The sequence below is a fragment of the Streptomyces sp. NPDC054765 genome, from assembly GCF_053612065.1.
In genome coordinates, this window is the sequence record NZ_JBSHBP010000025.1 from 1 (window position 1) to 57,671 (window position 57,671).

General features: G+C 70.2%; 42 protein-coding genes and 3 pseudogenes. 14 read left to right on the forward strand and 31 right to left on the reverse strand.

Features of this window, described 5'->3' with window-relative positions:
- Window positions 1-142: 142 nt before the first annotated feature.
- A pseudogene (locus ACWGJY_RS17900) lies at window positions 143-480 on the reverse strand (MerR family transcriptional regulator).
- Between the two features lie 989 nt (window positions 481-1,469).
- Here ACWGJY_RS17900 and ACWGJY_RS17905 point away from each other — a divergent pair.
- Both ACWGJY_RS17905 and ACWGJY_RS17910 read left to right on the forward strand, forming a co-directional pair.
- The gene (locus tag ACWGJY_RS17905; RefSeq protein WP_453261757.1) at window positions 1,470-1,664 is read left to right on the forward strand and encodes a hypothetical protein; all 195 of its coding nucleotides are present in this window, start codon (window positions 1,470-1,472) and stop codon (window positions 1,662-1,664) included.
- A 519-nt stretch (window positions 1,665-2,183) separates the two neighbouring features.
- Window positions 2,184-2,732, forward strand: a complete 549-nt coding sequence (locus ACWGJY_RS17910; protein ID WP_453261758.1) for a DUF5994 family protein — start codon at window positions 2,184-2,186, stop codon at window positions 2,730-2,732.
- Window positions 2,733-2,942: 210 nt separating this feature from the next.
- Here the strand turns inward: ACWGJY_RS17910 and ACWGJY_RS17915 are convergent, their stop codons facing one another.
- The 13 genes from ACWGJY_RS17915 to ACWGJY_RS17975 all read right to left on the reverse strand — a co-directional run bounded on the left by ACWGJY_RS17915 (window position 2,943) and on the right by ACWGJY_RS17975 (window position 14,271).
- Complete coding sequence (locus ACWGJY_RS17915; RefSeq protein WP_453261759.1) at window positions 2,943-3,191, reverse strand: hypothetical protein; 249 nt, start codon at window positions 3,189-3,191, stop codon at window positions 2,943-2,945.
- Window positions 3,192-3,278: 87 nt separating this feature from the next.
- On the reverse strand, window positions 3,279-4,445 hold the full coding sequence (locus ACWGJY_RS17920) for a PP2C family protein-serine/threonine phosphatase (RefSeq protein ID WP_453261830.1): 1,167 nt from the start codon (window positions 4,443-4,445) through the stop codon (window positions 3,279-3,281).
- Window positions 4,446-5,749: 1,304 nt separating this feature from the next.
- Complete coding sequence (locus ACWGJY_RS17925) at window positions 5,750-5,998, reverse strand: hypothetical protein (protein WP_453261760.1); 249 nt, start codon at window positions 5,996-5,998, stop codon at window positions 5,750-5,752.
- Window positions 5,999-6,499: 501 nt separating this feature from the next.
- Window positions 6,500-8,032 (reverse strand): FAD/NAD(P)-binding protein, encoded by a 1,533-nt coding sequence (locus ACWGJY_RS17930; protein ID WP_453261761.1) that lies wholly within the window; start codon window positions 8,030-8,032, stop codon window positions 6,500-6,502.
- A gap of 27 nt (window positions 8,033-8,059) precedes the next feature.
- On the reverse strand, window positions 8,060-8,503 hold the full coding sequence (locus ACWGJY_RS17935) for a PPC domain-containing DNA-binding protein (RefSeq protein WP_453261762.1): 444 nt from the start codon (window positions 8,501-8,503) through the stop codon (window positions 8,060-8,062).
- Between the two features lie 4 nt (window positions 8,504-8,507).
- Window positions 8,508-9,458 (reverse strand): EamA family transporter, encoded by a 951-nt coding sequence (locus tag ACWGJY_RS17940; protein ID WP_453261763.1) that lies wholly within the window; start codon window positions 9,456-9,458, stop codon window positions 8,508-8,510.
- 10 nt (window positions 9,459-9,468) lie between these two features.
- Complete coding sequence (locus ACWGJY_RS17945) at window positions 9,469-10,239, reverse strand: PIG-L deacetylase family protein (RefSeq protein WP_453261764.1); 771 nt, start codon at window positions 10,237-10,239, stop codon at window positions 9,469-9,471.
- A complete protein-coding gene (locus ACWGJY_RS17950; RefSeq protein ID WP_453261765.1) occupies window positions 10,236-11,093 on the reverse strand; it encodes a class I SAM-dependent methyltransferase in 858 nt (285 codons plus the stop codon). The genes ACWGJY_RS17945 and ACWGJY_RS17950 overlap by 4 nt, the downstream gene beginning before the upstream one ends.
- Before the next feature lie 41 nt (window positions 11,094-11,134).
- Window positions 11,135-11,554 (reverse strand): MaoC/PaaZ C-terminal domain-containing protein, encoded by a 420-nt coding sequence (locus tag ACWGJY_RS17955; RefSeq protein ID WP_453261766.1) that lies wholly within the window; start codon window positions 11,552-11,554, stop codon window positions 11,135-11,137.
- Window positions 11,555-11,590: 36 nt separating this feature from the next.
- Window positions 11,591-12,238, reverse strand: coding sequence for a maleylpyruvate isomerase family mycothiol-dependent enzyme (locus ACWGJY_RS17960; RefSeq protein WP_453261767.1), 648 nt, complete (start codon window positions 12,236-12,238; stop codon window positions 11,591-11,593).
- Entirely contained in the window at window positions 12,235-12,477 is a 243-nt protein-coding gene (locus ACWGJY_RS17965; RefSeq protein WP_453261768.1) for an acyl carrier protein, read from the reverse strand. Before ACWGJY_RS17965 ends, ACWGJY_RS17960 begins: the two co-directional genes overlap by 4 nt.
- On the reverse strand, window positions 12,467-13,330 hold the full coding sequence (locus ACWGJY_RS17970) for a hypothetical protein (RefSeq protein WP_453261769.1): 864 nt from the start codon (window positions 13,328-13,330) through the stop codon (window positions 12,467-12,469). The genes ACWGJY_RS17965 and ACWGJY_RS17970 overlap by 11 nt, the downstream gene beginning before the upstream one ends.
- A 20-nt stretch (window positions 13,331-13,350) precedes the next feature.
- Entirely contained in the window at window positions 13,351-14,271 is a 921-nt protein-coding gene (locus tag ACWGJY_RS17975; RefSeq protein WP_453261770.1) for a diiron oxygenase, read from the reverse strand.
- Between the two features lie 1,744 nt (window positions 14,272-16,015).
- Between ACWGJY_RS17975 and recQ the strand changes: the two genes are divergently transcribed.
- Window positions 16,016-18,109: a DNA helicase RecQ gene (recQ, locus tag ACWGJY_RS17980; protein WP_453261771.1), complete on the forward strand. Its 2,094-nt coding sequence runs from the start codon at window positions 16,016-16,018 to the stop codon at window positions 18,107-18,109.
- Window positions 18,110-18,342: 233 nt separating this feature from the next.
- Here the strand turns inward: recQ and ACWGJY_RS17985 are convergent, their stop codons facing one another.
- A complete protein-coding gene (locus ACWGJY_RS17985) occupies window positions 18,343-19,608 on the reverse strand; it encodes a sensor histidine kinase (RefSeq protein ID WP_453261772.1) in 1,266 nt (421 codons plus the stop codon).
- Window positions 19,605-20,396 carry a hypothetical protein gene (locus ACWGJY_RS17990; protein WP_453261773.1) on the reverse strand — a complete coding sequence of 264 codons (792 nt, stop codon included), beginning with the start codon at window positions 20,394-20,396 and terminating at the stop codon, window positions 19,605-19,607. Before ACWGJY_RS17990 ends, ACWGJY_RS17985 begins: the two co-directional genes overlap by 4 nt.
- A 575-nt stretch (window positions 20,397-20,971) precedes the next feature.
- Here ACWGJY_RS17990 and ACWGJY_RS17995 point away from each other — a divergent pair.
- Window positions 20,972-21,256 (forward strand): hypothetical protein, encoded by a 285-nt coding sequence (locus ACWGJY_RS17995; RefSeq protein ID WP_453261774.1) that lies wholly within the window; start codon window positions 20,972-20,974, stop codon window positions 21,254-21,256.
- Window positions 21,257-21,328: 72 nt separating this feature from the next.
- Here the strand turns inward: ACWGJY_RS17995 and ACWGJY_RS18000 are convergent, their stop codons facing one another.
- Window positions 21,329-22,165, reverse strand: coding sequence for an isocitrate lyase/PEP mutase family protein (locus tag ACWGJY_RS18000; protein WP_453261775.1), 837 nt, complete (start codon window positions 22,163-22,165; stop codon window positions 21,329-21,331).
- A gap of 63 nt (window positions 22,166-22,228) precedes the next feature.
- Here ACWGJY_RS18000 and ACWGJY_RS18005 point away from each other — a divergent pair.
- Window positions 22,229-22,576, forward strand: a pseudogene (locus tag ACWGJY_RS18005) (ArsR/SmtB family transcription factor); the annotation flags it as partial.
- A gap of 198 nt (window positions 22,577-22,774) precedes the next feature.
- Here the strand turns inward: ACWGJY_RS18005 and ACWGJY_RS18010 are convergent.
- Together ACWGJY_RS18010 and ACWGJY_RS18015 are read right to left on the reverse strand one after the other, a co-directional pair.
- Window positions 22,775-24,193, reverse strand: coding sequence for a glycosyltransferase family 39 protein (locus tag ACWGJY_RS18010; protein ID WP_453261831.1), 1,419 nt, complete (start codon window positions 24,191-24,193; stop codon window positions 22,775-22,777).
- A 352-nt stretch (window positions 24,194-24,545) separates the two neighbouring features.
- A complete protein-coding gene (locus ACWGJY_RS18015; protein WP_453261776.1) occupies window positions 24,546-27,239 on the reverse strand; it encodes a serine hydrolase in 2,694 nt (897 codons plus the stop codon).
- A gap of 570 nt (window positions 27,240-27,809) precedes the next feature.
- Between ACWGJY_RS18015 and ACWGJY_RS18020 the strand changes: the two genes are divergently transcribed.
- The 3 genes from ACWGJY_RS18020 to ACWGJY_RS18030 all read left to right on the forward strand — a co-directional run bounded on the left by ACWGJY_RS18020 (window position 27,810) and on the right by ACWGJY_RS18030 (window position 30,291).
- Window positions 27,810-28,601 (forward strand): GOLPH3/VPS74 family protein, encoded by a 792-nt coding sequence (locus ACWGJY_RS18020; RefSeq protein WP_453261777.1) that lies wholly within the window; start codon window positions 27,810-27,812, stop codon window positions 28,599-28,601.
- A gap of 415 nt (window positions 28,602-29,016) precedes the next feature.
- Window positions 29,017-29,883 carry a helix-turn-helix domain-containing protein gene (locus tag ACWGJY_RS18025; RefSeq protein ID WP_453261778.1) on the forward strand — a complete coding sequence of 289 codons (867 nt, stop codon included), beginning with the start codon at window positions 29,017-29,019 and terminating at the stop codon, window positions 29,881-29,883.
- Between the two features lie 198 nt (window positions 29,884-30,081).
- A complete protein-coding gene (locus tag ACWGJY_RS18030) occupies window positions 30,082-30,291 on the forward strand; it encodes a DUF397 domain-containing protein (RefSeq protein WP_453261779.1) in 210 nt (69 codons plus the stop codon).
- Between the two features lie 227 nt (window positions 30,292-30,518).
- On the opposite strand, the gene ACWGJY_RS18035 is transcribed toward ACWGJY_RS18030, so the two are convergent.
- Window positions 30,519-31,403: a hypothetical protein gene (locus ACWGJY_RS18035; RefSeq protein ID WP_453261780.1), complete on the reverse strand. Its 885-nt coding sequence runs from the start codon at window positions 31,401-31,403 to the stop codon at window positions 30,519-30,521.
- 316 nt (window positions 31,404-31,719) lie between these two features.
- On the opposite strand from ACWGJY_RS18035, the gene ACWGJY_RS18040 reads away from it, so the two are divergent.
- Entirely contained in the window at window positions 31,720-32,505 is a 786-nt protein-coding gene (locus ACWGJY_RS18040) for an SDR family oxidoreductase (RefSeq protein ID WP_453261781.1), read from the forward strand.
- A 311-nt stretch (window positions 32,506-32,816) separates the two neighbouring features.
- On the forward strand, window positions 32,817-34,544 hold the full coding sequence (locus ACWGJY_RS18045; RefSeq protein WP_453261782.1) for a sodium:solute symporter family protein: 1,728 nt from the start codon (window positions 32,817-32,819) through the stop codon (window positions 34,542-34,544).
- Window positions 34,545-34,567: 23 nt separating this feature from the next.
- Here the strand turns inward: ACWGJY_RS18045 and ACWGJY_RS18050 are convergent, their stop codons facing one another.
- On the reverse strand, window positions 34,568-35,689 hold the full coding sequence (locus ACWGJY_RS18050; protein WP_453261783.1) for an ADP-ribosylglycohydrolase family protein: 1,122 nt from the start codon (window positions 35,687-35,689) through the stop codon (window positions 34,568-34,570).
- A 165-nt stretch (window positions 35,690-35,854) separates the two neighbouring features.
- Between ACWGJY_RS18050 and ACWGJY_RS18055 the strand changes: the two are divergent.
- Both ACWGJY_RS18055 and ACWGJY_RS18060 read left to right on the forward strand, forming a co-directional pair.
- Window positions 35,855-36,178: pseudogene (locus ACWGJY_RS18055) on the forward strand (NAD(P)-dependent oxidoreductase); the annotation flags it as partial.
- A 255-nt stretch (window positions 36,179-36,433) separates the two neighbouring features.
- Window positions 36,434-36,688 (forward strand): hypothetical protein, encoded by a 255-nt coding sequence (locus ACWGJY_RS18060; protein WP_086720495.1) that lies wholly within the window; start codon window positions 36,434-36,436, stop codon window positions 36,686-36,688.
- A 176-nt stretch (window positions 36,689-36,864) separates the two neighbouring features.
- Here the strand turns inward: ACWGJY_RS18060 and ACWGJY_RS18065 are convergent, their stop codons facing one another.
- From ACWGJY_RS18065 to ACWGJY_RS18080, 4 genes are all read right to left on the reverse strand, one after another.
- Window positions 36,865-40,200 carry a tetratricopeptide repeat protein gene (locus ACWGJY_RS18065; protein ID WP_453261784.1) on the reverse strand — a complete coding sequence of 1,112 codons (3,336 nt, stop codon included), beginning with the start codon at window positions 40,198-40,200 and terminating at the stop codon, window positions 36,865-36,867.
- Between the two features lie 126 nt (window positions 40,201-40,326).
- The gene (locus tag ACWGJY_RS18070) at window positions 40,327-42,975 is read right to left on the reverse strand and encodes a bifunctional FO biosynthesis protein CofGH (protein ID WP_453261785.1); all 2,649 of its coding nucleotides are present in this window, start codon (window positions 42,973-42,975) and stop codon (window positions 40,327-40,329) included.
- Window positions 42,976-43,108: 133 nt separating this feature from the next.
- Window positions 43,109-43,507: a VOC family protein gene (locus ACWGJY_RS18075; RefSeq protein ID WP_453261786.1), complete on the reverse strand. Its 399-nt coding sequence runs from the start codon at window positions 43,505-43,507 to the stop codon at window positions 43,109-43,111.
- Window positions 43,508-43,929: 422 nt separating this feature from the next.
- Window positions 43,930-44,754 (reverse strand): TIGR03619 family F420-dependent LLM class oxidoreductase, encoded by an 825-nt coding sequence (locus ACWGJY_RS18080; protein ID WP_453261787.1) that lies wholly within the window; start codon window positions 44,752-44,754, stop codon window positions 43,930-43,932.
- Window positions 44,755-44,928: 174 nt separating this feature from the next.
- Here ACWGJY_RS18080 and ACWGJY_RS18085 point away from each other — a divergent pair, with 174 nt between their 5' ends.
- Entirely contained in the window at window positions 44,929-46,449 is a 1,521-nt protein-coding gene (locus ACWGJY_RS18085) for a CehA/McbA family metallohydrolase (RefSeq protein WP_453261788.1), read from the forward strand.
- Between the two features lie 106 nt (window positions 46,450-46,555).
- On the opposite strand, the gene ACWGJY_RS18090 is transcribed toward ACWGJY_RS18085, so the two are convergent.
- The 6 genes from ACWGJY_RS18090 to ACWGJY_RS18115 form a co-directional block, all read right to left on the reverse strand.
- Window positions 46,556-48,016 carry an aldehyde dehydrogenase family protein gene (locus ACWGJY_RS18090; protein ID WP_453261789.1) on the reverse strand — a complete coding sequence of 487 codons (1,461 nt, stop codon included), beginning with the start codon at window positions 48,014-48,016 and terminating at the stop codon, window positions 46,556-46,558.
- The gene (locus tag ACWGJY_RS18095) at window positions 48,013-49,752 is read right to left on the reverse strand and encodes an N-acyl-D-amino-acid deacylase family protein (RefSeq protein ID WP_453261790.1); all 1,740 of its coding nucleotides are present in this window, start codon (window positions 49,750-49,752) and stop codon (window positions 48,013-48,015) included. The genes ACWGJY_RS18090 and ACWGJY_RS18095 overlap by 4 nt, the downstream gene beginning before the upstream one ends.
- A 40-nt stretch (window positions 49,753-49,792) precedes the next feature.
- Window positions 49,793-50,917, reverse strand: a complete 1,125-nt coding sequence (locus tag ACWGJY_RS18100; RefSeq protein WP_453261791.1) for an LLM class flavin-dependent oxidoreductase — start codon at window positions 50,915-50,917, stop codon at window positions 49,793-49,795.
- 121 nt (window positions 50,918-51,038) lie between these two features.
- Entirely contained in the window at window positions 51,039-51,824 is a 786-nt protein-coding gene (locus ACWGJY_RS18105) for an SDR family NAD(P)-dependent oxidoreductase (protein ID WP_453261792.1), read from the reverse strand.
- A gap of 237 nt (window positions 51,825-52,061) precedes the next feature.
- Entirely contained in the window at window positions 52,062-52,973 is a 912-nt protein-coding gene (locus ACWGJY_RS18110; protein ID WP_453261832.1) for a TIGR03619 family F420-dependent LLM class oxidoreductase, read from the reverse strand.
- A 242-nt stretch (window positions 52,974-53,215) separates the two neighbouring features.
- The gene (locus ACWGJY_RS18115; RefSeq protein ID WP_453261793.1) at window positions 53,216-54,442 is read right to left on the reverse strand and encodes an amidohydrolase family protein; all 1,227 of its coding nucleotides are present in this window, start codon (window positions 54,440-54,442) and stop codon (window positions 53,216-53,218) included.
- Between the two features lie 256 nt (window positions 54,443-54,698).
- On the opposite strand from ACWGJY_RS18115, the gene ACWGJY_RS18120 reads away from it, so the two are divergent.
- Entirely contained in the window at window positions 54,699-57,632 is a 2,934-nt protein-coding gene (locus ACWGJY_RS18120; protein WP_453261794.1) for a BTAD domain-containing putative transcriptional regulator, read from the forward strand.
- Window positions 57,633-57,671 lie beyond the last annotated feature (39 nt).

The window sequence follows — 57,671 nt, forward strand, 5'->3', positions numbered from 1 at the left end:
GGCGAGGCTTCTTCTTCCCCATGCTCTCCATGATGGACATCCTCCCGGGGCAGAACCCCTGATCTCTGATGTCCGTCAAAGCGGATCAAGCCCACCACACCCCCGCGTGTGCGGGACCCGCCGGTACCTGGCGGGCGCCACCTCAGACTGTGGGCGGTGAATTGACCGACTCGGCGGCACAGCGGTATTCGGCGTTGATGCGCCGGGCCTCTTCGAGCTGGTCTTCGAGGATGACGATGCGGCAGGCGGCCTCGATGGGGGTGCCCTGGTCGACGAGCTCCCGCGCGCGGGCCGCGATGCGCAGCTGGTAGCGGGAGTATCGGCGGTGTCCGCCCTCGGAGCGGAGCGGGGTGATCAGCCGGCTTCGCCGATGGCGCGGAGGAAGCCCTGGGTGGTATCGAGCATCTCGGCGGCCCGGCCCATGGTGTAGGCGGGGTAGTCGTCGTCATCGAGACGGCCGAACGAGCCGTCTGCTGTCATTGCACCTCTCTGTGAAACGCGCGGAGGGGCCCTGGTGCCGTATGGCACCAGGGCCCCGAAGGAACTGCTACACCATCTGCCGGCCCTGGTCCTGCGCCGGCCTTCTGTTTCCGCAGACCCACCCGGGAGAGGGCGGGCAATGCGGGGATCGCGGTTGCTTGACCGGAGACCACCTCACTATCGATGTCCTGCGGTACCCGGGCTCAAGACTTCCGCCCGGGCGATCCTGATGGCGCCTGGCTCCTCCGTTCTTCCCTCTGGATGAGCTACTTACCAAACGGGAACTGCGTACTGCTGGTACTGCGAACTGCTCGTGGCCTCGAACAGCGCCACTCTTCGGCAGCCAGCCCCGTCGCCCGTCCTGCATCTGCTCTGGCTTAGAACCCCACTGCCGAACCTCCCGGTGCGCGCGTCCGCAGCCGACGCCTTCACCGAGGTGCTGCTCACTGATTTCACTGCTGGGTACTGCGAACTGCACTTACGGGTATTGCCACTGCGGTACTGCTCACGGCGGCCCCTCATCACTGCGGGCCACCCGGTCCGGCCGTCAGTCCCGTCGCCGTCCCGTCAACAACCCTGGCTTCGGAACTCCACCACCGCACCGTCCTGCGAACTGCGTGTACTGCTGCCCGGCAGTTCGTCTCTGCCGGGCCTTGCTTGATCTCGGCTACGAGAGAAACCCTAACCACACCACCGCTCAATGTCTACTCCGGCTGACACAGATTTTTGTGCGCTGGTCAGAGAGATAGTCGTCCTCGACCAAAGAAGGGGCAGGCGGCGACCCCACTCCAGCCGGGGCACCCGCTCCAAGCAGCGCCGTTACGCCGGCCTCGACTCCGCGAGCACCACAGCCTCCCGGCCTGACTGCATGGGAGATCGGCCAGGCACGCTCCACAGCCAGGGCCTCGTGCGGTTAACGCGCCGCAGGCCGGGGCACAGCACCGGGCAGACAGGACCGGCGTTGACGATCCAGAGACCAGGGTGACCTGATGGACACGATGAGCGTCAACGTCGCAACCGTCCGCTCCGCGACATCCGTCGCCGGCGCACGCGAGAGCACCCGGGATTTCCTCGGAGGTCTCGCACAGCCGACGATCCCAGCCGAGACCGCCGATACCGTGATCCTGGTCGTCTCGGAGCTCGTCACCAACGCCCTGCGCCACGGCGGCGGCACCTGGACCTGACCACGGACCCGGACAGCATCGAGGTGGCCGTGGCCCACGCCGACGGCCCCCGGCGCACCGGGGTGAACGTCGCTTCCTTCATCTCCGACTCCTGCGGCACGGACCTGAGCACGGAGAAGGGCCTGCGGGAGGCGCCGACAGGTGCGGCGGACACCCCGTCGAGGTCGAGCAGCAACGTCGTATCGTCGACCAAGCCCGCGGCTCCTGCGTGATCGTTCTGCGTCGAGAACAGAAATGATCAGGTATGACCACGGGCGCTCTGCATTCGGATGCCGACAACCACCACGACTGTCACCATCGTGACGATAGGTCAGCACCGCCAGCCGAGTACACCGCTCAAGTTCGAAGACCCGTCAAAACGCCCTGATATCCGTAATCCCGAAACCGCCCGGCGGGCTGTATCCGGGAGTATCCTGAAATTACCGAGGACATTTCGCATAAGAGTTTCTAAGCTCCTGTCGTTCTCGGCGATTCACAACACCGGGCCGGTGTACACCGGCCCGGGGACAGGTTCGCGTCATGACCGCGACCATTCTGTATACGTCGGCGGTCGAGGAGCGGACCTTTTCGCTGCCGCTGCGTCTCGCGCTCGCCTCAACGGACACCCCTGGTGCTCTTCTGGACGGCGCCTGGTGGCCCCGCTCCCGCGACCTGGCGGCGGAACTTCCTGCGTTGACAGCGGTGCTGGATCCCCTTTGGGGGCGCATCACGCATGTCACGGTGAACCCGACCCTGTGGCCGGTCATCCCACGGAAGGTGCCCGTTGATGGGCACGTGATGAGCGTCGGCTGGTTCAAGGCCGAGCAAGACCCCCACAAGCTGTTGCTGCTCTCCTACACCGTCGGCCGCTGGGACCTGCTGGTGATTCCGCCGCAGACGGATCCGGCCATCGCCGCCTGGCTGATGACCGCGGCTACCGGTCCGCTGCGCAGCCACACAGCGAGTGATCTGCTGGAGAGGGCCGAATTCCAACGGATCGTGATAGAAGCCGACCAGGCCCGAGAAGCGGTCTGGGACTCCGAGGGCGGCCATGGCGCCCGTGCGACCGCGCCAGCACTCTCAGCGTGATCCCCGAAACGGCCCCGGTGAAACCGCCGGGGCCGTCCTTTCAGGCGCAACACGTGAGAGTGCGCAACCCACAATCCACGGTACACCTGCAGGCAGTTTCCGACGTGATTCCATAGGCTGACGCGAGGCATGAGCACATTCTGCTCGGACCTCAAGCACCGACGACCGGGCCCAGCAGCCGGCAGCGCCCGGCCGCCGGCAGAGTGCTTGCTATTCCGCATGACCGCGCCACTGCCCCTGGACATGGAACCAGAGTCCCGGAGCATAGATCGATTCGACGACAGCGGCTTCGCCTTTGGTCACCCTGAGGATCCGCAATGCGCCGCTCGGAAGCAGGTCGTACTCGTACGTGGCGGGCGACTCACCTTCGGTGATGTCGTCGTAGGAGATATCTGCAGCCGCCAGCTCCGCGTATTCCTTGGGGGGCCGGTTCTCCACCAGCTTGATGAACACGCTCATACCTTGACGATAGATCCCTCGCGCTTTTCTCGCGTGACATGCCAGAGTCACCGCCAACGGCCGCACCACCAGTCGGGCGGTATCGGCTCATTCCAGGGTGGCAAGGTGGTCGGCGGCACCCCCGCGCCACTCGATCAGGAAGAGGGTCGCGTCGTCGCTGGTGATCCCGCCCCGCTCCCGGATCAGGGTGCGGGAGAGGGAGCGCACCACCGCCCGAACCCCTTCCTCGGCGTGCTCGATGCGGTTGACCCAGGCGATGAGTTGCTCCTCGCCGAACTGCTCGCCGCGGACATCGTGCTCCTCGATCAGGCCGTCGGTGAAGCACAGCACCCGGTCGCCGACCTGGAGCATCTGCTCGCTGAGCTGGGGCTCGTCGCCGCCGAAGCCGACCGGCAAGGTGGTGGGGCTGTGCAGTTGCCGGACGACCTGGTGGTTGCGAATCAGCAGCGGCGCGGGGTGGCCGGCGTTGACCCATTGCAGGTGGCCCGTCGCAACGTTCAAGCGCATCATCTGTGCGGTGACGAAGTGCTCGGGCCCGAACTGCCCGGCGATAGCCCGGTCCATGAACGCGTAGATCCCGGACAGCCCGACGTCGGTGCGTCGGGCGTGCCGGTAGGCGCCGATGGCGACGGTCGCCATGGTGGCGGCTTCCAGGCCGTGGCCCATCGCATCGACCGTGGCGACGTGCAGGATGTCGTCGTTGAGGGCGTAGTCGAAGCTGTCGCCGGCGACCTCGTAGGCGGGTTCGAGGATGCCGGCCACCGCGACCTGAGGGGTGGACATCGACAGCGGCGGCAGCAGGGACCACTGGATCTCCGCGGCCACGCTCATCGGCTCGCGCCGTCGGGTCTGGAAGAACTGGTCGGTGTAGCTGTTCTTGGTGACCAGCATGTGGGCGGCCAGGCCGGCCAGTCGGTGCAGCAGCCGCCGGTCGTCGTCGTCGACGGTGTCCAGGGTGAGCGCCAGCACCCCCACCTGGTCGCTGCCGTCCAGCAACGGCAGGTAGATCCGCACGCCGTCTGCCTGCGGCACCTCGACGAGGGTCCCGCTCCGGAAGGCCGTGCCGGCGGGGGAGCCATCAATCGGCGCGTGCTCGCCGACGGTCAGCCGCCTACCCGGCAGCGGCACCAGCATCAGTTGTTCGTAGTCCTGCAGGAGGACCGAGACGTCACGGCCCCCGACCCGGCCCACCACTTCCACGATCAGCGGGGCGATCAGATGCGGTGGCATCTCGTGGGCCTGGTCCAGCAGCATCCCCAGCAGCCGCTCACCGAATCCTTCCGACCGGTCCACCGCGCCCTTTTCGGGCTGCGACTCTCCTGCCGTCACAGCCGCACCCGCCGTTGACGGATCCGCTCGAAGACCCAATCACGTGATCGGTACACACGGGCTCCTGATACGACCGTCAATCCGCACAGCCTGACACGGCCAACCGGCCCAACGAGCCGATTACGCCAACGGCGGCATGTCACACCCGGTCAGGAGACGTGGCTCTCAATTCCGGTGTCCAAACAGCGGCTCCCGATCTCGCTGCCCGAGTGGCTGCGAAACACCCTGTCGAAAACAGGCACGGTCACCGCCGTGACTCCCTCTACTACCGGCCCGCGTGCCGCCAGGCCGCCTACCGGGCCCGCAAGCGGGTACGCGAAGGCGTCACGCCCCCGGCCACAGCCACGGATCCCGGTACCGGCTCCGTGGCTGTGGCCAGGGACAACGCGCCGTTGATCACGTCCCGGGCCACGATGGCGGCCTGACGTACGTCATCCGTCCTCCGCGCCGTCCTCGTCGTCGAGTCCGGCCGCGTCCGGGTCGCGCAAGGGCCGCAGGCTGCCGCCGGCCGGGACGCTGGCGGTGAAGCTGTAGCGGCCCAGGACGTTCAAATTCCGGTTCCGAACGGAGCAAGGACGAGCTAGCGGAGCTAGCCTGCAGTCAGGAGGCTGACCAGCGAAAACGGCCACTGGCTCAACTCCCGGGCCAAGGGAGCGAGCCTGCTGCTCCTCCCAAAGCATCTGCGGTGCTCAACGGAACCCGACTGGGCGACGGAGCTGCGTAGACACCTCCTGCCGACCCTCGAAGACCGTTCCCAAGGCCTCAGTTGGGAACCCGATGGGAACAGCAGGACAGAGAAAGCCCGCGAAGGATCGTGAAAGATCACTCCCCCGCCATTCCCCATCAGGCCGCTGACCTGCGAGAACAGCGAAACTTCAAGCCGGACAAGGAAAGACGAGTGACCTTATGATCATGCTCCTGAAGCGGGTGTCGCAGGTTCGAATCCTGCCGGGGGCACCATGTGCCGCGTACGCGGTGGGTACGACGAAGGCCCAGGTCGGCCGGTGGTGAACCGGGCGCCTGGGCCTCAATCGTTCTCGGGACGGGATCACGCCGCTGAAGCCGTCGTGCCAGATCAGTTGATCTTGTGCCCCTCAGACGCCTGCTCTTCCTTTTGGTGTGTGGGTCCGTGGAGCGGAAAGTCCGCTGCCCCCGGTGCGGCACACCGGGGGCAGCGGACTTTCTGGGCGCAGTGTCAGCGGGACGAGTGCCCGCCGGGCAAAGACCGGTCAGCGGTAGAAGATGGGCATGATGGCCTTGCTGTCGTCGCACCACACCTCGTGGTACCCGTTCGCCTGGGCATTCGGGAGTTCCGACGCTTCGCACGCCGCCTTCGAGGGGTACCTCTCGGCACCGGCCTCGGTCCAGCCGCCGCCGGGGGGCGGGGCGGCGAAGGCGGCGGTGGCGGACAGCGGAATGGCGACTGCTGCGGCACCGACTGCGAGACCGACACCGATACGGGAACGCCACGACTTCATGAATTCCTCCACGCGACAGGGATGTCTTCAACGCTTCTCATGCGCAGCTCTTCTCGAAGTGCCTTGGCCGCCAAGGCCGTTGGCTCTGCGCATGTCTTCATGAAGTGAGATGCGGTGCCTGCGGCAAGAGTTCGCGGCGTCGCGAGGTTTTCGTGAGTCTGCCCTGCCGCACCTGCGGACTTTGCCCGCAAGGGCAGGCCGTGAGACCTGCCACCGGAGGACCGATCCGGCTCCGCCTGGCCATCACCTACTCGCGCACCGGCCTCGTCCTGCGCCACCTCGTCCTGAGCCACCTCGTCCTGCGCCACCTCGCCCCGCTGTTCGGCGCCTCGAAGCCGGCCACCGGCCACCGGCCACCGCCACCGGCCACATCGTCGACCGCGCTTCGTACCGTCTCTCGCTCTCCGGCCCCGCAAGCGGTTCCCCCAAGAACACCAACGAGGAGCACAACGCCTCCAGGGCATGCCGCTCGACCCGGCAGCCCGGCCGGCGGCTGTGGTGTCAGCCGGAGAACCGCACCGCGTTCCGGCCTGCTGTCCCGATGGGAGGGAGTGTGCTCCCTTGCCGTCTGTTGTTCGCGGCATGGGCGAGAGAGCGGGTGATCACCTCGGCGCGTGCATTGATCATGTACATGCTGCCCGCGTAGAAGAGATCGCCGGAGGTGAGGTCGCCCAGTGCGAAGAACCGCGGGACGTCTTCGGGGAAGGCGGAACGCAGTGCGTTGCTGGCGACGTCGATGCGCATTCCGCCGAGCGGGTTGCGGACGGCCAGACCGGACCCGGTGAGGGAGTCGATGAAGGGCTCCGCCCGGCTACCGGTACCGGCCAGACCGGAACGGGTGGCGTCGACCACCGTGTCCACCCCGGTCAGCCGTCCGCCGCCGTCCTCCAGGGTGAATCCGCCGCCCGCGCGCGCGGTGACGGCGGCCGTTCGGGACCGTACCGCCAACTGGCCGCTGTCCATGGCGTCCAGCAGCGCCCTGGCGGTGGGCGGCGGCATCGGGTTGTACAGCGGCTTGCCGAACGGATGGAACCGGCTCAGGAACAGCCGCCGGTCGGCGTCCGGCATGGCGCACCAGACGGGTTCCCGCGCCTGGTGCATCATCGCCGCCACCACCGCCTGGCAGGCGTTGTGGTCCAGCCGGGAGAGGTCCTCGCGCAGCCGCTCCGCCGCGGGCCGGTCCGCGCCGAGCGCGCGGACGTCCACCCCGGCCGCCGTCAGCTCGTCGCGCAGCAGCCGCCAGGCGTCCCGTATCCGCAGCGTCCCGTCGTGCGCCCGGCGCCGCACCGCCTCCGGCGTCACATGGCTCAGCTGGACCGTGCGTTGGGTGGCACGTACCCCCGGCAGCAGCCCGTGCCGAGAGGTCATGGTGATCGGCCCGCGGTGTCCGGAACGCAGCAGTCCGAGGGCGACGTCCACCCCGGACAGGCCGGTGCCCAGCACCAGGACATGGGCGTCGGCGGATATCGCGGGCAGTACCGAGCGCAGCGGATAGGGGTCCGGGTGGAAGCCGGGGGCGCCGGTCAGCAGGTAGGGGTCGGCGGGCTCGCCGGTTCCCAGACACAGCACCACCCGGTCGAAGTGGCTGACGCCGCCGGCGCTGCGGACCATCACGTCGGCGGCGGTCACCTTCGCCTCGACGGCGAACTCCGGCACCACCCGCACCGTCCAGCCGCGCCGCTCGGCATCGGCACGGCTGGACTCCAGATGGGCCGTCAGGTACTCGCCGTAAACCCGCCGTGGAACGTAGGAGTCCACCGGCAGCAACGCGTAGGGGGTGTTCCGGTACCGCGGTTCACGGTGCAGCCAGCGCAGAAAGTGGTCCCGCTCCGCGCACCGCACCGACATGTACCCGGCCTCCCGGTTGACCAGGGCGCAGTCCAGGTCCGGGCGGTAGGCACGGCCGGTGGCCAGATTGGCCGATCCCTCGTACACGGTGATGTCACAGCGCATCTCCTCGCCCTCGAAACGGCGCAGCAGGCTGTCCAGCAGGCTGACCGCCGCCGCTCCACCACCGATCACCGCAATACGCATCGCGTCTCCCCCTCCCGTCGCCCCGGTCTAGCGGTCCGCGTCCAGATCGATGACAGGCAACCCGCGCGCGTCGTCCAGGCGCCTGGTCAACGGGCTCGGGAAGTCGGTGACCACGACCTCCAGCGTCGGCCGCACCGTGGCTCGTTGGACGTGTCCGCCGATGGTCGAGCCGTCCCGGCGGCCGAGCACCGCGTGCATGTGGACGGAAGGCCGCCCGTCCTTGAGCGCGATGTTGCCGGTCAGGCTGAGCACCTCGGTGTGCTCGGTGACCGGGATCGGGACGTGCGTCCTGCTCTCCGGGTCGAAGAGCGAGAGCGCGGCGTCGCGGAAGGCGCCGATCCCGGTGAACGAGGCCCCGGCCACCGAGTTGGCGGTGGCGAAGTCCTCCAGTACGGGCAGCACGTCCTCGTCCTGGTCGAAGACGACGGCGAACATCCGGGGTGCGTCATCGGTCAGCAAGCGGCTGTGCATCTGGTCAACTCGCTTTCGTGGTGCTGGCGGCCGATTCGCCGCTGGTGACTTCGCCTTCCGCGGGCACGGCCGGCGCGGCCCGCCAACGTGCCTTCACCCGGCCGACCAGGTCGAACTGGTTGATGACCAGTCCCAGGATGACCAGCACGATCGCACCGGCCTTCAGCGCGCCCAGCGGCTCGCCGAGGATCAGCATCGAGGAGGCCATCCCGAAGACCGGCACAAGCAGCGACAACGGGGCCACGTGGGAGGTCTTGTAGTTGCGCAGCAGATGACCCCACAGCGTGAAGCCGAAGAGGATCGTCGGGTACACCATGTAGGCCAGCGAACCGATGCCCGCCCAGCCCATGTGGTCGAAGGAGTGGGTGATCGAACCCCAGCCGTTGATGCCCAGTGAGAGCAGGAACATCGGGATCGGCGGAATGAGGCTCGCCCAGACCGTGAACGACAGCGCGTCACTCGGGTGTGCCTTCTTGATGACGATGTTGGCCATCGCCCACGACAACGACGCGCCGATCACCAGCAGCGCGCCGACGGCAGTGACCGAGCCATCGGTGATTCCGATGATCAACGCGATCCCGATGGCCGCCACCACCACGCCGGTCAGCTGACGCGGAACGACCCGCTCGCCCATCACCGCCGCGGCCAGCCCGATGGTCCAGAACGCCTGGAGTTGCATCACCACCGAGGCGAGCCCGGCGGAGAACCCGAAGTGCATCCCGGCGAAGAGCAGCCCGAACTGCCCAATGCCGAAGAACACCCCGTACCAGGCGATATAGCGCCACGGCACTTGGGGGCGTTTGAAGAAGAACACCGCGGGCACGGCCGCCAGCAGGAACCGCAGAGAGGCCAGAAGATAGGGGTCGAACGACCGTAATCCGATGTCGATGATGGCGAAATTGACCCCCCAGATCACCATCACCAAGATGCCGCCCAGAAGTTTCGAGATCGGCAAGGAGCCCTCCTCAACGAGTGCTGTCGACGGGCTGGGCAGCCGGTTCGGTACGTATCACCTGGAACGTCTCGGCCAGCCGGCCGTCCGCCAGACCACCCGCCGCGGCCTGCCCGCGCAACCTGGAACGTATGTCATCCGCCAGGGTCGCACGGTGGGCGGTCTGCGACGTGTGGGCGCGCAGTGCGGCCAGCTTGCGGTCGAACACGTCGGTGACGTCGACCCAGGTGTCGGGGCGCGGTGAGGTCATCACCCAGATCTCCGGGACGATGCACGGCCGCAGCCCCTCGGACAGCAGCAGGTCCGGGTGGGCGCGCGGGTTGCGGGCGTCCGGGTAGAGCGCCGCCAGCGCGGCCTCTCCCGCGGCGCGGTGGTCGGGGTGGATGTCCGGCAGGAAGTCCCAGTTGAGCTCCGGACTCTGGATCAGCGCCCGCTGCGGGCGGACCCGCCGGATCACCCGGGTGATCTCCCGCCGCAGTTCCAGGCCGACCGTCAGCTCCCCGTCGGGCAGGCCGAGGAAGACGACTTCCTTGACGCCGAGGACGTCGGCGGCGGCTCGCTGTTCCGCCTCCCGGACGGCGGCCAGTTCGGTGCGGGGGACGGCCGGGTCCTCGCCTCCGGCCGCCCCGTCGGTCAGCACCAGATAGGTCACCTCGGTGCCCGCCGCGGCCCAGTGCGCAATGGTGCCGCCCGCCTTGAAGTCCGTGTCGTCCGGGTGCGCGGCGATCGCCAGCACCCGGTCCACCTGGGCGAACGGGGGCTGCGCAGGTCCGGCATAGGTCACGCGGGCTTCACCCCGGCGGTGAACAGGAAGGACCGCGGCACGTTGGGCATCGAGCGCGGCGGCACCGGGTGCGGCCAGCGGTCGAAGGCGGCACCCTCCTCCCCGGGCTGGAGCAGTTCCTCGGTCACCCAGCCGCAGGACTCCAGGAACTCCTCCGGCTCGTCGGTGCCGAACAGCCAGGGGTTGCCGTCCTCCCGCAGCACCCGCATGAAGCCCTTGGCGAGCGGGTTGTCGAGGGTGGCCCGGCTGGTCATGTCGGCGATCAGAACGGACCCGGGCGCGGACAGCTCGGACAGCGAACCCAACAGGCCGCGTGACACGTCCTCGGGCAGGAAGAAGAACAGCCCCTCGGCCACCCACAGGGTGGGCTGCCCGGCGTCGAAGCCCGCGGCGCGCAGCTCGTCCTGCCAGCCGGCGGCCAGGTCGACCGGTACCGCATGGCACCGGCTGACGGCTCCCTCCGCACGCTGCGGCGGGTTCTCGGCCAACAGCTCCGCCTTGGTCTCCAGCAGCGCCGGCCGGTCCAGTTCGTAGAGCGTGACGCCCTCCGGCCAGGTCAGCCGGACCGCCCGCATGTCCATCCCGGCGGCCACCAGCACCACCTGGCGGATGCCCTGCTCCTGGACGGTGCGCACGATGGCGTCGTCCATGTACCGGGTGCGCACCAGCACGAACGGGACGACCGCGGAACCGGCGTAGCGTTCGAGCAGTTCGAAGCCGGTCTCACCGGCGACCAGCTGCGCGTAGGGGTCGTGGAAGATGCGGTCCGGCCGTTCGGACTCCACCGCGCGCGCGGCGGCGGTCCACTGCGCGGTCTTGGACACTGGTTCCATGACCTGATTGACCGATTCCATGCGTCATTGCTCCTCGTCTGCGAGGTGGTGCTCGGGTGTTGTCAGATGTCCCGGCGCCGGAAGATGCTGTGCAGGACCATGCTGAAGACCGCGGATCCCTGCGGGTCCAGCAGTTCGCACCGGGGGCGGACGATGCCGGAACCGCGGCGGCCGAGCACCGGGGAGATCCCCAGCACCGTCAACCGGGCCCGCAGCACGTCCCCGGGCCGCACCGGATGGTGGAAACGCATCTCGTCCACTCCGGGAGAGCCCTCCCCGGCGGACCGGTTCAGGATCTCCTCGACGTACTGCCGCATGAACAGCGAGGCCGTCAGCCAGCCGCTGGCCACCAGACCGCAGAAGGCGGAGTTGCGGGCCTGCTCCGGGTCGGTGTGGAAGATCTGCGGATCGTAGGCGCGGCCGAAGCTGAGGATCTCCTGCTCCGTGACCTCGACCTGACCCAGCTCGAACACGTCTCCCACGTGAAAATCTTCTAGGTAGAGCATCGCCGAACCGACCTACCATTCCGCGCTGATGAGTTCCTCCGGCCGGGCTCCGGCCAGCCGGTACCGTTCCGGGGCGGCCGGCCGGCCGGTGTAGAGCCGGAAGAGGGTGGGGACATCGGTGTGGAGCCGCGCCGGTTCACGGTCCTCGGCCGGTGAGCCGAGGACCAGTTCCCGGTCGTCGAGCGTGACGTGCACCCGAGGGGTGGCGACCACCCGGGCGCATCCGGCGAGCGCCTCCAGCGCCTCCGGCACCCCCGCGCTCCGGTACGCGTCGGACATCCCCAGCGCCTGCCGGACATCGCCGCCGTGGATCCAGGTGCCCAGGGCCGCGAGATCCTTGGTGCCGCCGGCCGCGCGGATCGCGGGGCCGGCCACCGTCAGTCCGCGCTCGAACTCGTCCAGCACGTCGGCGAACGGCCATTCCCGGCGCTCCTCGACGTCCCGCTGGTTCTGGTCGTGGCTGGCCCGGTACTCCGCGCCGGCGGTGAGCCCCACCAGTGCCGCCGCACAGTGCGCCACCACGTCGCGCACCGTCCACGCCGGGCACACGGTGCCCCGTTCGAGCATGTCTGACGGTGCGTCACGCAGCGTGGGCACCAGGGTCTCGCGCTCGGCCCGCAGCAACCGCTCGGGGCCGGTCTCGACGGCAGGTAAGGTCACGCCACGCCCGCCCGGAAGTACCGCTCCTCGATCCGCCGCAGGGTGCGGAAGTCATCGATGTCGAGGGTCTCCATGTCGATCTCCTCGCCGCTGAGCCGCGAGACCAGAAGCATGAACTCGACGAAGGCGAGGGAGTCGATGAGCCGGCTCTCCAGGATGTCGAGATCCCGGTCTATGTCGGGTGTCTCTGGGTGACGGGCCAGGATCCACTGCTTGAGCTGTTCCTGTTCAGAGTGCATGTGACGTCCCTTCGGTAGGTGCGGCTGAGGTCAGTGCCTGGTCTGCCTTCGCGACGGCTTCGTCGGCCGCCGCCCAGTCGCCGTAGCGGTCGTGCAGCACGGCGAGCCACCGCTCCAGGCCGAACGCGACGCAGCTGGTGAACACCGGCCGCCCGCTGTCGGCCAGTTGGATGGCGCAGCGCTCGCCGAAAAAGTTGCGGTGCTTGTTCACCGACGCGATGGCGAGTTCCCCGGCCAGGAACTCGTACTTGACCGGCGCCATGCGTTGCAGCAGCGCGCGCGGGCCCTCGCCGTCGAAGAACGGGTCGGTCGCCGCCTCCTTGCGCAACGGCAGGTCCAGCGCCTCGGCGAACCGCAGGATGCGTGACGAGCAGCGGTTGATGTGTTCCTCGACGAACTCCTGCTCGCCCAGGGCCACGATCTCCCGCATGTGGAAGCCGAGCAGCCTGCGCAGCCCGGTGTACCGCTCCTCCCGGCGGAAGCACCGGCCGACCAGGGTGATCAGGGTGTTGCCCGGCAGGCTGGTTCCCTCCAGCCCCAGGTAGACCCCGTAGCAGGTGGCCGACGGCAGGGCGACCTCCGCGCTCTGCAGTTGCTCCGGTGGGAACGCCTCGATGGCAGAGGCGTCCTGGCCCTGGGGGCGGCGCTCCAGGTCCAGCGCGTTGACCACCAGCGCCTGGTGCGGGAAGTTCTGGTAGTAGTCGAGTTTCGCCAGCTTGGCCACCGGCAGCAGCGGCGCTCCGATGACCGGTGCGGCGCCGTCCTCGGTGCCCCACCGCTCGAACATGTCGTCCAGATGCCGCAGGAGTTGGGCTTCGCCGGCAGGCAGGTAGGCGAGACCGTTCGCTTCCATTCGGAACTCCTTCGCCCGGTTCAGATGGCCGGCAGCAGGTCGTCGGCGAAGATCCCCGACTTGACCATGAAGGACATCGGCTTGCGCACCACCTTGCGCTCCAGGTCGCGGCGCCCCGGGTCGGCGACCAGCCGCTCGCGGAACTCCAGGGGCTTGCCGATCCGGGCATCCCGGTAGATCTGCGGGTTGTAGAAGGAGCGGAGGCTGAAGACGATGTAGCGCTTCAGGTACTGCTCGATCTCCTGGCGCTGCTGGTCGGTCACGGTCGTCGCCAGCTCGGAGTAGAGCATCGAGACCAGCTCGCGGCCGAACGCGATGTGCCGGGACTCGTCCTCGTGGTGCACCCGGTTGACCTTGCGGATGGTCTCGTGCAGGGAGTCGTCCGCGGCCATCCGCATGTTGTAGAAGTCGACGATCTCCTCGAAGAGGAGGATCCTGGAGAACACCAGGAAGTTCTCCACCTGGGCGTTGTCATGCGGGATGGAGTTGAGCTTCGGCCCGGTGTAGATCTTGTTGCCGTACCGGAGGCAGAACTCGGCGAAGAACCACATGTGTTCGTTCTCTTCGCCGATGAAGTGGTGGAAGAAGTCCGACGGCAGCTCGAATCCCGTCGTGTGGATGCGTTTGATGACCTCGATCAGCAGCTCACGGATTCCCTCGACGTTGAGGCTGTAGAAGTTGATGCTCTCCCAGCGGGACAGTCTCTGCAACTCCTCGGTCGATAACTCCTGGGCGGCTTGCGTGCCGTAGGTGGACATCAGGTCTTCGCTCATCCACGACATCTGCTCGGGCAGCGAATCAGGCCAGTCGAACTCGCGGTACGGGTTGTAGTAGCCGTCCACCGACTTGTCGATGAGCCGCTTGAGGATCTCAGCGAACCGGGCCGACTGATCCGGTACTTGCGGTGCCTTTCCTGCTACTGCTCCTGCTACTGCGGACATGCTTCTCCCTGTTGTGAATAACTGGAGATGATCGAGAGGGGGGGCTCGGGCACGATTTTTCACTGTGAATCCCGTGGACTTCACGGCGTCCACCGCATGGAGTTGCGGTCCGCTTATCCCGCCGTGGTCATGGGCGGGCCGAGCAGACATTGAGGATGCTAGGCGACCGATACAGCCGCGGCCAGCGACGGCCTGGCCGGCGCGAAGCGGAGTTCATGTCTCCAATTTCACCGTGTGTCGCCCCGGTAGGGGTCTGAGAGCCAATCCCCGTATGTTGCGGCAACATTGCAGCTACATTAAGTGATCAAGGTGACCTCAAACGTGAGTTTGCCCCCGCCGGGCGTTTTTCGGCCGACCCTGGAAAAGCGCAAACCCGAGGTCATGACGGGTTGTGACGATTGCGCTGATGCTCAACAGCTCTTCGGCGAGGGGCCGTTGACGTCACGCTTTGACGCGATCGCGCCCCTGGCTGGTCCGCCATACCTAAACAACTGAGGTCTGGTGTGACCACTGAGGCTCCCGGCGGGATGTGATCCCGGCTGCGCGGTCGGTCTGCTGCCCTGTCGCGGTGCGAACGCCGGGCGGCGGTGATACACCGATGGCCGGCCGTCGGGTATGGGCGTGACAGCCCGTCCGGTCAGGCGCTTTCCCGAAGGATGCGGGTCAGATGCGGGTCAATGTCCTCGGCGTGTCCTCTCCGCCCCCGGAATTGTTCCGGCCCCAGTACCGTTACAGCCGGCAACGAGAAGCCGCCGGGACCGGAGTCCCGAGAGACGGCCTGGCCCCCCGCCATGAGCCCTGCGACCCCGACGGCCGCGGCAGCGACACCAGCAGTCCCGTGAACTGACCGGCCGCTCGGCGAAGTTTCCGGCCGGGCTCCCTCCGCAATCAGCACCTGCACTTGCACTGCGCTTACACCTGCACTTACACCTGCACTTACACCTGCACTTACTTTTGCACCTGCACCTGCACCTGCACCTCGCGGCGGCGGAAGACCGGGTGGGCGAGCATCATGAAGAGCAAGCCGGAGTCAACGTCAACCGAACCGGGCTTTGAGCAGTTCCACCAGGCACTCAAGAGCCGCGTGGAATCTCTGCATTCTGCGGCCTCTCGACGCGGAGATCCTTCACTGCCCGATGTGCAGGTGACATCGTCCACTTCCTGATGTGCAGGTGACATCGTCGCACCAGATGCGCGGGCTTGCCGAGAGCAGCTCCCTGACGTTCCTCTGCGGAAATCCCTACGGATTCGGCAAGACTGCGGTGTCACCGAAACACCCGGTGGCACACATCCGGTGGCACACACCCGGTGGCACCGCCTCTTTCGTCAGCCCGATATCACTATGACGTGCTCGATGTCGAAGGGCAGTTCACCTCTCTGCGGCAGGTGCCATCAGGACCTGTGGCGGCGGGTGTGCGCGCCTTGGGATGCCGCTTTGCGGACGGTCCCCTGAATCGCCGCCCGTGAGAGCACCGGCCCCCAGCCACCCGCGCCGTACGCCCTCGCACGGTGCGAGAAATGAGCGACCGCCCCTGGCCAGGGCGGCGGACGTTCCGCTGGGGCACCAGCAGCGCCGCGCGCGGACCGATACCGATGAGGGGGCCGGTGGCCACAGGCCCGCCGCGGCGCCGACAGCTCCCTCTTCGGCGTGCCCGAGCGGCCTGGCCGGCGGGTCCGCCCGGCTGAGTGGTGGGTTATCCACAGGGCCGCGCGGGGACTGCGCGGTACCTCGTAGGCTTCAGGAATGGCTCTGGCGGACGTGGAAGTGGTCGTGGACATGGATGTGGAAGGCGCATCGGACGCAAGCGAGGCGGTGCAGGTGCTGCGCCGGGTGTTCGGGTACGAGTCGTTCCGCGGCAGTCAGCAGGAGATCATCGAGCACGTCATAGGGGGCGGGGACGCCGTCGTCCTGATGCCGACCGGTGGCGGCAAGTCGCTGTGCTATCAGATTCCCTCGCTGGTCAGAGGCGGTGTGGGGATTGTCGTCTCGCCGTTGATCGCGTTGATGCAGGACCAGGTCGATGCCCTGCGGGCGCTCGGGGTGCGGGCCGGGTTCCTCAATTCGACACAGGATCTGGAGGAGCGGCGGCTCGTCGAGGCCGAGTTCCTGGCCGGGGAGCTGGATCTGCTGTATCTGGCACCCGAGCGGCTGCGGGTCGAGCAGACACTGAACCTGCTGGACCGCGGGAAGATCTCGCTCTTCGCGATCGACGAGGCGCACTGTGTCGCGCAGTGGGGCCATGACTTCCGGCCGGACTATCTGGCGCTGTCGATGCTGCACGAGCGCTGGCCCGAGGTGCCGCGGATCGCGCTGACCGCCACCGCGACCGAGGCCACCCATACCGAGATCACCTCGCGGCTGCGGATGGCGGACGCCCGGCATTTCGTGGCGAGCTTCGACCGGCCGAACATCCAGTACCGGATCGCGGCCAAGAGCGAGCCCAAGAAGCAGCTGCTGGAGCTGCTGCGGACCGAGCATGCGGGCGACGCGGGGATCGTCTACTGCCTGTCGCGGGCCTCGGTGGAGAAGACCGCGCAGTTCCTGGTGGAGAACGGCATCGCGGCAGTGCCGTACCACGCGGGTCTCGACCCGCGGACGCGCGCCGAGCACCAGGCCCGCTTCCTGCGCGAGGACGGACTGACCGTGGTCGCCACGATTGCGTTCGGGATGGGCATCGACAAGCCGGATGTGCGGTTCGTGGCGCATCTGGATCTGCCGAAGTCGGTGGAGGGCTACTACCAGGAGACGGGGCGTGCCGGGCGGGACGGGCAGCCGTCGACGGCCTGGCTGGCGTACGGGCTGCAGGATGTGGTGCAGCAGCGGAAGATGATCGACGGGTCGGAGGGGGACGAGGCGCACCGGCGGCGGCTGTCGGCCCATCTCGACGCGATGCTGGCGCTGTGCGAGACGGTGCAGTGCCGGCGGATCCGGCTGCTGGACTACTTCGGACAGGAGAGCGGCCCATGCGGCAACTGCGATACGTGCCTGACCCCGCCGGAGACCTGGGACGGCACGGTGGCCGCACAGAAGCTGCTGTCCACGGTCGTACGCCTGAAGCGTGAGCGCGGCCAGAAGTTCGGTGCGGGGCAGATCATCGACATCCTGACGGGGAAGAAGACCGCCAAGGTCATTCAGTTCGATCACGACGGGCTGAGCGTCTTCGGGGTGGGGGACGACCTCCGGGAAGCCGAATGGCGCGGTGTGGTACGGCAGTTGCTGGCGCAGGGGCTGCTCGCCGTCGAGGGCGATTACGGCACGCTGGTGCTCACGGAGACGAGCGGCGAGGTGCTGGGCGGCCGGCGCGAGGTGCTGATGCGGCGGGAGCCAGAGAAGGCGGCGCGGGCGGCCAAGGCGAAGGCGAAGGGCAAGCGCGCGGCGCCGGCGGATCTGCCGGAGGAGGCGCTGCCGGTCTTCGAGGCGCTGCGCGGCTGGCGCGGCCGTACGGCCAAGGAACAGGGCGTGCCCGCGTATGTGATCTTCCACGATGCGACGCTGCGGGAGATTGCCGCCCTCCGGCCGACGACGACGGCCGAGCTCGGCGCGGTCAACGGCGTCGGCGAGAACAAGCTCGCGAAGTACGGCCCGCAGATCTTGGATGTGCTGGCGGGGCGGGAGGCCCCCGGCGGAGAAGGCGCCGATGGGCCGGGGGCAGGCGAGGAGGTGGAGGCAACCGGGACGGCCGGAGGCGGCGGGACGCCCGGGAGGAGCGGGATGACCGGACCGAGCGGGACGGCCCGGACAAGCGGGCCGGCCGGGACGACCGGTGGTGGCCCTGCCGTACCGGAGCCTGTGGATGACGAGGTGCTGCCGGAGCCGCCGGATGACATTGACTGGTGAGAGCGCTCAAGGGGGCCGGTGAAAGGGCCGGCGACCGGCGTCACGGCTCACGGGACCGGCGAAGGCAGCCGCGACCGCAGCCGGATGGCCGGGCAGCGGCCGGCGGACCGACCGGCCGACCGGCCGACCGATAATGGCCGACCGTGTGACCGGCCGACGGGGTGACCAGCCGACGAGCAACCGGCTGACGGGATGACCGGCCGGCGGCCGATTCGCCGGCGGCCGTCGGGGCATCACGTGACGGGGGCGTCACGCGGCAGTCGGAGGATCGTGCGGGCGCCCCCGTCGGGGGCGTTGGTGAAGCGGAGGTCGATGCCCAGGACCGCGGACTGGCCGACGGCGATGGTCAGGCCCAGGCCGTGTCCCTTGCCGCGGCCCGGAGCGTCGGTGCGGAAGCGCTGCGGGCCGTGATGCAGCAGGTCGACGGGGTAGCCGGGGCCGTGGTCGCGTACCTCGATGGTCGGCGGGCCGCCGGGCGGGGCCTCAACGGTGACCACGACCGGGGGCCGGCCGTGCCGGTGTGCGTTGATGACGAGGTTGGTGACGATGCGGTCGAGGCGGCGCCGGTCGGTCTCGACCACCGTGTCGGCAGCGATGCGCACCACGGTGTCGAGGCCGGTGGCGCGTACGGAGCCTTCGACCAGCGCCCCGAGGCCGTACGCGGAGAGATCGGCGTGCTCGGTGCCGGAGTCCAGCCGGGAGATCTCCAGCAGATCCTCGGTGAGCCGGCGCAGCGCCCGCAGCCGATCGTTGATCATCTCCTTGGGGCGGCCCTCCGGGAGCAGCTCGGCCGAGGCGAGGATGCCGGTGAGCGGCGTACGGAGCTCATGTGCGACATCGGCGGTGAAGCGCTGTTCGGACTGCAGACGGCTCTGCAGGGAGCCCGCCACCGAGTCCAGCGCCGCGGCCACCGCCGCCACCTCGTCCGCCGAGCCGCCGCCCGGCCGCTGATCTGCGCCGTTGCCGACCCTGGCGTCCAGATCACCGGCGGTGATACGGCGCGCGACCGCCGCCGTGGTGCCCAGCCGACGGCTGATGCGATGGGCCAGGAACAGTCCGGCGAGCGCCACGACCGCGGCGGCGACCACGGCCGAGCCGAGGATGGCGGTGTCGAGCTTCTCCAGGGAGCGGCGGGTGTTGCCGTAGGGCGCCCAGACGGCCATGACCTGACTGTCGGCCGGCGCCGCCGCCCACATGACGGGGCGGCCCCGATACGTCCCCACCATGGTGCCGCGTTGACCGGACCGCGCCAACCGGCGTAGCTCGTGAGGCAGTTGGGGCGGGTCGAGAAGGGAGTTGAGGCCCTCGCGTGAGGTGCCGTACTCGAACAGGTCCAGGGCGGTCTCGAGGTTGGCGCGGGTCTCCTTGCGGACCTGGCCGACGGTCTGGCGGGCCACCGCATTGTGGACGAGGACACCGAGCACGGCGGCGACCGCGCAGCTCACCGCCATCACGGTCAGCGCGATCTTCCAGCGGAGGGAGACCGCCGGGCGCTTCACGGGCTGCCGCCGCCGGGCTGCGGGGTCTGGGGCGTGCGGGCATCGTCGAGGGTGAGGTTCCACAGCCCCATCGAATTGCCGTCCCAGACGTAGTCGGTGACGCTGACGTAGCGCGGGTCCTTGGTGGGCTCACGGATGGCGAGGTGCCCGGCCGCCAGCTCGACACCGGCCAGCACACCGCGCAGCACGAGCACCCGGGTCACCACCGAGTGCCGGACGCTGTAGACGCGCAGCTCACTGGTGCGGGGGTCCAGGTTGACGGCCATGATCAGGTCCGGCTTGCCGTCGCCCGTGAGGTCGTGCAGTTCGGGGCGGCGTACGGACTTCGGGGCGGGCGGCGTCCAGCCCTGCGCGGCGATGTCGGCGTCGAGGACGGCGAGCGGGTTCGCGTCCGCCATGGTGCCGCCGGGGATCCGCGGGACATGCGGTACGGGCACCAGAGCCGCCGGATTCTCGTCCCGGCGGGGCGGCGCGGGCGAATAGTCCGGCCACAGCACCAACGGCGCATCCACGTCCCGGGCCCGCCCCTCGTTCTGCAGACCCTCCACGCCCGCACACCCGGCGACCAGGACGAGTGAGGCGAGGGCGGCGAGAACCGCGAGGAGGGCGGGGAGACGGGGAAGGGCGGGGAGACGGGGAAGGGCGGGGAGACGGGGAAGCGCGGGGCGGGGCGAGCGGCCGGAGCGGTACGCACGGGCGGCACAGCACGAGCGGGCGGGGAGCGTGGCGAGGGCAGAGAGGGGGGTGGAGAGACAGGTCGGCGCCGTGCGGGGTCGCAGCCGTCGCATATCGTCGCCACCGCCTTTGCGCCTTGCCGCTGTAGCTGCCTTGCCCGCCGTCTCCTGCTGCCCTGCCGTCCCGTCAGCCGTCCTGCCGCGCCGCTGCCCGTCCGACGTCCCGCTGTCCCGCTGTCCCGCTGTCCCGCTGTCCCGCCTCCCGCTCTCCGGCCTGCTCTGCCGCGACACCACACCACCGAGCCACCGCGCCGCAGGGCCCCCACGCCGCAGGGCCACCGCACCGCCGGGCCACCGCACCGCCGGACGCCGGACGCAGCGCCCTCAGCGCGAATGGCCCCGCTGAGCCGATCACCAGACGTGATCACGCCACCGGGAATCCCCGTATACGCCGACGTAACACGACACAAAGCTATCCAAGATAGCGAGGGACGGAATCTTCAGATCGGCCATTCCGATGGCTTTTGAGGTCTTTTGTCCCCACCGGGCGGAGTTCCTTCACACGACCGCTCCCAGAGATCTCGGCGACTGTTACACAACGTACGGATTACCGTTAAGGACGCTCCGTAACGTGGTCCTCAGCACCGTGCCCCTACGGCGGCCCGAGCCGCCCACGACGAGGAGTACCCATGCGGGCCCAGCGCCGCTCCGTGATCCGTACCGCCACCGTCGCGACCGGCGCGCTGGCCGTCCTGCTGCTTCCCACGGGTGCTGCCTTCGCCGCCGACTCCACCGCGCCCACGGAGAGCCGGAAGTCGATCATGCTGCCGGACAACGGCCTGGCCGGACTCGCCGAAAGGGCCGGACACCTGCCCAAGGCCGGGGTGATAGGCGGTGCGGGTGCGCTGGGCGTGGCCGGCGCGGCCGTCGGCGTGCACCGCCGGCGCCACGGCAGCCGGGGCCGGCAGGCCTGACCCCGCCCCGGCTCTTCCCCTGCCCCTGCCCCTGCCCCGACTCCGGCCCCTCCCCGGCCCCGGCCCCGGCCCCTACTCCTCCCCCACCACCAACCGCTGCACCTCCTCATAGCCCAGCGCCTCACCCCCCGCCCCGGCCGCACTCGCCGCCCGTTGGCCCGTACGGATGGCGTCCGCGGCGGTGAGAGTGGCCTGCAGGGCCGTACGGAAGAGCAGGGAGCCGGTGCTGATGCGGCGTACGCCGAGATCCGCCAGACGGCTGACGGTGTGCTGTCCGGGGGCGAAGAGAATGTTCAGCGGCGCGGGGATCTCGGCGGCCAGGACCGATACGTCCTCGTCGGCGGTGACGCCCGGCACGAAGATGCCGTCCGCCCCCGCGGCCAGATAGGTCTCGGCGCGCGCAAGCGTCACCGACAGCGGCGGCGGGCTGTCCGTCAGCCAGTGGGTGTCGATCCGGGCGTTGAGGTACAGGCCCGGCGCCCGCTCCTTCACCGCGCTGATCAATTCGGCCTGGCGCACCGGATCCTGCAGCCCCTCGCCGCCGGGCAACCCGTCCTCCAGGTTCAGCCCGGCAGCCCCGGCCTCCGCCAACTCGGCCGCCAGATCCCCTACTTGGCCGGGTTCGCTGCCGAATCCCCCCTCCACGTCGACCGTGTACGGGCAGGGCAGCCGGCCGTTGAGCCGCAGCGCCAGGGCCAGCGTCGCGTCCCGGACCTCGGCGAGCCCGCGCCCGTCCGGATACCCGTGGGCCGCGGCGACACCCAGGCTCGTCGTACCGACCGCCGCATATCCGGCCCCGGCGAGCGCGAGGGCCGAGATGACATCCCAGGCGTTGGGCAGCAGCAGCGGCTGGTCGGCATGGTGCAGCGCATGGAAGTGGAAGGTGGCGTACTCCGGGGAGGTGCTCATGTGGGCACCGTAGGCCGGAGTCCCTTCGGTAGGCGCCGAAGACTCGCGGCGGACAGGGGAGTCATGACCACTCCGGCGTACAGTACCGAGCTCGCACGGCTGGCCGCGCTGCTCGCGGACCGCACCCGGGCCGCCTTCTGTCTGGCCCTGCTCGACGGGCGGGCCTGGACCGCCGGCGAGCCGGCCGCCTACGCGCAGGTCGCCCCCTCGACGGCGAGCGAGCATCTGACCCGGCTGACCGACGGCGGGCTGCTGGTCGAGCGGCACCAGGGCCGCCACCGTTACGTCCAGCTCGCCGGTCCGCGCGTCGCTGAGCTGCTGGAATCCCTGACCGCGCAGCTCGGCCCGCCGGCCGAGCGGCCACGCGGGCTGCGCGCGGTGAACGCCTCCACCGCGCTCGCCCCGCCCAGGGGCCCGCCCGCCGAAGCATCCGCACCGCCCCGGCTCCCGTCGAAGAAGCGCCCGCGACACCGCCCGGGGCCGAGCCACCCACCCGCCTGCCGGCCCTCCCCGACTCCCTGCCTCCCCATCTCCCCATCTCCCCGACTCCCCACCTCCCCGACTCCTCGCCTTCCTCGCCTCCACGCCCTCAGGCCACGAGCGAACCGGCTATCTGTCCCCGCCACATTCCCCCGGCCGCGCGTACACGGTGATCCGGGCGCCCCGCACCCGCACACTGCGGCAGATCTCGAACGCGGCATGCAGCGTGGTCCGTTTGGCGATCTCCTGGTCGTTGTCGTCGGCCGGCTGGCCATCCGGGTCACCGGCGACGACGATCCGGCGGGCGGCCAGCATCCGGTCGCGTATCGCATCGCCGGACCGCTCGGTGCCGTAGAGGGTGTGCGAGGCCGACGGGCTCTTGGCCAGGGCGAGATCGTGCAGCCCGCGGAAGTCGTGCGGCAGGGTCGCCCGCCAGATCCGCCGCCGGGACGGCATGAACAGCAGCCCGTCGCCGGGCTCGGACACCCCCCGTACGGCGTGCGCGATCGCGGTGACATCGTCGACCCGGCTGTCCGGGCTGCGCAGATGGACGTTGACGGGCAGCAGCGCCGCCAGGACCAGTACCACCGTCATCATCCACCGCAGCTGCCGGCCACGGGTCTGGCCCAGCTCGCCGGCCGGCCGCAGCAGCCGCGCCAGTGCCGCGCCCGCAAGGAGCGCGAACCCGACGACGTAGTAGAGGACATAGCGGTCCACGTAGGCCGGTTCGACGTGGGAGAGGAGCAGCAGGAGGAGGGTGGGCAGGAGCAGCAAGGGGATGCCGAGGGCACGCAGTCCGATCGGGCCGCGGGAGCGGACCCGGACCCGGGCGCAGGCGACGCCGAGGACCGCGAGCACGGCGAAGGTCAGCAGCTGGAGGGGGTCCGGCCACATGAGCCAGCTGATCTGTGCCGACTGCCGGGTGCTGAACACCGCGAGCGGTGCCAGACCGGCGAGAGTGGTGACCGCGGCGAGCAGCCAGGCGCGCAGTACCCGGCGGGGCAGGCGCGCGAGGATCACCGCGGCGCCGTGCGCGGGCAGCGCGAGTGACGCGAACTCGTGCAGCAGGCAGGCGAGCAGCATCAACGCCGTATAGCCGAGCCACAGTTGCCGACGCGGGCGGGCGGCCGTCAGCACCAGCAGATAACTGGCCCAGACGACCAGCGCACAGACCGTCGCGTACGAGCGGCCTTCCTGTGCGTACTGCTGCACCACGGGGATCAGCGCGAAGGTGCAGCCCGCCAGCAGCCCCGCCCGCCGGCCGACCAGCCGCTCCCCCAGCAGGGCCACCCCCGCGGCGGCGGCGGTCATCGCGGCCACGGACGGCAGCCGCAGGCCGACCACCTCGCCGAGGGTGACGTCGAGGGTGACGTCGTAGACGCGGAACCAGAGGTGCATCAGCGCGTAGTAGAGGCCATGGACGACATCGGCGTGCAGCAGCGTGTGCCACAGATCGGCCAGGCTGCGGTGCGCCATGTCGTAGGTGACCGCCTCGTCCCGCCAGATGGCGTCCTGCCGGCGGATCCCCCACGCCCCCAGGAACAGCATCAGCCCGGAGGGCGTCAACACCACCGCGCCCTGTGCCACCCAGGCCCCGCGGGCGGCTATGGCGGACGCGGACGTCTTCTGCGCTTGCGCTACGTCGATGACGGGCTCCGGTCACGTACGGGACGGACGGACAGACAGACAGGCGAACGAACGATCACACACGGGCGGACGTACTGCGTGGCCGGCGAAAGGCCCCGGGGCCTGCACAGACTCCGGGGCCGAGGGTGGAAGGCCGAAGGTGGAAGGCCGAGGGCCGGTGGCGGAGAGCGGATGACCGAGGGCCGGTGGCCTATGACCTATGGCCTATGGCCGAGGGGCTCCGGGCCGGCCGCCCGGAGCCCCTCGGCACGTCTCATCCGAGGCGGATCAGCTTCGCCCCGAAGGTCGGCTCGACGAGATCCTGCTGCAGGGCCACCGGCACGTTCTGCGTGCTCTGCCCGTTGCCGACCGTCAGCGCGCCGACCACGGTACCGGCCTTGGCGGTGTGCGGGATGCCCTTGCCGCCGTCGTTCATGGAGAACGTCGCCTTCAAACCGGACCAGCCGACCGCGGACAGGTCCTTGGTCGCCACGACCGGCGTCTCGCCGCCGAGACCGTCGTCCACGTAGCCGACGACCTGGCCCTTCTTCACCACGGTGGCCGAGACCAGCGCATCGCGGGCCGCCGTGATCACCTTCTTGCTGTTGGCCAGGACCAGCGCGAGCTGGGCGTTGGGGTCCGAGCTGTTGGTGTGCTGGTCCATGGTCACACCGAGCAGCAGCTGGTCCTTGCCACCGACGGTGCGGTATCCGGACCACATGAACGTGCCGCCGGCCGGCGTGCTCGACCCCGTCTTGATGCCGCTGACCTTGCCCGGCATCGTCGTGAGCAGGCTGTTGTTGTTGAAGATCCGCTCCGGCAGCTCGGGGACCTGGGCGTTCTCGGTGCGCACGACCTGGCGGAACACATCGTTCTTGACGACCTGTTCGGCGAGCTTGAGCTGGTCGACGGCGGTGCTCACGGTCGACTTGTCCAGGCCGCTGGGGTCGGTGTACGTCGTCTTGGACATCCCCAGCTTCTTGGCGGCGGCGTTCATCTTCTTCAAAAAGGCCGCCTCGGACCCGGCGTCCCAACGGGCCAGCTGCCGCGCAACGTTGTTGCCCGACGGGATCATCAGCATCTGCATCATCTGGTACTGCGTGAACTGCTGATCCTTCTTGAGCGGAACGCGCGACTCGCCGTCCTTGTTCGAGTCCGCCTCACCCTGTGCGTCGACCTTGATCATCTCGCCCGTCTCGCCCTTCTTGAGCGGGTGGTCGCGCAGAATCACATACGCCGTCATCACCTTGGCGACGCTCGCCGTCGGCACCGGCTTGGCCTGGCCGGACGTGCCCAGGCTGCCGACGCCGACGACCTTGACGGCGGCCTGGCCCTGGTCGGGCCACGGCATGGCGAGCTTGCCGCCCTGGAAAGTGAACGTGGTCGACGCGCCGACGGCCAGATGGGGGGCGGGCAGCGGACGCATCGCCTGGGCGACCACGAAGATGACCGCCAGCAGCGCCACCAGCGGGGTCCAGATCTTGAACCGGCGGGCGACCGTGCGCAGCGGAGTCTCGGGCGGCGGCGGAGTGTTGGTGAGCTTCGCCAGGAGGTCGAGCGGCGGCAGGGGCTCCTGCGTGGTCCGCTCCGACTCGGGCAGCGCGGCGGCAGCGGCCGCGGCGCCTGCGTCCGCGGGCGGCATGGCACCCGGGCGGCCGGCGGGCTTGGGCGGCGCGGTCGGCTCGGCGGGCTTCGCGGGCTCGGCGGGCTTGGCGGCGGGCTCGACGGGCTTGGCGGCGGGCAGCGCGCCGGTGGCCTTGCCTTCCGGCTTGTCCGCTGCCTTGTCCGCCGTCTTGGCGGCTGCCTTCCCGTCCGCCCCGTCCGCGGGCTTCTCCACCGCCTTGTCGGGCGTGCGGGCGGGCGTCCTGGGCGCCGTCTTGCCCAGCGACTTGCCGGCCGTACCGTCATCCGCCGACTTCAGCGCCACGAACTGGCTGGTCCGCTCGGAGTCCCACCCAGGAGCGGTCGCCGCCTTGGCGCCGTCCTTGGCGTCGGTCTTGGCGCCGTCCTTCGCGCCGTCCTTCGCGTCGGTCTTGGCGTCAGCCTTCGCGTCGGTCTTGGCGCCGGCCTGGCCGTTGCTCTCGGGCTTGCCGGGCGTCTTGCCGTTGCTCTCGGCCGCGTCCTTGGCCGCGCCCTTGTCCTTGGCCGCGTCCTTCCCCTTGGCGGGCGGGTTGATCTTGAATGCGGTGGTCGCCTGGTCGACGGCATCGGCCGCCGCACCCTTCCCCGTCAGCTTCGCGACAGCAAACACCCGGGTCGCTTCGTCAACCGCCGACCCATCGGCCTCGGCCTCGTCGTCGACCGCGCCGTCGCCCTTGCCGTCGCCCTTGCCGACGGCCTTGCCGTCACCCTTGCCGTCCGCCTTGCCGTCCGCCGCAGCGCCGACCCGCCCATCAGGCTTGCTCTTCTGCGGCCCGACGGTCTTGAACACGGCGGTCGGCTGGTCGACGACCTTGGGCGCGACGGAAGAACCCGACTCGGCCGCGCCCTCGGGCTCAGCCTCACCCCCGGACTCGGACTCGGCCTTCGCCCCAGCCTTGGGCGTGGCCTTCCCGCCCGCCTTCCGGCCCGCCTCCACGTCGGCCACCGTCTCGCCGGCCTTGGCGCCCGAGGCCTTCACGTCGGACCGCGCCGCCCCCTTCGCCGCCGGCTTTGCGGCGGCACCGCCGGCGCCCGCGTCCGCGCCCTCGGCCGCTTCCGCGCCCGCGCCCCCCTCGGGACCGCTGGACGCCGCGGAGGTCTCACCGTCGCCGCTCACGCTCTCACCATCGCCGTTCCCGCTCTTACGGTCGCCGGCCGCGCTCTCGCCACCGCCGTCGCCCGCCTCGGCCCCGGCCTCGGCTCCCGTCTCGCCCTCGTCGCCCCCCGCGACCCAGGCGGCCACAGCGGCCCGCAGGCGGTCGTCGCCACCCGTGGTGCCACCAGCGCCCTCAGCGCCCTCCTGAGCCACCTCGGAGGCCTCGGACACCGCAGGCTCCTCGGACGCTCCGGACACCCCGGCTCCCGCCCCGGCCGAATCCGCAGACCCCGATGCGGCCGCAGCCCCGGATTCGGCCGGGGACTCCGACTTCGCTTCTCCAGACCCGGACTTCGCCCCGGATTCCGCCTTCGCCGCAGACTTCGGCGCCGCCGCAGCCTCCGGCTTCTCCTCAGGCTTCGAGTCCGTAGCGGCCCCCGCCTCCTTCGCCGGCTCAGCCGGCTCCCCGCGGAAGGCCGACAGGCGCGGATCGCGTTTGTTCCGCGCCGTCCTCCCCGACGACTGCTTCTTGTCCGACTTGTCGGGGGACTCGCCCGCCACCGATGTCTCCTTCATACGTCGCACTGCCTGCCTGGCCCAGTGTTTCCAAGTGTCCTGTGTCCGCGCGGCACCACTTCGCCGCCACGCGTACCGGAAGGCGCCGCACCCCACAGAAAGATGTCGCCGACGTGCAAGACGAGAACGACATACCTACCGGTTCCCTACCGAACCCCCCACGCACCCTCGACAGATGAATGTGAGAGGGGTCACCCTGTCATTCATCCACGCGGGGAGGCATGGATGGGCAGGAGCCGCAGAACAATTCCGGAGGAGCTTCTGCTGCTCGCTTTGGACCCGACGACGGGTACCACAGCGCAGCCGCAGTCGCTCGACCTCGGCCTGGCCGGGGCCCAGCTAGTAGAGCTGGCTCTGGCAGGACGGATAGCCCCAGACGGGGATCGTATCGCCGTGGTGATGGCACGGCCGACAGGAGATCCAACTCTGGACTCCGCGCTCGAATTGCTGCGGCGACGCGGCAGTCCGGTGCGCGCGGTCCACTGGATCGGCGGGCCCCGGCTGGGGCTGCGCCAGACCTACCTCACGCACCTCGAACGGTGCGGCATGGTGCATGCCGTGGCGGGACAGATGTGCGGGGTGCTGCCGACGACGCGCTACCAGGCGACGGAGACGGCCATCAGCCGGGAAATCAGGGTCCGGCTGGACAACGCGATCCGCACCGGCGTACCCCCGGACCCGCGGACCGCGGCGCTCGCCGCGCTGGCCCATGCGGTCGGACTCGGCAAGCATCTGTATCCAGGGAACGAAGGGCGTTCATCGCGCTCCCGTCTCCGGGATCTGATCCGACACGACCCGATGGGCGGGCTGGTCGCACACGCCGTCATGGATGTGCAGAACGGCGTGGGGGCGCAGCCCCGGCGGCCGCAGACCGCCGGCGCGGGAGCAGTGGGAGCAGTGGGAGCAGTGGGAGCAGCCGTACGGCAGCCGGCAGCCCGCGCCACGGCCGAGCCGGCCGGCGCGCCGGGCCAGTCGCGGCACAGCCACAGCCGGATGGCCCGGGTAGGTGCCCGCTGACATCACAGGAGCCCGCTGACGCCACAGCCCACTGACGCCGCAGGACGCCCGGCTGACGCCATAGGACGTCGACTGACGCCATAGGACGTCGACGCGACGGCGCAGGACGTCGGCTGACGCCACAGGGCGCCGGCCGACGTCTCGCGCGCCCACCGGCAGAGCATGCGCACCACCCGCACCACCGTCCTCACGATCCCGTTCGGGAGCCGCAGCAAGAAGCGCGGGGTGACGGACCGGCCGTTCTGGACGATGGCCGGTCCGCCACCCCGCGCACCTGCTCGGTCGCACTTTCGCAATTCCGGTCCCAAATTTCCATCGTGACCACCTTGTCCAGCCATTTGCCAGCGCGGCGCGGACCATTGGTGGCAGTCTGCTGAGCAGAAAACAGCAGTACGGAGCCGGAGGTGCACTTAGCGTGGCGTCCAACGTCAACCCCACCGTCAGGCGACGCCGATTGGGCCAGGAGCTGCGCAGGCTTCGCGAGGCCAAAGGCATGACGGCAGAAGAGGTGGCGGACCGGCTGCTCGTCTCGCAGTCGAAGATCAGCAGACTGGAGAACGGGCGTCGCAGCATCAGTCAGCGCGATGTCCGTGACTTGTGCGGGGTCTACGAAGTCGACGACCAGCGCATCGCGGATTCGCTGATGCAGATGGCCAAGGATTCGCGCCAGCAAGGCTGGTGGCACGCCTTCGGCGACATCCCGTACAGCGTCTACATCGGGCTGGAGACCGAGGCGGCCTCACTGCGGATCTACGAGTCCCTGCTGGTGCCGGGCCTGCTCCAGACCCCTCGTTACGCCGAGGCCGTCATTCCCGGCACGGTCCCCGAGCTGGCGCCCGACCATCTGGACAAGCGGATCCAGGTGCGGCTGCGCCGCCAGGAGCGGGTCAACGATCCCGAGCGCCCGCTGCGGCTGTGGGTGGTACTGGACGAGAGCGCGCTGCGGCGGGTGGTCGGCAGCCACCTGGTCATGCGCGAGCAGCTGGACCACCTTGCCGAGATGAGTCAATTGCCGCATGTGACGGTCCAGATTCTTCCCTATGACACCGGTGCGCATGCCGGAATGTCGGGAACGTTCTCCATCCTCGAATTCGACGATGCCGCCGATTCCAGCGTGGTGTACATCGAGGGCGTCACCAGCGACCTCTACCTGGAGAAGACCAACGATGTGCACAAATACACGATCATGTACGAGCATTTGCGTGCACAGGCGTTGAGCGCGGAGCAGAGCCGGGAGTTCATCGCGGCGGCGGCAAAATCCCATGCGGATGCGGCGAGGTGAGGTCGCACACCAGGGAGAATCGCACGGAATCCCGGGTTCCGGCAAAGAAGTCCGCACGGTACACCTGCCCCCGCCCCCATGGAAAGAGATCAAGAAATATGCCATGCGGACGGGTGAACGACCTCTGCGACTCGTGATGTTGGCGCGTAGCGTCATCACTACCGAATCCGCGGTAGCTCAGAGTGAGTTGGAGTGAACATGGCCGTGCAGCCCAATTCCGCATTCTCCTGGACCAAGTCCTCGTACTCGGGTGGTAACGGCGCTTGCGTGGAAATCGCCGTGCCGTCCGTCGCCGCCATCGCGGTGCGGGACTCCAAGGACCCCGACGGTCCGCGCCTCACGTTCGACAACTCCTCCTGGAGCCACTTCGTGTCGGACGTCGCCGGTGGCACGTTCGACGTGGCCTGACCTGAACCGTCACCGTCCGCAGCGCGCAGTGCGCAGTGCGCAGATATGAGCCCTCTCGACTGGATCGCCGTCCCGGCCGAGGGGGCTCGGCCATGCCCACGCCCCTGCCCATCCCCAGGCCCGCTGCACCACAGAGGACCGGCGCTCCTGCACCACAGACGGCCGGCACGCCCGCACCGCACAGGGACCCGCACCCCCGCACCGCAGAGGACCGACGCCCCTGCGCCTCAGCGCAGTTCGGATACGTACCGGTCCGTTCCGGGGACGGTCGGAAGGAACGGTGCCACCAGTTCCACCCGCCCCAGCCCCGACTCCGCGACCTCCTCGTCCAGGCCGGCGAAGTGTGCCGTCCAGCCCTCGCGCGGGTCCTGCTGGAGGAACCACAGCAGCGTCAGCCGGGTGTCGACGCCCTCGACCTGCTTCACATACGACAACCGGTCCCCCGGCAGCGGCGTGGGCCGGAAGACGGTGACCATCGCGGCCGGTGAACCCGCCAGCCGCCGCGGCAGATGGCGGACACGCAGCCACTCCACCAGTGCGGTCCGCTGCTCGGGACCGTTCGCGTCGATCACTTCCAGCACCAGACCTGCGTACGGGTGGTCCAGCGCATGGAAGTCACGGGGGCCCGCCGCACCATCCCGGTAGACCGTCGCCGCATGGTCGTGGAAGGCCGTGAAGACATGGGTGCGGCCCTGGTGGACCCGGCCGTCCCGGTTGAGGCGCTTGTTGATGCCGACGGTCCACTTCATGTGCTCGTCGTAGCGGCCTTCGGTGATCCAGTACGTGGAGAGATAGCAGCCGGCCGTGACCGGCCGGGCAACGGCGGACTTCTCCGGACGGCGCAGCAGTTGCAGCTCACGGGTGGCGACCCAGCGACGCCCGGCGAACATCCAGGGCATCGCCATGGCGCCCGCGATGTAGTGGTCGTCCTCATACCAGCGGTTGTAGGCATACTCCTGCCCGGGATCCGGTTCCACCATGGTGATCAGCGCATGCCCAGGGTGCACGCCGTAGGGGCCGACGGCGGCCAGCTCGGCGTAGGCAGCGGTTTCCGTGGCGGTTTCGGTGGCGGTTCCGGCTTCGGCGGCGGTTCCGGTTTCGGCGGCGGCCATGACGCCTGGTGTTCCTTTGCGCTCTGCGGTCATGGCAGACAGGTCTAGCTGACGTGTCATCAGAAGGGGAGGGGCAGAGGCGCCGAATCCACCGAACCCACCGATCTCACTGAACCCACCGAACCCAAAGAATCCACCGACCCCACGCACCGGAAAGTGGATCAAGCACTGCTCCGAGGCGGCGGAGCCCGCCACCCGAGGCCACGGCGACGACAGGGCCCGCACCATCGCAACGAAGGGCCCTGGCCTTCCCGGGCCCCCGGCCATAATCTGACGATCAATCAGGCGTGGTCTGGAACCCGACCGGGAGGCACACATGCTGCTGCGGAACAAGACCGTCATCATCTCCGGCGTAGGGGCCGGGCTCGGCCATCAGGTCGCGGAGGCCTGCGTACGGGACGGCGCGTCGGTGGTGCTGGGGGCCCGTACGGAGGCGAATCTCGCCAAGTCGGCGGCTCAAGTGGATCCTTCGGGGGCGCGTACGGCCTGGCAGGCGACCGATATCACCGACGAGGCGCAGTGCGAGGCACTGGCCGCGCTGGCCGTGGAGCGGTTCGGCGGTATCGATGCGGTGATCCATGTCGCCGCGCTGGACTCGCTCTTCGGAGGCCTGCGGGACGCCGACTTCGACTCCTGGCGCGGAGTCGTGGACGTCAATCTCTTCGGCACGCTGCGGATGACCCGCGCCTGCCTGCCCTCGCTCGTGGCACGCGGCGGCGGGTCGGTGGTGATGATCGGTACCCAGTCGTCGGTCGCCGCCCCCTCACAGGTGCAGCAGGCTGCCTACGCGGCGTCCAAGGGCGGGCTGGTCTCGGCGATGTACTCACTGGCGCGCGAGCTGGGGCCGGACCGGATACGGGTCAACACCGTTCAGCCCGGGTGGATGTGGGGCCCGCCGGTGGAGGCGTACGTACGGTTCCAGGCGCACAGCGAAGGCGTCCCGGAGTCCGAGGTGCTGGACCGGCTCACGGAGCGGATGGCGCTGCCCGAACTGGCGACGGACGCGGATGTGGCCGAGACCGCGGTCTTCCTGGCCTCCGACCGGGCGCGCGCCATCACCGGCCAGTCGCTGCTGGTCAACGCGGGAGAGGTGATGCGGTAGCGGCCGCCCGTAGGGCTGGGGCGGTAGCGGCCGTCCGTACCGGCCGGGACAGGGCAGACCGGCCGGCCGGTCGGCCGGCCGTACGGGGTCCCGAATCCCGCACTCCCTGTCCCCTGCCCCATGCCGCGCACCCAGCAAAATCGTTCGTTTTGCTGACCCTGATTCACATCCATGACCGGCGATGCTCTTGACCAGCCCGCTCATTGAACGGTTCAATCCCCGAAGTCCCCACTCCCGTAGGGGACGACGCCGCCCCGCAGGACGTCACGGCGAAGTGATGCACGTTCACAAGGCGGACCCCTGGAGGGGCCATGAACAGTCTCGACTGGGCCGTGCTCATCGGCTACTTCGGCGTGATGATCGCGATCGGCGTGTGGTCGCACAAGCGGGTGGATGACGTCGGCGACTTCTTCACCGCGGGCGGCAAGATGCCGTGGTGGCTGTCCGGCATCTCCCACCACATGTCCGGGTACAGCGCCGTGATGTTCACCGGGTACGCCGGCATCGCCTACCAATACGGCATCACCTCGTACGTCACCTGGTCCTTCCCCATCGCGATCGGCATCGCAATCGGCGCCCAGCTGTTCGCGGGACGGCTCAACCGGCTGCGGTCGCGGCTGGGCGTCGCCTCGCCGCTGGAGTACCTCAAGAGCCGCTACAACCTGCCGACGCAGCAGGCGCTGGCCTGGTCCGGTGTGCTGCTGAAGATCGTGGACGTGGGTGCCAAATGGGCGGCGATCGCCACCCTGTTGTCCGTCTTCACCGGTATCTCGCTCAACCAGGGCATTCTCGTCACAGGTGTGATCACCGGCATCTACTGCACGGTCGGCGGGCTGTGGGCGGACGCGCTCACCGAGCTGGGGCAGTTCGTCATCCAGCTGCTGGCCGGTGTCGCGATGCTGGTCACCGTCACGGGCGAGCTGGGCGGCTTCAGCTCGCTGTGGACCGTATGGGACAAGCTGCCGGACAGCCACGCCCAGCCGACCGTCGGCCCGTACACCCTGACCTTCCTGCTCGCTTATCTCTTCATCAAGACCTTCGAGTACAGCGGCGGCATGTGGAACCAGGCCCAGCGCTTCATGGCCACCCGCGACGCCCGGCAGGCCAAACGGTCGGCTCGGCTGTCGGCGGCACTGTGGTTCGTCTGGCCCGCGGTCCTCTTCTTCCCGATGTGGGTCGCACCGCTGCTGGTCAGGACGCAGAAGCCGGATGCCTCCGACGCCTACGCCCTGCTGACCGAACGTCTGCTGCCGCACGGGCTGCTGGGCCTGGTCGTCGTCGGCTTCTTCTCGCACTCCATGGCCATGTGCTCCTCGGACGCCAACGCCATCTCCGCGGTGTTCACCCGGGACATCGCGCCGGCGCTCTCGGCGCGGGCGCGCGACTGGTCGCACCGGGCCGGGCTGCGCGCCGCGCGGTTGTCCACGGTCGCCTTCCTGGGGCTTTCGATGGCGATCGCGACCCAGGTCAACTCCCCCACGTTCAAGGACATCATCACCGTCGTCATCAAGTGGGTGGCCGGGCTGGTCGGGCCGATCTCCATCCCGTTCCTGCTCGGCATGCTGCGGTGGTTCCGCAAGTCCGGTCCCACCGCGGCGCTGGGCTCCTGGGCGGCCGGCCTGTTCGCCTTCTGGCTGACCAACTACGGGCTGAGTGGCGTCCAGTTGCAGATCCAGATCGTCTCGCCGGTCGCCACCTCGCTCGTCCTCTTCGCCCTTCTCGGCTTCGTACGGCCGGAGGACACGCCGGAGCGGGATGCGGTGCTGGCACGGATCAACACGGATGACGAGGGGCCGGCGGGCGCGGTGGGGGCGGCAGGCGCCGTGGGGCCGACAAGCGCGGTGGGGGCGGCGGGCGCGGCGGGCGCGGCCACGGTGGTGATTCCTGGGCAGGGGGACAACGAGGCGGGGGCCAGGGCGGGGGCTGAGTCCAGGACGCGGGACGAGGCGAGGACGCGGGACCAGGCGAGGACGCGGGACCAGGCGAGGGATGTCTCCGGAGGTGCGAAAGGCGGGCACGAGCCGCCGTGCCCGCCCTGAGGGTCCGGTCCCGAACCGGTCGGTCAGGCGCGCGGGTACCGGGCGAGCCATCCCGGTGACGAACCGGCCGGGCCGTGCAGCGCGGGCCCCTGCGTCATCTCCATCGAGAAGTCGTCGGCCAGCTGCAGGATCGTCTCCCGGCCCTCCAGCTCGACCAGCCACACCGGCGGCAGTGCCGTTTCGCCGTGCAGGGTGCCCAGCAGGTTGCCGCAGATGGCACCGGTGGAATCGCTGTCCCCGCTGTGGTTGACGGCGAGTAGCAGGCCGTGCCGGATGTCCTCGGCGACCAGCGCGCAGTACACCCCGATCGCCAGCGCCTCCTCGGCCGTCCAGCCCTCGCCCAGCGACTCCACCCGGGCGGGTGTCGGCATGCCCTGGCGTACGGCGCCGAGCGCGCGCTTGAGGGCGTCGGTGGTCTCCTCGTGGCCGGGGCGGGTGGCCAGGTGCGCCAGCGCCTTCTGTACGGCGCCGTCCAGGTCCTCGCCGCGGGCCAGCGAGTGGCTGATCACCGCGAACGCGCCGGCCGCCAGATAGCCGGTGGGGTGGCCATGGGTCTGCGCCGCGCACTCGACGGCGAGCTGGAAGACCAGCTGCGGTTCCCAGCCGACCAGCAGCCCGAACGGCGCGGAGCGCATCACCGCGCCACAGCCCTTCGAGTCCGGGTTCTTGGGCGCCTCCAGCGTGCCCATCACCTCGTCGCCGAGGCCGCTCAGGCAGGCCCGGCCGGGCGCCCGGCGGGAGTAGAGCCACTCTTCACGGGCGAGCCAGCCGTCGCCCTTCTTGCGCTCGTCCGGGCCCCAGTCACGCTGGGTGGCGGCCCAGCGCAGATAGGCGCGGTGGACGTCGGTGGGCGGATGCCAGGCGCCGGTGTCGCGGCGCACCTGGGCCCGGATCAGCCCATCCATGGTGAAAAGGGTCATCTGGGTGTCGTCGGTAACCGCGCCGCGCCGCCCGAAGGCAGGCACAAAATCGGCCACGCCCTCCTGGCCGTGCGCCTTGCGGATCGCGTCGAGCGAGTCGAATTCGATGCCGGCGCCGAGCGCATCGCCGATGGCGCCGCCGAGCAGGCAGCCGCGTACCCGGCTGCGGAAGTCCTGCTGTTCCGCGCGGCCCCAGATGGCGGCGCCGCCTCCTGCTGCGCTCACTTGCCCTCCCGAAGCTGACAACGTCCCGGGGCTTTACGGGCCCCTGGCGCAGCACTGTAATCGACCAGGATTGATCAATTTCTGGTCAGGTGGGTATTGCGAATAGTCACTCCCAAGGCGGCTTTTGGCCGGTATGGTCCCGATGGGTACGGGATCGGCCGATACGACCGCACCCGCGGCCTGCTCGGCGCCGATGAACTCCGCCGGATGCGCCCCACCGGCTACCTCGTCAACATCTCCCGGGCCGCCATCGTCGACCAGCCCGCACTACTGCGGGCGCTGCGCGAGAGCTGGATTGCCGGTGCCGGCCTGGACGTCTTCGACCACGAGCCGCTGCCTGCCGATCACCCCCTGCGCACCCTCCCGAACGTGCTCGCCCTCCCCCACCTCGGCAATGTCACCCGCCGCAACTACGAGGGCTACTTCCAACAGGCCGTCGAAGACATCACCGCCTTCCTGGCGGGCAGCCCGATCCGCCAACTGGGCTGAGACTGAAGGGGGCCGTCGGTCAACTGGGCTGACGGGGCCGGGCGGCCGACCACAGGTCCCTCTCTCCCCCGCCCCGCCCCACCCCCTCCACCTCCACCTCCCCCGCCCCAGGCCGCGCGGCCTGCCCCTCCGCGCTCCACAGATCCGGCATCACCTCAGGTCCGACACCACACCTGTCACTCCCTCACACCCCGCCCCGTCGGGGGGCTCATTCGTTCGATGATGGCGGGGGCGCGCGCTGGGCATGCTCTCCCCATGTCCGAGTACGAGTGGGATCGCACCACCATGGCTGTCGTCGCCTCCGCGCTTTCCGGAGACAGCGACGGCGCGGTGGAACTCCTCCGGCCGCTCCCCCAGAGCGATGTCTGCCATATCGCGGTACGGCTCGCCGCCATGGCCGCCGACGCACTGATCGTCGCCGCCCAGGACAGCGGAGGCGACCGCGAAGAGGCCCTGTCGCAGTGGCAGCAGTGCATCCTGCAGCACGAGGCCGAGTACGAGGGAGAGTAAAGCCCCCGGCCGGCCCGGCTGGGCCCCGACCGCCCCACCGGCCCGTCCACCCACCGCGCCACCGGCCCGGCAGCCCGGCAGCCCGGCAGCCCGGCAGCCCGGCAGCCCGGCAGCCCGGCAGCCCGGCAACGATCCCGCTCGGTCCGGGTTCGCTCAGCGGCCGAGGGGCCGCCACGTCACTCCGGTTCGGCGGCCGCCTCCTGCATATGGCGTATCAGCCGGCTGCGTATCGCCTGCATTCGGTCGGTATCCGCGCCCGGCAGGGAGGCGAGGTCACGCACCCCGCATTCGGTCTCGGCAACGGTCTCCCAGGAACCGCCCTCTAGCAGCACCGCCATGAGCGCCTCGGCACCCGCCCAGTCCCCCAGGGCGCAACGGCTGACGACGGCCACCACAGCCGGGCCCATCAGAGCGTCCCCGGCGACATCGCCGTTGACGACGACCTGGGCCTCACCGACGGTGAGGCCATCGGCGGCCGAAGCGCCGGTGCCGCAGTCCGGGATGCCGTTCCCGTCGGCGGCCGCGTAACCGTAGGCTGCCGCGTTGTCGTCGGAGTCCGCGTAATCCTCAGTACCCGACAGGCGGTTCGCGCCCCCCGGCCCCGTAGGAATCCCCACCGTCCGCAGTGGCTCCCAGGCCTCCGCCGTGGCAGCGGGTGCGTCCACGCCGCTGGGCAGGCCGGCGAGCATCGCCGCCTCGTAGCGGACGATCAGGCCGGCCGACGGTTCATCGGGCAGCGAGGCCGGCACGTTCCGCGCCGCCTCGACCGCGTCGTGTGCCGCGTCCAGGTGACCGGACCGGCGCAGACAGCCGGCCTTGAGTGCCAGAAGGGTGGCGGTCGGCTCCCCGGCGGCGAGTGCGCGGTCGAAGTCGGCCAGGGCGCGGGGGTCGTCGCCCCGCAGGAGGTGGGTTTTGCCGCGTTGGGCAAAGGCATGGCCGTCCGCGGGGTCCAGGGCGATCGACCGGTCGAGGTCCGCGAGGGCCTGTTCACAGCGGCCCAGGTGGCGGGCCAGCTCGCCGCGCGATCTCCATGCGTGGGCGTCGTCCGCATGGAGATCCAGGGAGCGGTCGAGCGCGGTCAGTGCCTCTTCGTGACGGCCCAGGGCGCGCAGCGCAGCGCCACGGGCCTTATGGGCCCAGGCGTAGTCGGGGTCGACGGCGAGGGCTCGGTCGGCCTCCGCCAGGGCCTGTTCGTAGCGCCTGCTTTCCAGGCAGGTCTTGCTGCGCTCGCCCCATGGCCAGGGGTCGTCCGGCCGGAGTTCCGCCGCGCGCGCGAGGGCGGCGAGGGCTTCCTCGTGGCGGCCCAGGACGCGCAGGGTGATGCCGCGGCGGGCGTGGGCCCAGACGTAGGTGGGGTTGAGGGCCAGGGCCCGGTCGAACTCCGCCAGGGCCAGGTCGTACTGCCCCATGTCCCGGTAGGTCGCGCCCCGCTCGGCCATCGCCCAGGCGTACTCGGTGTTGATGTCGATGGCGTGCTCCAGACCCGCCAGCGCTTCCTCGTGACGGCCCAGGCGGCGCAGACAGACGGCGCGGCTGGCGATGCTGAAGGCGTGCCGGGGCCGGCGGGACAGGGCCCGGTCGAACTCGGTCACGGCCTGTTCGTAGCGGCCCAGGAGGCGGTAGACCTCGCCGAGTTGGGAAGCGGCGTCCACCGAATCCGGGGTGATGTCCAGGGCGCGGGTGTAGTCCTCGGCGGCGCGCTCGAAGTTGCGCATATAGCGGTGTGTCAGGCCGCGGCCGAGCAGCGCCAAGGCGTTGCGCGGCTGCAGTTCCAGGCAACGGCCGAAGTCGGCGAACGCCTGCGGCCAGGCTTCGGCCTTGCGGTGCTCGCGGCCCCGGACACGGTGGATACGGGCCTGCTGGGTCACGTCCTGACCGGGGCGGGCGAGCAGCGCGGTGAGGATCGCGGTCAGTCCGGCGCGGTCCTCGGTGAGCGCGGCGGTCATGCGCCGTCCCCAGTCTGCGACCTCCGGGTCCCCGCCGTCCTCACCGGCCTGGTGGATGGTCTCCACCACTCTGCGTACGGCGGGCGGCGCGTGTTCGGCGGCGTCCAGGGTGTCGGACAACGCCTGGGAGAGGGCCGGCTGCGGGTCCGCGCACAGCAGGTGGTGGATCTCCCGGAGCCGGTACTCCAGCCGGCGTTCGTCGGTCCAGGCCTCCGCCGGGTTCGCGTCGGCCGCGCGTTCCGTACGCCGGCGCCGGGCGGCCTCGGCGAGATGGCGGTGGCGGGCCGCCCAGGTCTGCGGTGATCTGCGCCGCTGCAGCCGGAGCATCGCCGTACGGACCACTTCGTGGTACTGCCATCGGCCGGCCCGGTCGGCGACGAACGGCAGTCTGCACAGCCAGCCGAACTGTTCCGCGGCGGCCGGGTCCACCGCGGCCCGGAAGATGTCCTCGTCCAGGTGGCGCGGCAGGGCGGCCGCCAATGCCGCCTCGCGGCGCACCGGGTCCGTCTCCCACTTCAGGAAGCGCTCGACGGCCGTGTCGCTGGGGTCGTCGACGGCCTCGACTGCGCGCGGACGGTTCTCGGCGAGGGTGGAGACCAGCACCGGCAGACCGCCGGACAGCCGCAGGATCACCTCGACGATGCGCTCGTCGACGATGCTCCTGGTGGCCAGGAACTGCCGCGCCTCGGCCTCGGTGAAGGTGTCCAGCGGCAGATCCGCCACACAATCCAGGTAGTCGGCCCAACACCGGCGGTCCAGTGCGGTCTGGCCGGCCAGGGTCACCACCACATTGGGCGCCAGCGGCCCGTACCGGTCGGTGACCAGGACGTCCCGCAGCCAGCTGTCCAGCAGCGGGCCCGTCCGCTCGTAGGTGTCGAAGAAGAGAGCCAGCCAGGGCACCTCCTCGGCAACGGCGCACACCTCCCGGACGAACACCGGGGTCAGGACCTCCACCGGCTCCCTCACCAACTGCGCGTCGTCGTAATGGCGCAGCCGGGCGCTGACCAGACCGCGCAGCCGGTCCGCGCCGCGCGCCACCTGGCGGGTGTCCAGCACTCCGGTGACGGCGCCGACGCCGGGCAGCAGCCCCAGGCCGGCGAGCCCGGCCTGAGCGGCGATCATGCTCCCGGGCGAGGGGGCGTCGCCCCGGGGCTCGCCCGGATCCGACGAGCCGGGCGCCGTCTCCGCGGCGACGGCCGCCGCCTCGGCCTCGTGGCGCCGCTCCCGGTAGGTGACCAACAGCTTGTCGAAGGCCTTCAAGGGGTGTCCCTGCGCGGCCAGTTGGCTGCTGACCGCGGCCATTGCCTCGGGCACGCCGTGCACCGCCTCGTCGAGGTAGGCGGTCGGGGCGCCGTGCTCGCGCGCGGTGCTCTCGAACTGCCGGATCAGCGATGTCTTGCCGACACCCGCCTGGCCGTGCACATGGAAGAGGAACTGCTGCGCCGGATCCTCCACCGCCCGCGCGAAGTTGTCACGAAAGGCGGCGATCTCGCCGCGCCGCCCGACGAACCCCTCCCGCCGCCGAAGCCGGATCAGCTCCTGCCGCGACAATCTCCTGCGCTCCACCGGTTCCACCCCCTTCGCGTCGGCGGTGCGCCCTGCCGGCTCACCCGCCCTGCTTCCGCAGATTAGCCGTGCGCGGCGCTGCGGATCGGGGGCTGTGGATAACTCCGGATCGTGCGGCTGTCCGCGCTACTCGACCAGCGGCAGCAGTTCCGGCAGATGGCCGTCGGAGGCGAGGGCGGCGGTCCGTCGTTCCTCGGTGACCGGGGTGTAGGTCGTGGTGCGGGGACGGGCCGGGCGGCCGGCCCGGTCGGCGATGGCGATGAGGTCCTGGATGGAGCGGTAGGAGCCGTAACTCGATCCCGCCATACGGGAGATGGTCTCCTCCATCAAGGTGCCGCCCAGGTCGTTGGCGCCGGAGCGGAGCATCTCGGCTGCGCCTTCCGTGCCGAGCTTGACCCAGCTGGTCTGGATGTTGGTGAGGTGCGGGTGCAGCAGCACCCGGGCCATCGCCGTCACCGCGCGGTTGTCGCGCGTGGTGGGGCCGGGGCGGGCGATGCCGGCGAGGTAGACGGGGGCGTTGGTGTGGATGAAGGGGAGGGTGACGAACTCCGTGAAGCCGCCGGTCTCCTGCTGGATCTGTGCCAGCAGGCGCAGATGGCCGAGCCAGTGCCGCGGCTGGTCGACATGGCCGTACATCATTGTCGAGGATGAGCGGATGCCCAGCTCATGAGCCGTCTTGATGACCTCGACCCAGGTGGCGGTGGGCAGCTTGCCCTTGGTGAGGATCCAGCGGACCTCGTCGTCGAGGATCTCGGCGGCGGTGCCGGGGATGGTGTCCAGCCCGGCGGCCTTGGCCTCGGTGAGCCACTCTCGGATCGAGAGCCCCGTACGCGTCGCGCCGTTGACGACCTCCATGGGCGAGAAGGCGTGCACATGCATCCCGGGGACGCGTTCCTTCACGGCACGGGCGATGTCGAAGTACGCGGTGCCGGGCAGGTCGGGGTGGATGCCGCCCTGCATGCACACCTCCACCGCGCCGACGTCCCAGGCCTGTTGGGCCCGGTCGGCAACCTGGGAGAGGGAGAGGGTGTAGGCGTCGGCGTCGGTGCGGCGCTGGGCGAACGCGCAGAAGCGGCAGCCGGTGTAGCAGACGTTGGTGAAGTTGATGTTCCTGGTGACGATGTAGGTGACGTCGTCGCCCACGGTGTCGCGGCGCAGGTGGTCGGCGATGGTGCAGAGGGCGTCCAGGGCGGGCCCGTCGGCGTGCAGCAGCGCCAGCGCCTGCGCGTCGGTGAGCTGGGTGGGGTCGTCGGCGGCCTGCGACAGGGCCTGCCGTACGTCGGCCTCGATGCGCTCGGGCACCATCCCGGGGGCGGCGGCCTCGCGCAGCGCCTCCCAGTCGCCGTAGACCTCGTCGAAGTCGTCGCGGCGGTCGGTGGTGCGGCCTTCGGTGTCGATGGTGTGGTGCAGGTCCGTACGGCCCGTGGAGCTCATCGTGAAGCCCTCGTCGGGCTCCTGCCAGGGACGGCCCACCACGGGGGCGTCCTCGACGGCCAGGCCCGTCGCCGGATCGGCGAGCGCACGCACATGGGGCAGCAGACGGGGGTCCAGCCAGGGCTCACCGCGCTGGAGGAACTCCGGGTAGATGGGGAGCCGTTCGCGCAGCTCGAATCCGGCAGCGGCGCAGCGCTCGGTCAACTCGTCGATCTGCGGCCAGGGGCGCTCGGGGTTGACATGGTCGAGGGTCAGTGGCGAGACACCGCCCCAGTCGTCGATCCCGGCGTCGATGAGCAGCGCATACTCGCCGTCGACGAGGTTGGGCGGCGCCTGGATACGGGTCGAGGGGCCCATGATGTGCCGGGCCACCGCGATCGTCGCGGCCAGCTCCTCCAGCTCGGCGTCCGGCATTCCGCGCATCGCCGTGTCCGGCTTGGCGCGGAAGTTCTGCATGATCAGTTCCTGGATGCCGTGGTAGGCGCGCTGGATACGGCGCAGCGCGAAGAGGGAGTCGGCACGCTCCTCGTATGTCTCGCCGATGCCGATGAGCAGCCCCGTGGTGAAGGGGACGTTGGAGCGGCCGGCGTCCTCCAGGACGCGCAGCCGGACGGCGGGTTCCTTGTCGGGCGATCCGTAATGCGGACCGCCGGGCTCGCTCCACAGGCGCTCGGCGGTCGTCTCCAGCATCATCCCCAGGGACGGGGCGACGGGCTTGAGCCGTTGGAAATCCGTCCAGGACAGCACCCCGGGGTTGAGGTGCGGCAGCAGTCCGGTCTCCTCCAGCACGCGGATCGCCATGGCGCGGACGTACGAGAGCGTGTCGTCGTAGCCATGCGCCGCCAGCCACTCGCGGGCCTCGGGCCAGCGCTCCTCCGGCTTGTCCCCGAGGGTGAAGAGGGCTTCCTTGCAGCCCATTTCGGCGCCACGGCGGGCGATGTCCAGCACCTCGTCGGGCGACATGAACATCCCGTGGCCGGCGCGGCGCAGTTTGCCGGGGACGGTGACGAAGGTGCAGTAGTGGCACGTGTCCCGGCACAGGCGCGTCAGGGGGATGAAGACGCCGCGTGAGTACGTGATGACTCCGGGGCGGCCCGCGGCCTCCAGGCCGGCATCCCGCACCCGGGCCGCGGAGGCGCACAGGTCCGTGAGGTCCGCGCCGCGCGCCTGCAGCAGCACCGCGGCCTCGCCGGCGTCCAGCGCCACACCGTCGCGCGCCCGCTTGAGCGCACGGCGCATCGCGTTGGCCGTGGGGCGCTCCTGAGGGGCGGGCCCGGCACCCGTTTCGCGGTCGGTCTCCTGGTCGGATGCCTGGTCAGGTCCCTGCGCGCTGGAAGTCATCCTCCGAGGATACGAGCGCCCGCCGACAGCGCCGCCGCCGGAGATCAGGTGGTCGATGTGCCACTGATCACTGCGCGGAGAGGTTCCGCCCGAACGTTCAAGGGGCACTTCCCGGCGGCGGCTCGGCCCACGCCTACAGGCCGGCGAGCAGTTCGTCGGAGTACGTCCGGGTCAAGAACTCCATGTTGTGGCCGTCGGGGTCGTTGAGGTAGAGCCCCCGGCCGCCGTCCAGGGTGTTGATCTCCTGCGGCTTGGTGTGCAGGGGATCGGCCCAGTAGGACAGCCCGCGCTCCTGTATACGTCCGAAGATCGCGTCGAACTCCTCCTCGGTCACCAGGAACGCATAGTGCGTGGGGGCGAAGTCGCCGCCCGCGACATGCTCGGCGTAATCGAGGGCCACTCCGTTGTCCAGCTTGAGTGCGGCGAAGGGGCCGAACGCCTTGGGTTCGGGCGCACCGAGCAGGTCGGCGAGGAACCGGGCGGAGGCGAAACGGTCGGTGCTGTGCACGATCGTGTGGTCGAGGCGAGGCATGGAATCTCCTTGATCTCTTCGGTCGCGGGATCAGCGTGTTCCCTGATCTGCTGAATCAGCTCGAACCGTTGACTTCTCGGACCGTTGACTTGCTCGGACCGTTGGCTTGCTCGGACCGCCGGCCTTCTCGGCCGTGGACCGTTATCCGTGGCCCGCCGATCTGCGGGCAGCTCCGCGGGCCCTCACCTCCGACGCTACGTCCGGCGGGACGGGCGCGGATCGGTCTCGGGTACCGACCCTGGCGGGTGGCCGTACACCGATAGTCCTAGGGCGTGCCGTGCGGCGTGTCCACGGGTGCGTCGGAAAGGCCTGCTCCGGGCACGGGGGCGTGCCTGGGGCCCCACCCCCACCCGTCACCCATCCCACCCGTCACCCATCCCGCACGACACACTCCCGTACGTAACACTCCCGTACGTCACCACTCACAAGTACTGCGCGAAGTCGTCCAGCGTCCGCAGTACCTCAAACTCACCGGCCGGCGGCAGTTGCAGCACCACCTCCTGCAGGCCCAGCTCGCGGTAGTACGCCAGCTTTCCGGGCGAGGGGTGGACCGCATAGGGCACCACCACCGGCTCGCCGGTCCGCCCGGCGTCCGACCACGCCCGCCGCAGCACCGGAATGGTCTCGCTCAGGCCGCGGCCGCCGATCGGCAGCCAGCCGTCCGCGTACTCGGCGATCTGCCCGAAGAGTGTGGGGCCGGCCGCGCCACCGAGGAGGGTGCGCGGCGCGCCGTGCGCCGGCTTGGGGTGGGCCAGGGAGGCCCGTACGGACCCGAATGCGCCCTCGTAGGCGGTCGGTTCCTCGGCCCACAGGGCACGCATCAGCGCCACCCGGTCGCGGGTCAGCGCACGCCGGGTCGACCACTCCACCCCGTGGTCGGCGGCCTCCTCGACGTTCCAGCCGTAGCCGATGCCGAGGGTGAAACGGCCCCCGGAGAGGAAGTCGAGGGTCGCGATCTGCTTGGCGAGGTCGACCGGATCGTGCTGGGCGACGAGGGTGATGCCGGTGCCGAGGGCGAGCCGTTCGGTGACCGCGGCGGCCTGGCCGAGCGCGATGAACGGGTCGAGGGTACGGCCGTATTCACGGGGCAGCGGTTCGCCCATGGGGGCGGGGGTCTCCCGGCCGGCGGGGATGTGGGTGTGCTCGGGGAGATAGAGGCCGGCGAAGCCGCGCTGCTCCAGCTCGCGGCCCAGCCGGTCCGGCCGGATCGTCTCGTCGGTCAGGAAGATCGTGGTCGCGATCCGCATGCGAGGACACCTCCGCGTCAGGCGTGTGAGGGACCGAATGTTGCCGCACCGCCCGACGGTTATCCACAGCCCTTTCGCTCTCTGTCACAGCCGCGTACAACAGTTTTCATGCGGCGCAACGAGCGGGCCGCGCGGCGGAACAGCCGGACACGACACGGCACGGGGGTGGCGGGGATGGAACGACGCGACGTTCTGAGGATTTCGGCGGTTGCGGGCGCGACGGGCGCGCTGACGCTCGGACGTGTGAGCTTCGCCGGGGCAGCGCCCACGGCCGGGCGGCCCGGAGGCGGACCGGGCGAGCAGACCCGGCGGGTCTCGGGCCATCTGCCCACGGGCGCACCGGACTTCGTCTATCTGCCGGTCGAGGTCCCGCCCGGGGTCCGTGAGATCGCCGTTGCCTACAGCTACGACAAGCCCGCCGTCCCCGAGGGCACGGCCGGCAACGCCTGCGACATCGGCATCTTCGACGAGCGGGGCACGGGCCTCGGCGGCGCCGGCTTCCGTGGCTGGTCGGGCGGTGCGCGTACGGAGTTCTTCCTGCGCGCCGACGATGCCACCCCCGGGTATCTGCCGGGCCCGGTCAACGCCGGCACCTGGCACATCGCCCTCGGCCCGTACACGGTCGCGCCGCAAGGACTCTCCTACGACGTCACGGTCACCCTGCGGTACGGGCCCCAGGGGCACACCCCGCCACCGGTCCATCCGCCCGAGCGAGCCCGGGGCCGCGGCCGCGCCTGGTACCGCGGCGACAGCCATCTGCACTCCGTCCACTCCGACGGCAAGCGCACCCCCGCCGAGATCGCCGCGCTGGCCCGCGCAGCCGGGCTGGACTTCATCAACACCTCCGAGCACAACACCACCTCCGCGCACGGTGCCTGGGACGGCCTGTGGGGCGATGACCTGCTGATCCTGACCGGCGAAGAGGTCACCACCCGTAATGGCCACGTGGTGGCGATGGGCACCGACCCCGGGGTCTTCATCGACTGGCGCTACCGGGCCCGCGACAACGCCTTCGGCACGTACGCGCGGGCCATCCGGCGGGCCGGGGGCCTGGTCATCCCGGCGCATCCGCACGCCCCCTGCATCGGCTGCAGCTGGAAGTTCGGGCTGAATGAAGCCGATGCGGTGGAGGTCTGGAACGGCCCGTACACCCCCGATGACGAGATCACCCTCGCCGAGTGGGACAACACCCTGGTCGCGCACGCCCGGGGCCGCGCGGACTGGCTGCCGGCCGTCGGCCACAGCGACGCCCACCGCGACCCGGATGTCGTGGGCCTGCCACAGACGGTGGTGCTCGCCGACGATCTCTCACGCCGTGCCCTGCGGGACGGCATCCGGGCGGGCCGGGTCTGGATCGGCGAGTCGTCGAAGGTCGCACTGGCCTTCTCCGTCAGCGGCGAGCGCGGCGAACATGCCGGGATCGCCGAGCGCCTGGAGGTCTCCCGTACGGCGAGGGTCACCGCGCGGCTGAAGGTCTCCGGTGCCCCGGGCTGCACGGTCTCCTTCGTCACCGACCAGGGACGGCTGTACTCCACCCCGCTGCCCGCCTCGGGCGACGGCATCATCAGCTGGCAGACCACCCCTGACCACGCCGCCTACATACGCGCGGAAGTCCGCCATCCCCCGACGACGGCGGGCCTGCCGGGCCCGATGGCCGCCATGACCAACCCGGTCTTCCTGGGCCACTGGGGCTGAGAACGGCCGAGGGGCAGCCGGGAGGGGCGGCCGGGGGCAGCCAGGAACGACCGGGAGCGACCAGCCCGCCACCCTCCGTCCGCCGCCCGCCGCCCGCCGCCCGCTCTCACCCCGGCCAGACGATCGCCTGCAGCTCGCTGTACGCATGCAGGGCGTACGAGCCCACGTCGCGCCCCACTCCGCTCTTCTTGAAACCGCCGAAGGGCGCTTCCATGTGCCGGCCGACCGTGTTCACACCGACCCCGCCCGCCCGCAGCTGCCCGGCCACCCGGAAGGCGCGGGCGATATCGCCGGACCACACGTAGTCGATGAGCCCGTAGTCGCTGTCGTTGGCGAGGGCCACCCCCTCGTCCTCCTCGTCGAAGGGCACGACCACGACGACCGGACCGAAGATCTCCTCCCGTACGACCCGCATGCCGGGAGTGCAGTCGGCCAGCAGCGTCGGCGCGGCATAGAAGCCGCGCTCCGGAGCGGAGGGCCGCTCCCCGCCCGCCACGACCCGGGCGCCCTCCTTCTGGCCCAGCTCCACATACGACTCGACCCGGTCGCGGTGCGCGGCCGAGATCACCGGTCCGACCACCGTTCCCCGCGCACGGGGATCACCGACCGTCAGCCGCCCGATGTACTGCGCCAGCCGCTCGACCAGCGCCTCGTACACCCCTCGCTGCGCGAGCACCCGCGTCGGCGCCGTGCAGATCTGCCCGCTGTAGAAGGAGTACGTCGTGCCGATACCGGCCACCGCCGAGTCCAGGTCGGCGTCGTCGAAGACCACCGCCGCGCCCTTCCCGCCCAACTCCATGAGCTGGCGTTTCATCCCGCGTCCGCACACCTCGGCGATGCGCTGCCCGACGGCCGTCGAGCCCGTGAAGCTCACCATGTCCACGTCCGGCGCGTCCACGGCCGCCTCGCCGGCTTCCACGGACACCCCGCTGACCACATTGACCACCCCCGGTGGCGCGCCCGCCTCCGCCAGCGCCGCCGCCATCCGGTACACCGACAGCGGGTCCTGCGGGGCGGGCTTCACGACCACGGTGTTGCCCATCGCCAGCGCCGGGGCGATCTTCCCCGCCGGGTTCGCCCACGGGTTGTTGTACGAGGTGATGCAGGTGACGACGCCGACCGGGCGGCGCACGGCGAGAGCGCCGAGCACCCCCGCCTTCCCCATCGGCCCCGCCTGGTTGATCTGTGGCGGCAGTCCCTGCTCGACGGATTCGAACGCCCCCTTCGCATAGCGTCGAAAGCGCGCCAGCCCCACCGCGACCTGCATCCCTCGCGCCGTCCCGGTCGTGGCGCCGCTCTCCGCCTGCGCAAGCTCGGCGTGCGCCGTGAAGTCGCGCTGGATCAGCTCAGCGGCCCGGTCGAGGATCGCCGCGCGCTCCTGCGGCGCCGTACGGGACCAGGCTCCGAAGGCCTCGCGCGCCGCGGCCGCCGCCTCGTGCACCTGGGCCCGGCTCGCCTCCGGTGCGAGCCCGACGACCGCCTCCGTCGCCGGGTCGATGACCTCGTAGTGGCCGCCGTCGGGCTCGGTCCACTCGCCGCCGATGAACAGCCTCTGTTCATCGGTCACTTCGTACTCACCGTCCTCGTGTCCCGCCCCGACCGCAGCACCGTGCCCGGCACCGCGCCGGTCACCGTGTCCTCGCGGATCGTCTCGACGCCGTTGACCCACACCGCGTTGACGCCGATCGCCCGGGAATCCAGGCGCGGGCTGTCGCCGGGCAGATCGTGGACGAGCGTGGCCTTGCCGGCGTCGATCCGCTCCGGGTCGAAGAGGACCAGGTCGGCATGCCAGCCCTCCTCGATGCGCCCGCGCTCCCGCAGCCCGAAGAGCTGTGCGGGGTCGTCGGTGAGCATCTTCACGGCCTGCTCCAGCCCCACCAGCTTCCGGCCCCGCAGGCAGTCCCCGAGGAAGCGCGTGGTGTACGGCGCACCGCACATCCGGTCCAGATGCGCGCCCGCGTCCGATCCGCCCAGCAGCACGTCCTCGTGCTGCCAGGTCTCGGCGCGCAGGGCCCAGGAGTCCGGGTCGTTGTCGGTGGGCATGGGCCACAGGACCGTCCGCAGCTGGTCGTTGGTGCAGATCTCCACCAGGCAGGTGAAGGGCTCCTGACCGCGCTCGGCCGCGATGTCCTGCACGACGCGCCCGGTCAGGCCCTCGTTCGCCGCGGAGTAGGTGTCCCCGATGACGTACCGGCCGAAGTGGGCCAGCCGCCGGAAGACGCCCGCTTCCTTGCTGTTCGCGCGCCGCAGCATCCCGGCCCGGACATCGGGGTCGCGGAGCTTCTCGATCCGCTCGGGTACCGGCAGGCCCAGGATCTCGCCCCAGCCGGGGATCAGGTTCAGGGCGCAGAAGGTGCCGAGGGACATGTTCATGGGGGTGAGGATCGGCATCGTCAGGGCCACGATCCGGCCGCCGGCCTCCCGGGCCCGCTCGCTCGCGATCAGCTGCCGCGGCACCCGCTCGGGCACCGCCGCGTCGATCGTCAGCACGTTCCAGTTCAGTGGCCGGCCGGCCGCCGCGCTCATCGCGACGAACAGCTCGATCTCGTCGTCGCCGAACTGGTCGAGGCAGCCCGCCACGATCGCCTCGATCTGGGTGCCCTCGTGGGCGGCCACGGCCCGTGACAGCGCGAGCAGCTCCGCCGGCCGGGCGTGCCGGGAGGCGACCGGCTGCCCGTCGCCGTCGGAGTGGGTGGTGGACTGTGTGGTGGAGAAGCCCCAGGCCCCGGCCGCCATCGCCTCGTGGAAGAGCGCCAGCATCTCTTCCAGCTGCGCGGGCGTCGGCTGCCCGCCGACCGCGTCCTGCCCCATCACATAGCGCCGCAGTGCGCAATGTCCCACCATGAAGCCCGCGTTGACGGCGATCCGGCCCTCCAGCGCGTCCAGGTATTCGCCGAACGAGCTCCACGACCAGGGCGCGCCCTCTTCGAGCGCCACCAGGGACATGCCTTCGACCTTGGCCATCATCCGGCGGGTGTAGTCGGCGTCGGCGGGCCGCCCGGGGTGCAGCGGCGCCAGCGTGAAACCGCAGTTGCCGCCCGCCACGGTCGTCACTCCGTGGTTGAGCGAGGGGGTCGCGTACGGGTCCCAGAAGAGCTGTGCGTCGTAGTGGGTGTGCGGATCGACGAAGCCGGGGGCGAGGACGAGATCGGCCGCGTCCTCACTCGTCCTCGCCTCCTCGGTGACGGTGCCGGGCGGAGCGACGACGGCGATCCGGCCGGCGCGGATGCCGACATCGGCGGGGTACGAGGGTGTCCCCGTCCCGTCCACAACGGTCGCGCCCTTGATCAGGTGGTCGAGCATGGGCGGTACGCCCCCTTCCCCTGGGCAGGACTCCGCGGGTTCAGCTGCCCGCGGCCTGACGGAACCGGGTCGTCCGGTGCACCGGATCCGTGTCGATCTTCGGGATCACGTGTGCGCCGATGAGCTTGACCGTGTTCATGGTGTCCTCGTACGACACCCCGATCGGCAGTCCGAAGCTCAGCTGGTCGGCGCCGGCCCGCTCCCAGCGCTTGCACTGCTGGAGCACCTCGTCGGGATTGCCGCAGATCATCAGCTCCTCGGCGATGAGCAGCTCGATGATCTCGGCGGTGTAGTCGGGCAGCAGCTCGGGCCACTCGGGGATGCCGTCGGGCCGCGGGAAGGTGTCGTGGTAGCGGAAGACCAGCGACTGGAGGTAGTTGAGTTCCCCGTTGACGGCGATCTCCACGGCCTTGTCATGCGTCTCGGCGCAGATCGCGGTCGACGTGACCATCACGTTGTCGTTGACGAAGTCGCCGACCGGCTCGGCTTCCCGGATCGCCGTCTTGTACTGCTCCAGCACCCACTCCATGTCGGAGACCTTCTGCACGCTGAAGCCGAGGACCCCCAGGCCCTTCTTGGCCGCCATGGCGTACGAGGACGGCGATCCGGCCGCGTACCACATCGCCGGGTGCGAGGCCCCGTACGGCTTGGGGAAGATCTTGCGCGGCGGCAGCTGCCAGTGTTTGCCCTGGAACCCGGCGTACTCCTCCTGGAGCCACATCTTCGGGAACTCGGCGATGGTCTCTTCCCAGATCTCCTTGGTGTGGTTCATATCGGTGATGCCCGGCAGGAACCCCAGGATTTCGTGGCTGCCGGCGCCCCGCCCGCTGCCGAATTCGAAGCGGCCCTCGCTGAGATGGTCGAGCATGGCGACCTTCTCGGCGACCTTCACCGGGTGGTTGACCTGGGCGAGCGGGTTGAAGATCCCGGAGCCCAGGTGGATCCGCTCGGTCGCATGGGCCAGATAGCCGAGGAAGACGTCATTGGCGGAGAGGTGCGAGTACTCCTCCAGGAAGTGGTGCTCGGATGCCCAGGCGTATTTGAAGCCGGACTTGTCCGCCTGGATGACGTACTCGGTCTCCTCCATCAGCGCCTTGTGCTCCGCGAGCGGGTCGGTCTCGGCCCGCTTGCCCACGTATCCCTGTACAAAGAGCCCGAATTCCAAGGAGGTTCACCGTCCCTGAGCTGCTTGTCGCCAATCTGACGCTCCGTCAGATTTGATGTGCCGACTGTTCCACCGCACACAGGGGGCGTCAAGAGCCACCGCCTGCCCACCTGACATACCGTCAGATGACGCTGACCCCCGCCAGCCATCCCCCGTCGACGACGAACGGCTGCCCGGTGATGTACGACGAGTCCTCGCACGACAGGAAAAGCGCCAGCCTGGCGACCTCCTCCGGCCGGCCGATCCGGCCCAGCGGCACCAGCTTCCGGTAGAGCTCGTCCACGGCCCGCTTCGACTCGGCGGCATCGACACCCGGGTCGAGCGCGGCCGGATTGGTCATCGGGGTGTCCACCGCCCCCGGGCACACCGCGTTGACCCGGATCTTCTTGGCCGCCAGCTCCACCGCGGCGACCCGGGTCAGCCCGAGAACCGCATGCTTGGTCGCGGCATACGCCCCGACGAAGGCCATACCCGTCAGTGCCGTGTACGAGGCGGTGTTGACGATCGTGCCGCCCCCGGCCGCCTCGATCTCCGGCGCCACCGTACGGATACCCAGGAAACAGCCGACCTGGTTGACCTGCACGACCTGCTGGAATTCCGCCAGCGGGGTCGACACCAGCTCGTTGAACCGAAGAATCCCCGCGTTGTTGACCAGCCCGTCGATCAGCCCGAAGGTGTCCTTGGCCGCGACCGCCGCGGCCTGCCAGTCCGCCTCCTGCGTCACGTCCAGGTGGACGAAGCGGGCCCGGTCCTCGCCCAGTTCCTCGGCGAGCGCCTCGCCCTGCGCATCGAGCACATCCCCGAGCACGACCTTCGCACCCTCCGCGGCAAACAGCCGCGCCTCCTGCTCACCCTGCCCGCGCGCCGCACCCGTCACGATGACAACCCGCCCGTCGAGCTTGCCCATGCCTGCACTCCTCTGCTGGTGAGTACGTCCGGCCGTCAGTCCGGCCGTCAGGTGTCAGCCGTCGACCGCGAGCCGCGAGCCGTGGGGCCGCGAGCCGCGGGGCTTCAGCTGTGGGGCTTCAGCGGCGAGCCGTGAGCCATCAAGCGTCAGCCCTCAGCGGTCAGCCGCCAGCCCTCAGCCGCCAGCCGCCGGCCCTCAGCCCTCAGCCCTCAGCCCTCAGCCGCCAGCCGTCAGTCGTCAGCCGTTGAGCAACGGCGCAACCTCCGCCCCGAACACAGCCATCTGGTCCGTCAGTTCACTCCTGCTACGGGAGCGGAACCGCACCTGAATCTGCGCGACACCCATCGCCCCGTACTCCCGCAGCGACGCGGCAATCCGCTCCGGCGCCCCGGACAGGGCCCGCCGGCCGATCTCCCACCCGGGCTCGCCGACGTACAGCGGCTCGGCGAGGGCGCCGATCACGACGGGCTCGTCGATCCCGGCAGCCTCCCGCAGCCTGCGCAGCTTCCCGATCTGCGCCGGCATCTCCGCCCGCCGGTCCCCCTGCGGCAGCCAGCCGTCGCCCCGCACCGCGGCCCGGCGCACGGCGGCGGGCGAGGAGCCGCCCACCCAGACCGGCGGCCGCGGGCTCTGCACGGGCCGCGGCGCCTGCCCCAGCCCCTCGAACGCGAACCGCTCCCCGGCGAACTTCGGGAACTCCTCCGGCCCCAGCGCCACCTTCAACGCATCAATCGTCTCGTCCAGCACCGCCCCACGCCGCCCGAAGTCCACCCCGAGCACCTCGAACTCCTCCGCTACGTGCCCGGCCCCCACCCCGAGGATCAACCGCCCGCCGGAGAGCCGGTCCAGCGTCGCGTACTGCTTGGCCGTGACCAGCGGATGCTTCAGCCCGACCACCGCCACATGGCTGAGCAGCCGCACCCGCTCGGTCACGGCGGCCAGATGCGCGAGAGTGGCGACCGGGTCGTACCAAACGGTGCTCATCGCCTCGGCCAGCCGCCGCGGGATCGCGAGGTGCTCACAGCAGGCGACATACGCGAACCCGTACCGGTCGGCGGCCTGCGCGATCGCGACCAGGTCGACGGGCCCCGCCGCGGCCTCCCAGCTCTCCGCATAAAGAGTGCTCTGCGACTGCACCGGCAACTGCATCCCGTACGACAGCCGCCCCTCCTCCGGCCGCCACACCCCACCGCGCACGCCGTCCACCACAGACCCTCCAGCCATATCTGACGGATCGTCATATTGTTTGCGCGGGACATCGTCGTGGTTACGGGGCCATCAGGCAAGGGGTGGAGCGAGGAGGTCAGCCACAGGAAGAGACACACCGCAGCCCGGCCTGGAGTGGCGCACCTCCTCCCGCGCCCCTCGGCACTCGGCCGAAGTCCCCCACCTCAGGCCCCCGGCCCCGCCCACAGCCCCTCCCCCGTCAACCCCAGCAACGAAATCGCGTTCCCCCGAACGATCTGTTCCACCACGTCCGGCGCGAGGTGCCCCATCTGGGACTCGCCGACCTCCCGGGACTTGGGCCAGGTCGAGTCCGAGTGCGGGTAGTCGGTCTCGTACAGGACGTTGCCGACGCCGATCGCGTCGAGGTTCCGCAGCCCGAAGGCATCGTCGAAGAAGCAGCCGTAGACGTGCTCGGTGAAGAGTTCGGACGGCGGGCGCAGGACCTTGTCGGCGACGCCGCCCCAGCCGCGGTTCTCCTCCCAGACCACGTTTGCCCGCTCCAGGATGTACGGGATCCAGCCGATCTGGCCCTCGGCGTACATGATCTTCAGGCCGGGGAAGCGGTCGAACGTGCCGCTCATCAGCCAGTCCACCATCGAGAAGCAGCAGTTGGCGAAGGTGATCGTGGAGCCGACGGCGGGCGGGGCATCGGCGGAGGTGGAGGGCATCTTGCTGGAGGAGCCGATGTGCATCGCGATGACCGTGCCGGTCTCGTCGCAGGCGCGCAGGAAGGGGTCCCAGTAGTCCGTGTGGATGCTGGGCAGCCCCAGATACGGCGGGATCTCGCTGAAGCAGACCGCCCGTACGCCACGGGCCGCGTTGCGCCGTACCTCCGCGGCGGCCAGTTCCGCGTCCCACAGGGGGACGAGGGTCAGCGGAATCAGCCGGCCCTGCGCCTGCGGGCCGCACCACTCCTCCACCATCCAGTCGTTGTACGCGCGCACGCCCAGCAGCCCCAGTTCCCGGTCCTTGGCCTCGGTGAAGGTCTGGCCGCAGAAGCGGGGGAAGGTGGGGAAACAGAGGGCGGACTGGACGTGGTTGACGTCCATGTCGGCCAGCCGTTCGGCCACGCTGAACGACCCCGGGCGCATCTGCTCGTAGGTGATGCCTTCGAGCTTGATGTCGTCGCGGGCGTAGCCGACGGCGGTGTCGAGGCGGGTCAGCGGCCGGTGCAGATCTTCGTAGACCCACCAGTCGGCTATCGGCCCGTCGTCCCCCGCGGCGCCCATCTTCGGGGCGAACTTGCCGCCCACGAAGGTCATTTCCTTCAGGGGCGCCCGGACGATGCGCGGGCCGATGTCGTGGTACTTCGACGGAAGCCGGTCCCGCCAGACGTGGGGGGGCTCCACCGTGTGGTCGTCCACCGAGATGATCTTCGGGAAGGTCTCCATGCCGGACACGGTAGCGCTGATCTGACGATCCGTCAGTAATGTGAATTGGTTGGATGGCGACAGGGGGCACACGGAAGGATGACCTCCGCGCCCCCACCGTGCGCCACCCCGCCCCTCGCCCCGGTCGGCCGAGGAGGCTTTGTGCACGGTCCGGACCCCTACTGACGTAAGCGGGCGCGACAAGGCAGACTGACCGTTGCGCACAGCGAGGTAGTGCGCACAGCGCGAACGGACGGCATACGGCAGGGGGGACACCATGGACGACGGTCCGGGGCGGGAGCGGCTCCGCTTCTCCGTGCTCGGTCCGGTACGGGCCTGGCGTGGCGCAACGCCGCTGGCAGCGGGCTCCCCGCAACAGCGTGCGCTGCTCGCCGCACTACTGCTGCGCGGCGGACGTACCGCCACCGCGCCCGAACTCGTCGACGCCTTGTGGGGCGACGACCCGCCGCACGCCGCGCTCGCCGCGCTGCGCACGTACGCATCCCGGCTCCGCAAGGCACTGGGCACGGACGCCGACACTCTGGTGAGTGAGTCCGGTGGCTATGCGCTCCGGCCGGTGGACGGCCATGCCCTGGACCTCGATCACGATCACGCCGAGCAGTACGCCGCCGAGGCGGAGAAGGCCAAGACCGCCGGCGATCGCGTCCGGGCCCGTGAACTCCTGGACAAGGCACTGGCGCTGTGGGAAGGCGAACCGCTCGCCGGGCTGGCCGGCCCGTACGTGGAAACCCAGCGCACCCGGCTCGAGGAGTGGCGGCTCACCCTCGCGGAGGCCCGCCTCGAACTCGTCCTGGAAGCCGGCTGCCACGCCGACGCGGTGTCCGAGCTGACCGCCCTCACCGCCTCCCACCCCCTGCGCGAGCGACTGCGCGAACTGCTCATGCTGGCGCTCTACCGCAGCGGACGGCAGGCCGAGGCGCTCGCGGTGTACGCCGACACCCGCCGGCTGCTCGCGGACGAGCTGGGGGTCGATCCGTGCGCCTCGCTCTCCGACCTGCAGCAGCGGATTCTGCGGGCGGACCCGGATCTGGACGCGCCCGCCGTCAGCTTCGACACGGACCCCACCGGCCCCGCGGTCGTGCGCCCACAGCAGCTGCCGGCCACCGTCGCCGATTTCACCGGCCGTGCCGCCTTCGTCTCCGACCTCGGCGATCAACTCGCCACCGCGGAGGGCAGCGTGATGGCCGTGTCGGCCCTGACCGGCATCGGTGGCGTCGGCAAGACCACCCTCGCCGTCCACGTCGCACACGCCGCCCGCGACAACTTCCCCGACGGGCAGCTCTACGTCGACCTCCAGGGCGCCGGCCACACCCCGTCCGAACCGGTGGCCGTCCTCGGCGCCTTCCTGCGCGCCCTGGGCACGCCGGATGCCTCCATCCCCGACGGCCTGGCGGAGCGTTCCGCCCTATACCGCTCCACCCTCGCCGGCCGGCGCGTACTGGCGCTGCTGGACAACGCCCGGGACGCCTCCCAGGTCCGGCCGCTGCTGCCCGGCACGGAGGGCTGCGCCGCACTGATCACCAGCCGCGCCCGGATGAACGACCTGGCCGGTGCGCACCTCATCGACCTCGATGTGATGAGTCCGGAAGAAGCACTTTCCCTCTTCACCCGCATCGTCGGCGAGGAGCGGGTCACGTCGGAGCGGCAGGCCGCCATGGCCGTCGTCGGGGCCTGCGGCTTCCTGCCGCTGGCCATCCGCATCGCCGCCTCCCGGCTGGCAGCCCGCCGTACGTGGACGGTCTCCATCCTGGCGCGCAAGCTCGCCGACGAGCGCCGGCGCCTGGACGAACTGCGGGCCGGCGACCTCGCCGTAAAGGCGACCTTCGAACTGGGCTACAAACAACTGGAACCCGCGCAGGCCCGTGCCTTCAGGCTGCTGGGTCTGGCAGACGGCCCGGACATCTCGCTTGCCGCGGCCGCCGCCGTACTCGACATGGACATCGAGGACACCGAGGAACTCCTCGAATCCCTCGTGGACACCTCTCTCCTGGAGTCCGCCGCGCCGGGACGCTACCGCTACCACGACCTGGTACGCCTCTATGCACGCGCCTGCGCCGAACGCGACGAACACCCGCCGTCGGAGCGGGATACGGCGACCTCACGGCTGCTGGACTTCTATCTGGCAACCGCAGCATGCATGTATGCGCTTGAGCGTCCGGGTGACCGCTTGATCGACCACATGGAGAGCACCAGCTACCCCGGCCTCGTCTTCGCCCACCGTGCGGCGGCATTGGAGTGGCTGTTCAGCGAGGCCGGGTGCCTGCTCGCCTGCGCACGGCAGTCGAGCAGCCCGGCGACTCTGCGACGGGCCGCCGATCTGTTGCTGCTCACGAAGGACCTGGCCGAGTCCGGCGCCGACGCGCTGCAGTACGAGCAGGCCAATGTCGCGCTGCTGACGGCTGCCCGGGAGGCCGGGGACCAGCACGCGGAAGCGCGTTTCCACCTTGCGCTCACGTATGTCCGAACGTTGTCAGGACGGCTGGACGAGGCCGATGAGAACGCCAAGTCCGCCATGTTGCTCGGACTGGCCTCCGAGGATCCCTACGTATCGTCGTCCGCACCCAACGACCGCGGGATCATTGCCAACGCCCAGCACCGGCATGCTGACGCAGAGGGCTACCTCCGCCAAGCCCTGTCCGCTTTCCGCGACGACAACAACCGGCAGTCCGAGGCCAGCGCGCTGTGCAACCTGTCGCGCGTCCACCTGGATACCGGACGGGTCGACAGCGCCATTGACCTGGCGGAGGAGGGCCTCTCGATATACCGCCAGCTGGGGGCCAAGCGCCGGCTCGCCAACGGAATGTACGCCCTGGCTCTCGCGTACACCCAGGCCATGCGGCTGGAGGAGGCGACCGCGCAACTGACCGCTGCACTCGCCATTTTCAGGGACAGCCGGCAGCGCTTCTGGGAGGGGATGACCAGCTTCCGGCTTGCCGAAGTCGAGCTCGCCGCCCGTCGGCCCGCCACCGCCGCAAACCATGCCGAACAGGCGCTGACCGCGTTGCGGGGCATCGGCGGCGATTCCTGGCGTGCAACGGTTCTGACCACGCTGGGGCGCGCCCTTCACGCACTCGGGCAGACCGGTCGTGCGCGGGTGTGCTGGCAGGAGGCGCTGGCGATTTTCGAGCGCCTGGGGTCCTCCGACGGCCAGGCCGTCCAGGCGCTTCTCTCGCCTACTGCGGTCGCATAATCGCGTCCTCTCGGCGGCCGGCTCCGGCGTTTATCGATC

Bases quoted from the DNA above. Each gene is read 5' to 3' on its own strand.
- ACWGJY_RS17905 (WP_453261757.1), top strand. From the start codon at position 1,470: ATGGACACGATGAGCGTCAACGTCGCAACCGTCCGCTCCGCGACATCC.
- ACWGJY_RS17910 (WP_453261758.1), top strand. From the start codon at position 2,184: ATGACCGCGACCATTCTGTATACGTCGGCGGTCGAGGAGCGGACCTTT.
- ACWGJY_RS17915 (WP_453261759.1), bottom strand. From the start codon at position 3,191: ATGAGCGTGTTCATCAAGCTGGTGGAGAACCGGCCCCCCAAGGAATAC.
- ACWGJY_RS17920 (WP_453261830.1), bottom strand. From the start codon at position 4,445: ATGCTGCTGGACCAGGCCCACGAGATGCCACCGCATCTGATCGCCCCG.
- ACWGJY_RS17925 (WP_453261760.1), bottom strand. From the start codon at position 5,998: ATGAAGTCGTGGCGTTCCCGTATCGGTGTCGGTCTCGCAGTCGGTGCC.
- ACWGJY_RS17930 (WP_453261761.1), bottom strand. From the start codon at position 8,032: ATGCGTATTGCGGTGATCGGTGGTGGAGCGGCGGCGGTCAGCCTGCTG.
- ACWGJY_RS17935 (WP_453261762.1), bottom strand. From the start codon at position 8,503: ATGCACAGCCGCTTGCTGACCGATGACGCACCCCGGATGTTCGCCGTC.
- ACWGJY_RS17950 (WP_453261765.1), bottom strand. From the start codon at position 11,093: ATGGAATCGGTCAATCAGGTCATGGAACCAGTGTCCAAGACCGCGCAG.
- ACWGJY_RS17965 (WP_453261768.1), bottom strand. From the start codon at position 12,477: ATGCACTCTGAACAGGAACAGCTCAAGCAGTGGATCCTGGCCCGTCAC.
- ACWGJY_RS17970 (WP_453261769.1), bottom strand. From the start codon at position 13,330: ATGGAAGCGAACGGTCTCGCCTACCTGCCTGCCGGCGAAGCCCAACTC.
- ACWGJY_RS17975 (WP_453261770.1), bottom strand. From the start codon at position 14,271: ATGTCCGCAGTAGCAGGAGCAGTAGCAGGAAAGGCACCGCAAGTACCG.
- recQ (WP_453261771.1), top strand. From the start codon at position 16,016: ATGGCTCTGGCGGACGTGGAAGTGGTCGTGGACATGGATGTGGAAGGC.
- ACWGJY_RS17990 (WP_453261773.1), bottom strand. From the start codon at position 20,396: ATGCGACGGCTGCGACCCCGCACGGCGCCGACCTGTCTCTCCACCCCC.
- ACWGJY_RS17995 (WP_453261774.1), top strand. From the start codon at position 20,972: ATGCGGGCCCAGCGCCGCTCCGTGATCCGTACCGCCACCGTCGCGACC.
- ACWGJY_RS18000 (WP_453261775.1), bottom strand. From the start codon at position 22,165: ATGAGCACCTCCCCGGAGTACGCCACCTTCCACTTCCATGCGCTGCAC.
- ACWGJY_RS18010 (WP_453261831.1), bottom strand. From the start codon at position 24,193: ATGCTGTTCCTGGGGGCGTGGGGGATCCGCCGGCAGGACGCCATCTGG.
- ACWGJY_RS18020 (WP_453261777.1), top strand. From the start codon at position 27,810: ATGGGCAGGAGCCGCAGAACAATTCCGGAGGAGCTTCTGCTGCTCGCT.
- ACWGJY_RS18030 (WP_453261779.1), top strand. From the start codon at position 30,082: ATGGCCGTGCAGCCCAATTCCGCATTCTCCTGGACCAAGTCCTCGTAC.
- ACWGJY_RS18035 (WP_453261780.1), bottom strand. From the start codon at position 31,403: ATGGCCGCCGCCGAAACCGGAACCGCCGCCGAAGCCGGAACCGCCACC.
- ACWGJY_RS18040 (WP_453261781.1), top strand. From the start codon at position 31,720: ATGCTGCTGCGGAACAAGACCGTCATCATCTCCGGCGTAGGGGCCGGG.
- ACWGJY_RS18045 (WP_453261782.1), top strand. From the start codon at position 32,817: ATGAACAGTCTCGACTGGGCCGTGCTCATCGGCTACTTCGGCGTGATG.
- ACWGJY_RS18060 (WP_086720495.1), top strand. From the start codon at position 36,434: ATGTCCGAGTACGAGTGGGATCGCACCACCATGGCTGTCGTCGCCTCC.
- ACWGJY_RS18070 (WP_453261785.1), bottom strand. From the start codon at position 42,975: ATGACTTCCAGCGCGCAGGGACCTGACCAGGCATCCGACCAGGAGACC.
- ACWGJY_RS18075 (WP_453261786.1), bottom strand. From the start codon at position 43,507: ATGCCTCGCCTCGACCACACGATCGTGCACAGCACCGACCGTTTCGCC.
- ACWGJY_RS18080 (WP_453261787.1), bottom strand. From the start codon at position 44,754: ATGCGGATCGCGACCACGATCTTCCTGACCGACGAGACGATCCGGCCG.
- ACWGJY_RS18085 (WP_453261788.1), top strand. From the start codon at position 44,929: ATGGAACGACGCGACGTTCTGAGGATTTCGGCGGTTGCGGGCGCGACG.
- ACWGJY_RS18095 (WP_453261790.1), bottom strand. From the start codon at position 49,752: ATGCTCGACCACCTGATCAAGGGCGCGACCGTTGTGGACGGGACGGGG.
- ACWGJY_RS18105 (WP_453261792.1), bottom strand. From the start codon at position 51,824: ATGGGCAAGCTCGACGGGCGGGTTGTCATCGTGACGGGTGCGGCGCGC.
- ACWGJY_RS18110 (WP_453261832.1), bottom strand. From the start codon at position 52,973: ATGCAGTTGCCGGTGCAGTCGCAGAGCACTCTTTATGCGGAGAGCTGG.
- ACWGJY_RS18115 (WP_453261793.1), bottom strand. From the start codon at position 54,442: ATGGAGACCTTCCCGAAGATCATCTCGGTGGACGACCACACGGTGGAG.
- ACWGJY_RS18120 (WP_453261794.1), top strand. From the start codon at position 54,699: ATGGACGACGGTCCGGGGCGGGAGCGGCTCCGCTTCTCCGTGCTCGGT.